Below are 42,014 nucleotides of genomic sequence, written 5' to 3'. Positions count from 1 at the left end.
AGCGCGCCGGGCGCGGCCAGGACGGGGCACCGGGCCGCAGACCGGGCGCGGGCATGCCGACGGCCCGCCCCCACGAGGTACGAGGACGGGCCGGGCAACGAAGGCGACGCGGGCGCGACGGTTCAGGGACGGGCAGGCGCGGTCAACTCGTCGCGGCGGGACAGCAGGGGGACTGTCACCAGGCGCGTCCCTGGCGAATGAGTTCGAACTGGTCGTATGCCAGGTCAGAGTTCTCGCGGCTGGGACCGAGCCACTTCACTCCGCGGTCCCAGCGGTAGACCCAGTAGCACCTCCATCGGCCCTGCGGGTCCTGACGGTTGTCCTGGCGTGTGCTCTGGCCGTACAGGAGCCGGTAGACCCGGCCGTCGGGTGCGGTGAACGTGTCGATGGCGCGGGTGCGCTCGTAGAAGTAGCGGTCACCGAGCACGCCGGGCTTGTGGTCGTGTACGCCGAACCTCTGGTTGGTGATCCACTGGCCCTCGTGGGGCGGGAGGTCCTCGGGGCGGATCTGCGGGTGTGCCCACACGCGGGAGTTCGACGGAGCAGGGTGCAGCTCGCCATCGCTCGTGCGGAAGCTGTATCCGATGCCCCCGTAGGTCTCGTAGGTGCCTCCCACGCTGATGCCCCAGACCGGCGTGAACTCGGTGCCGATGGAGCCGTCGGGCCTGGTGACCTCGCGGGCAAGGCGTTGGCCCGTCTCGATCTGGCCCGGGTGCAGCAGCTCGACTCCGGCACTCTCGTCGGGCCACGTCCAGTTGTCCACGTTCCAACTCCTTGTCATTGCGCCGTGTTGGGCGGGGTCGGGCCGGTGCGGCCCGTGGTTGGTGGGTGCAGCGTGCGGCGGTGGTCGGCAAGCGGCGCAACCAGCGCGCCGGGCGCGGCCAGGACGGGGCACCGGGCCGCGGACCGGGCGCGGGCATGCCGACAGCCCGCCCCCACGCAGTACGAGGACGGGCCGGGGCAGGGGCGGGCAGGGCGGGCAGTGTCCGCCGGTGAGTCAGGGACGGCACGCCGTCGATGACTCCGCGTTGCAACCCTGGCTGCAGGCGGACGGAGGCGCCGGATCCCGGACGCCTCGGCGTGCGGCTCGACGCGGGTGCGGCAGACGCGGGGGGCACGCTTGGGCAGGTGACCGGGACGGTCAAAGGGAGTAGGGCAGCCCGCGCTCGTCGTCTCCTGGGGACTCGCTATGCCGTGCCTCCTGCGTCTGGATCTCCGCACGAATCGCCGGGTAAAGATCCGGGCCGGGGGCATCTGCGATGCGGTGATCGAACGCCCACGCCAGAGCCTCGTCCGTGGGATCCTCGCCAGGACGATCGGCACACCACTTGGCAGCGAGCTTTTGCACCCGCGCCGTCCGGGCACTCGGCCAATCGTCCCGGCCCTCGAGCGCTTCACGGACCAGCGCCTGCCCCTCGGGAGTCGACTCCAGTACCTGCCAGCCGAGTTCGTCCACGACAAAGCGCAGCGTCACGTCGTGGCTCCACTGGACGCCGTACGGGTCGGTGTGCCAACTGGCGTCGGGCACGAGGACCGGGTCACAGGCATAGAGGGTCCGTCGAGCAACGTCGATATCGATCGCGGGACTGAGGGGCGCGCCAGGTACCGGGGACGGCACTCGTGTCTCCTCTTCGGTGCTCCCCTGAGCTGGATCCTGCTCGGCAGGGTTCATACTGCTCTCCTTGTAATCGTCGCAGGTGGCGGTCCGCGGCCCCGCAGGCGGTGCCCACAGCGGCAGAGCAGCGCTGGGCCATGCTTGGGCGCGGGGGGCGGTTGCTGCCGGCGGCAGTGCGGGGTGGGTCGGACCACAGACGAGGCGCGGCTGTGTGCGGCGCGGGAGCCGGTGCTCGGACTCGCCGCACGTGGAGGATCGGTGCGGGGGCGTCCTTCCGGCCGCACCGACACTGGCCCGGGCGGAGCCAAGCCGCACAACCTCGATCGAAGACGTCGCTGCGGGGCGGTGGCGGGCGGGACGGACGCGAAGGGCCCACCCCGGGCGGAGTGGGCCTCGTACACGTAGACGGAATAGGTGGTCAGTGGGTGGGTTATCCGCTCTGCCCAGGGCTGTTGTCCAGGTCGACGGTCAGGTCGGCGCCTTCCTCGGGTCGCAGGAGTTCGGCGAGTGCCCCGAGCACAGCGCACAGCGCGTCGTCGTCGAGGTCGACGATCGTGGAAGTGCCGCGGTCGTGCAGCGTCACGTCGTGGACGCGGTAGTCGGCGTGCCCCATGCCGAACTTGGAGTCGCGGGCGGCGAAGACTGCGCGCGTCCAGCGGGGCCCGTCGGCGGACGTGAGCAGCCGCACGCGGCGGCCAGCTGCAGCGCGCAGGGCTGCCTCCTCGGCGTCGGCGGCGGTCTCACGCAGTTCAGTCAGCATGGCAGGGTCCATGGTGTCCAGCAGGGCCCGCAGTGCGGCCTTGCGGACCTGAGTACGGGCGCGGTCGGCGGATGTCTGGGCGCAGCACTGCGCGCGCCAGCACACGCACCGGTGGCAGTCGAGGCACGTCTGGGTCTGGTCGCAGCCGCACCGGCAGGTGAAGGGGCGGCAATAGGCGCCGTGCTCCGCCTTTGCCGAAGCGGGGACGGCGGCCAGGGAGCGGGTGAGCTCGGTGAAGTCGCGTTCTTCTTCCACGAGGTTGGCGGCCAGGGTTTGACCGTCCTCGCGGAGCATTGCGGCGAGACGGTCGCAGGTCTGCCGGTGGATCACGAGGGCGTACGCCTCGACCTGGGCGCCGATGAGCAGTGGGAAGGATTCCGAGTCGTCGGGGGTGACGTCGGGTTCGTTGTCGGGGGTGGTCATGCTCGTCTCCAGTCGGGGGTCGGTGGTCATGGCGATGCTGGCTAAGGCAGGACGGGCTCCCGGTCGTAGATGGCGGCGAGGGAGGCGAGCAAGGGCGCCACCATGGAGCGGGCGACGGGCATGTTGGCCTCGCGCCACACGGGCGCGTTGTCGATGGCGCGCCAGAGTTCGGCGGTCATCGGGAGTGAGGCCGCGTTCGTGCAGTCGGGTACGCGGAGTGGCGAGTGGGCGCCCTTGATGTCCACATGTGCTCCGTCGGGGCGAAGGCAGACGATGTGTCCGATGCGGCAGGGGCAACGTGTGCCTCCACCGTCCAGCCACATGCGGTCCTGGCCGTCGCAGTCGTCGGTGAGCAGGCCGATTGTGGGCCATCCGGTCGCCTCGTTCAGGGCGCGTGCGAAGGCGTGGCACTGGCCATGCGTGAATGCCTCGCGCGCCGTTTCGTCGAGGCGGCCGGGGGTCACCTCGAAGGTGCGGTGCCATTGGCCAACCACGGTGACAGGCCGGTCGGCGGGGAGGGGGGACGTGTCGGTGGGCGTGCCCGTCGCGCCGGCTGGGTGATCTCCGGCCTCCATCGGGAAGGCGGTGAGCAGATCGGACATGGCAGGGTGTACTCCTTCCTGGGGTTGCCCGGGTGGGCGGCCGCATCGTCGGAGCACGGCGGGCTAGCGTCGCAACGGGAGTTGGGCAGGCGTGGGACGCCCCTGCCCGCCGTGGTGTGGAGATGCGACGGAGGGCAGGGGCCGGACGGGGGCGCTGTCAGGGGGCGAGGAGGAGGGCGCCGAAGCTGGTGACCTTCTGCCAGGCTGCCTCGAATCCGTCTCGTTGCTTGTCGGCCATCCCCGCCGGGGCGGCGACCAGGAACCCCTCGGCTGTCGGGTATGTCTCGCCTCGTTCGGCGAAGCGCATCCGCGGGATGCCGTCGATGGTTACGACGGGTGAGTCCGATGCCCGTCCCTCGTCGTGGAGGTGTTGCATGACCTCGCTCTGGGTGCCGTGGTGGATGCTGCGGACCGATCGCCAGGCCGGTCCCTTCCGGAGGGGCTCACGGCACCAGGGTCCTGGCCGTGGGCAGCTCTTTCCGTGGTTGGCACGGCAGTGGTCCGAGCGGCCCGCGAAGTAGACGCGGCGCACTTCGTACACCGCCCACTGGGCGGCGCTGCGTTCGCGTTCGAACGCGTTCAGGGCGGCGGTGTTCCCGTCGTTGTGGAGGAGCTGCTTGAGGGAGACGTCGCGGTACAGGGTCGAGCGGGGGTTCAGGGCGATTGCGTTGGACTCCAGGCGCAGTACTGCGGCGGCTAGTTCGGGGAAGGCGCGGCAGCGAGCGAGGTGCGCGTCGACGGATGCTCGGACGGCGGGGTACGGGCACATCGTGCAGTACGACTTAGGCCATACCACACCGAATCGTTCTTTGAGGCCCTGAAGGATCTGAGTCCTGTCGAGCTCCCAGTCGATGAGCGGGTACCAGGGGCGGCGGGTCTGAGAGGCGTAGGTGTAGTCACGCTCGGCCCGGTCGGTCTCGTTTGCTTCGTAGCCGATGACGTGGCGGTACGCCATGGTGCCGAACTCTCTGGCCGCCCACTGGTCCATCACCCAGCCCTTGAACTTGATCGAGCAGAACCGCTTCTTGGAGGCGTACTGGGGCACCGTGCCGGTGGGGCCGAGTTCGTCGGACAAGGCCCATGGGCCGCGGCGGAACAGGCGGCTGGGGGTGCGCGTGTCGGACAGGACGGCGATGCCGTCGCTGTCGCTCGGTCCTCCTCGGGCCACTTGGACGAGGCGGACGTGGTGGCGGGCCAGCAGGGGGAGGATGTGCTGCTCGGCCAGGTCCATCGTGTCCGGCCACTCCTCGCCCGTGAGGGCCACGATGACCACGCATTCGCGCAGGTCGGGGGTGAGGTCGTGGGCGGCTGGATCTTCGAGGAACTCGACCAGGATGCGCGTGGAGTCGGCGCCCAGGCCCCAGCTGATGAGGACCGGGGACACGGTTTCGTCCATGGAGGTGGCCTTCCGGGTCATGGTGCGTAGCGGGCGCCGGCGCTGAGGTCTGCCGGGGCTGCTCTGGATGGCCGGAACGATGGGTAGGGTCAGGCCAAGCCCCGCAACTGCCCTTGTGTCCATGTGTGTTGGCGAGTGGCGGGTGGCGACGATGGCCTGTTGGCCTGCCCCCTGGTGTGTGGCCACGGGCTCCAAGGTCGTGGGGCGGGCGGCTGCGTGTGCGGGTGAGGCATAGGTCGGCCCTCGGCACCGGAGGGTGACGAGGGCCGAAAGGCGGGCGGGGTTCACACGGGTGGGGTCGCTTCAGCGGCCGCTTTGCGTTCGATGGTGTCGACGCGCAGCTCGACGGTGTCGCTGCCGGTTTCCTCGCCGTCCAGGAGGTAGCGCTCTTCTGCGTCGTGTGCGGAGCGGGCGGTCAGGGTGAAGGTGATCATCTCGGTGCGGAACACGGTGACCTCGTACGATCCCGGTCCCTCAGGGTCGTCGCCTTCGCCGTCGGCAGTTGCCTCCTGCGGGTCCAGCAGGACCAGCACGTCGTAGGTGAACAGTGGCGGGCGCGGGATGCGGCTTGGTGCCAGGGTGCGCGGCTCGCCGTCGGCATGGGTCAGGAACGCGGTGATGGCCGCGCGCATTTGGTCGCGCTGCGCGGGGGTGGTGGTGCCGTCGGCGAGGGCGCACACGCTTGGGACGTCCAGCCAGTGGTGCTCGTTCAAGCCGCTGATGCTGTGCGTGGTGCGCTGCTCCGCGGCCATGGCCGCGGTCCATGCGCGCACGCGGCCGGCGGCGGTGTCCGGGGCAGGGCGGGCGCCTGCGGTGACCTCCGCCAGGCGTGCCGCGTGCCGGGCGTAGCTGGCCTGGCAGACGTCGCAGGCGGCTACGGTGCCCATCGGCCCGGTAGGAAGACTGCCGGTCGCATAGACGCCGTGCTGTGCATGGTCGGGGACGTAGTTGCACAGCATCGGCACGCCTGCGTCGTTGGTGACATACCGGTTCTCGTTGGGGTGAGTGTCCATGGCTCCTCCTCCAGAATCAGGGGGGTGGGCGGCTCGCATCGTGGGTCGGGCGCTCGCCGACTTCTGCGAGGCGGTTGCTGCGCACGGTGGCCTGGACGCTGGCAACGCCCGCAACCTCGGGCGCACGATGACCTCGGCGCGGCGGGGCGTCGGGCGTGGGTCGGCCCCCGATGCCTGGTCAGGTGGGCAGCGGGGGCCGGGCATTGCGATCAGCTGGCGGTGGAGACGGGGCGGATCAGCACACACTGCATCGATCTGTCTCCGTCATCCAGGAAGAAGAGCTCCTGCAGGGAGGTTCGAAGGCCGATGACGCCGTAGGTGCGGCCTTCCGGCTGCGGCACGGTCCACGTCTGCGAGTACGTGGTCTCAATGGCGTTCCGGATCCTGGTCAGGGCCGTACGGACCGCGAAGCCCTGCGAGAACGGGTGGGAGCCGTGCACCGGTACCCAGTCGGCGGACTCGATCACTTCGAGGAGTTCGGCACGCCGGTCCTCGGGGACCAGATCAGTGGCGGCGGCGACTTCGATCCAGCTGGTTCGGGTGTGCTCTGACATGTGGGCCTTTCGGTTGCTTGGGCGAGATCGCCCGCGAGAGGGAGGCGTCAGGACGGAGCGCGCGTCTACTCCCTCCGGGCGGCGGCCACACCGTGGCCCGGCGGCCGGCAAGGGACGCAAGCGGGTCCACGTCCTGGTCTCGGTGCCTCCGGCCCGCGTTGCACGCAGGGCCAGGAGGCAAGGGGCGAGTGCGGCACTGGGCCGGAGGCGGTGAGGGCGCCGCCCCGGCCGGTGGGCACGGGGCGGCGGGTGTCGTCCGAGCGCCGTAAGGCCCTCGGCTCCGCGAGTGCGGCGCCGAGGGCCCGCGGGCTGTTACGCCCGTGTCCCGTGCATGTAGTCGCCGCGCTCGTCGCGGTCCGTGGAGTCGGGCTCAGGGCGAAGCTGTTGTGACTGCTGGAGGGGGATGGCGTTGGTGAGGGCGTCGCGCAGGTCACGCAGGGCTCGGACGGCAGCGCCTTCGGCTTCGACGGGCCAGATCGGGTCGTCGGAGCGAGCGGTGTCGAAGTCCTCGTTCTCGTCCAGGAGCGCGAGGGCTTCCGCGACGGTGGCGATGGCGGCCGGGTAGTCGGTGGCGGGGCCGGTGAGCGTGCTGAGGTCGGGGGCCGGCAGGACGGGAGAGCGGTAGGCGGGGTCGTCGGTCACCAGGACGCCCAAGGCGGCCACCGCCAGGGCCCAGGCCGGCTCGCAGTGTTCGCGGTCGGCTGGGATGAGCGCGAGGGCCGCATCGGCGGCATAGCCGTGGGGGGAGCTGCCGAGGCAGGTCTCGGCCGTGACACTCGGCCCGAGCCGGAGGATGCCCTCGAGGGTGCCCGGCTTGTGGTCGCTGGCGGGCTGCCACGACCACGCGGCCGTCGGGGTGGTGAGGCGTTCCAGTGCCGTGAGCCAGCAAGGACCGGTGTAGCCGTCTGCGGCGATGACGACGGCGCCGGAGTCGGCGTTGAAGGTGATGGAACCTCTGATCGGGCTGTTGCGGTGGCGGGGGCTCTGCTCGAAGAACACGAGGCCGGTGTCCTGGTCAGGGTGCGAACGAACGGCCAGGGGCGGTGCGGAGACCATGAGTGCGGTGTAGAAGCCGTTGAGGGTGCCGGTGGCGGTGAGCTCCTGGTGGAGGGCGTCATGGGTGGTGAACACGCGGGGTCCTTCCCAAGGTGAGATCCCGTCGGCCGGTGGGCCGGGCGGGAGCTGCTCCGCTGAGGGGCGGGGCGGCGGGGTGGACCGTGCGCGGGGTATGCCTTAGCCCCGCAACCGCCGCTGTGGCGTCCGGAAGGAGCGGGCAGGGGCAGGGGCGGCAACGGCCTAGGCCCCGCCCCTGGGGCGGGGCCTAGAGCGGTAGTGACAGTGGCGGAGAGGGCCTGTTTCAGGCGGCAGATGGGGCCGCGCTCTGGGGGGCGGGCGATGCGGCCGGCTGGTTGGTCTGCTGCTGGCCGACCGGGGTGAGGATCTCCCGGTGGTCGGGGGTGATGAGGGCGGCGACGCTGTCACGCCAGTTCGGGATGCGGCAGCGGTTGCGGCCGAGGACCAGGAAGCCGCGGGCCCGGTCGCGTCGGACATAGGTGAAGGTGTCGCTGCGGGTGCCGTTGGTGAACGTCAGGGTGTGGGTGAGGCGGACCTGGGTGCCCGGCTTCAAGTACCGGCGCAGGAAGTCGCGCTGGGCGTGATGCGCACGGCACTGCGCGCGCCAGGCGAGTGCGTACTCGTTCGTGGTCGGGGTGAGCGCGTTGAGCACCGACTTGGGTGCCTTGTGGTCGCCAGGACCACAGTTCTCGTCCAGGTCCTTGTAGCTGAAGTTGTAGTCCGGGTCGTTGGTCCATCGGGTCAGGGCGATGAAGGCGGTGACTTCGCTGGTGGTCTGGTCGCGGACGGCGGCGTAGAAGACGCCTTCGACGGTGCCGTGCGCGATGATCTTGTAGCGGTCGTCGAGCTTCTTCGCGAAGTGCTCCTCGTTGGTCTCGGCGTTCTTGTCGCGTCGGTACGACGTCCATCCCATGGCGTGGCCTCTCTGGTCTGGGGCCGGTTCTGTGGACCGACCGCTGGCGCAGCGTGGGATGGTGGCGGGCAAGTGGCGCAAGTGCGTGCCGGGGCGGTCCGGCCGGGTGCGGGAAGCGGAGTGTCACCCGCAGGCGAGGCCCGGAGTTTTGGGCGACAACGCCCCTTGGGCCCGCCCGCGCTGGATGGCGGGAAGGCCCAAGGGGCGGTTGCGGTGTTCAGTTCGGGGACGGTGCGGTGGCGTGGATCGTGTAGCCGGTGTTGTTGAAGGGGCGCACGGTCTCTGCGATGAACTGTGCGCGCTGCGGGGTCGTGCACTTCACCGAGCGGGCGCCCTTGCCAATGGCGTTGTACAGCGTGACCGTGTAGCGGCCGCTCTCGGGGGTTCCTCCGGGTACGGGACGGACGGGGTCGGGGGCGTGGCCTTCCGCGTTCAGTCGGGTGTTCGCGGCCTTGATGCAGTCCGCGCACAGCCAGCTGTCGACCAGGTACGTGACCTTGACGGCTCCGTAGGCCAGGCAGGTGGGCTCGGTACAGCGGATCCCGGCGGCGCACCGAGCACGGGTGGCAGCCCGTTCTGCGGCCTGCTGGGACAGATACGCGGGCACAGTCGGCGGCGTGGGAGGCACGTCGTCGGCGTCCTCGGTCAGTCCCCACCGAGCGGCCTGCTCCTGGAGTGCGTCGCTGGCCTGGCGCTCGCGGTCGGTCCAGCCTCGTCGGCCGAGGGCCGGTTCGACCGCGGCGGCCTCGACCAGGAAGCGGCAGCGCTCTTCGATGTGCTGGAAGACGACCACGCGGAGATCGTCGTCGGCGTCATCGGCCCGAGCAGCTGCCTGTCGGGCTGTGGCGGCGATGCGCAGCAGCTTGGTCGACGGGGCGTTGAGCTGGTGCTTGGCTGCCGTGAGGAAGGAAAGCGCGTAGGGCGTCTCCTCGTGGTCGGCCACGCCGGGCAGGGCCAGCAGCCGCCGAGCTGCGGACAGCGCTCGTGGGATGCGGGCGGTGGCGTGGGCAACGCCGGCACCGGTTGCCTGCGGGTGGGCCAGGATGTAGGCGATGGTGCGTGCGCTGCGGGCGACGGCGTACAGGCGGTGTACCTGGCGGTCGAGCTCGGCGGCGGAGGGCAGGGCGGAGAGCTGGGGCATGGGTTGACTCATCTCGAATGCGGGGCAGGGACGTGATCGCTCACAGAGGGCGCGTGCGGCTCCGGTGGGTGAGCACGCTGACCGTGGGCCGCGTCGGGGTTAGCCCTGCAACGCCTGCGGGCCGCGCGTCCACAGGGGTGGCGCACGGCCCGGCTCGCCCGACTGGTGGCGTTGGTCAGAACAGCACGCCCTCCTCCGGTGTTGCTCCAGCTCTGGCTCCGCCTCTGGTTCGTCGGCTACGGCGAGGGCCGCCTCGCGGAGCTCCAGGCGGGGGTAACCGCCAGTGCACCGGCTATATGGGGCCCTGGGTGGGTGTCAGTGGCGGGCGTGAGAGGGATGGCGCAGGACGAACAGTGCCTTCGCCATGGAGGTGGTGGCGGGGCGGATGAGGTCGGAGTTCTGGTCACCGCCCCATACGGTCCATCGGTCGCCGTCCAGATGCGGGGTCCACGTCAGGAGGAATGTTCGGCCGTCGGGGACGGTCGCCGACCACTGGCCGCGCTGTGTGGTCGTGAACGTCACTCCGGGCACTTCGGGAAGTTCGGGGACGGGGCCGAACCGGCGGGCCTGAAGGTCGAGATAGGCGCGGGTGGCGACGACCGCGACCTCGGCCGTCGCCGGTCGCGCTGTGCCCCGCTCACCGGATACCGGCCGCCAGTACGCGCCTCGCGCATAGTTGAAGCCTCGTTCGGCCAGGACGGCCCCAGCGAGGTTCAGTACCTCGTCGCGCAGGGCGTGCGCGTGGGTGCCGACCAGCGGCACAGGGTCCCAGAGGCTCGGGCTGTCGCCCCCTTCGGCGTTCACCCAGTGCAGGGCAGCGCGTGAGGTGGTCGGAGAGACGTAGACCCGGACGGCGACGGGGCGGCTGCGCTCCTCCGACGCACGGCTTAGTTCCAGCCTTCGGTCTTCAGGGAGGAGCTGAGCGCGCTGGGCGTTGCCGGAGCCGTGGTTGATCGTGGTCACAGGGTCGTCCTTCGGTCGATGCTGGCACGCGGTGGGCCGGGACGGGACCACGGCGAGGGGTGTCGTTGCCCGGCGAGCCGGATCGTGGCGGGACGGTGAGTTAGCCGGGCAACTGCCGAAGGAACAGAGCGGCCCCCAGGCCCGGCGGGCGAGGGGGCGGCGCGTGGTGTGAGTGTTAGTCCATCGTCCCTGTGGGCTGCTGGAAGAAGACGGGAGTGGTCACCTCGCGGGCCTCCTGTTCGCTCAGTCGGAGGGTGGGGTGGGTGAGATGGGCGGGGAGTTCATAGGCGGCGAGCCAGTTCTCCCCCGGACTCCCTGCGGGCGTCGCACGGCCGTCGACCGGGTAGAAGCGGTATCTGGCGCAGTCGGCAGCGGTTGCGATGAATCCGCCGGTGACCCGCTGCCACGCGAGCGCGGCGTCGGTGTCGTCCTTGGTGGCGTGTTCCTGGTGGCGGCGGCCGTGCCGGTCGGCAAGGCCAATCATCCAGTCGACCAGGGCGGCGGAGTCGGTGGCGTAGTTGCCTGTGGCGAAGTCGGGGAGCTCTTCCAGGTACGGAGGCTGCTCCTGCTGCATCCAGTGGGCTCCGAGGAACCCGTGCTCGCCGATCGGGTGGTGGTTGGAGACCTCCCCTCCGTAGAGGTCGGTGCCCGACCATGTGACCTCGGAGTTGTCGGCGAAGGTGTAGCGGGCGTAGGTTCCGGCGCTGTCGCCCCATCCCTCGCAGGCGATACCCGCGGCGGCCAACCGCAGGTACACGGAGCGGGCGATGGTCTGCCGGGCGATGATTTCGTTGTTCTTCTCGACGGGAGCGGTCCAGCATTCGCGCCCGTTGTAGCGCCAGTTGCCGATGCCGGTGTCGCCGTTGTACTCGACCCACGGCAGGGGGTCGGACTTGCTGCGCGGCTCATAGGCGACGGGGACGCCGGGGCCGAATCCGGCCATCACGCGGAGCCTGGGCGGGCGGTCGTGCTTGTCACCGTGGTGGTCACGATATGCCTGGTAGGCGGCGTCGCGCTTCGTGATCAGTTCGCGGGTGTAGTTCCGGCGTTTGGTCATGGTGGTGTGCCTCTCGCATCCGGCTCGGTTGTTCCGGGGATTTCGTGGCCCCGGCGAGCGGCACACTGGGCGAGGGCCTGGTTAGGGCTGCAACTACCGTCTGTGCGACGACGTTGTGCGGCTCGCCCGGGCGGGCCGGATGCGAGCCGCATTGGTTGCTGAGGCGCGGTCTGTTGGGTCCCGGTCAGTCATAGGAGTCGGGGCCCTTGGGGTAGGGCTTCAGGTCCGGGTATCCGAGGGTGATCCGGTCGCGCTCGCGCCGGTTCCGGCCGAGCCGGAATACGTACCTGTGCGGGCCTCGATGGCGGAGGTTCCGGGCTCCCACGGCATGCAGGGCGTCGCGGAGCCACAGGGCCGGGTCGCAGCCGGCCCGGGGCGCCGGGGCGCCGAGGGACATGAGCCTGGCTTCCACATATTCGTGCCCTTGCTCCTGTTTTCTCACCTTCTGGGCAGAGCGGTCGTTGAGCACGGTGCCATCGGGCAGCAGCTTGATCGTGCGCGCCGTGGCGCGGCCGGTGTAAGCCGCGTTCGACGCTTGATAAATCGTTCCTGCGTGTCCAACAGCTACTAGTTTGCCCGTGTTTGCGCGTCTTGGTACGGGGTCCGCGAAGGACACCACGCCTCGTACGTCCGAGGCGAGCAGTGCGTCGAAGGTGCGGGCAAGGAACCAGCTCTCGGCGTTCGCCGGGCACTCGTCCAGCAACACGAAGCGCGAACACTCGAGCGCCGCCACATTGGGCTCCAGGTCGGGCAGGGCGCGCTCGAGCACAGCTCGGCTGACGGAGAGGCCGAACACGGCGACCCCGCTCAGTCGCGGTTCTCCTTCGGAGACGTTGAACAGGCCGAACGTCTTCTTGGCGGAAGGGAAGGAGCCGGAGTAGTGGTGCCGGAGGACGAACTCCTTGGCCGTGCGCACGGCGAGTGGCTCCACGATGTAGTGACGCGGGTCGAACCCTCCGGCGCTCGTGTGCCGAAAGGAGTGCCGTCGCTCACGCCACCGTTGGCACCATGGCGTCGCGGTGGGGAACTCGCCGAGGTCGTTGGTGGGCAAGAGGTGCGTGAGCCCTGGTGTTGAGGGGCGGGTGAGAACGGGCTGCGGGGTGGCGGAGCGGGGCATGGGCGTCTCCTTGGGCATGATGAGCCGGGGTGGTGTCTTCGAGGGCCTGACGGTGGCGAGCGCGGATGCCTCGGGAAGCCGCGTGTCGGAGGGCCCGGTGTCGAGGGGCGGTGGCCGGGCTCTTGGCGGCAGCGCACCGGCCGGGCCTCCCGGCCGCAGCCGAGGAGCTGCGGGCCGGGAGGCCGGGTCGGTGTGTCAGGCAGCCAGGTCGCAGGGGCCTTCGCCGAGCGTGGCGTAGGGGGCATGGCAGCCGGGGCAGTGCCCGTCGCGGTGGTCCGGGATGAGCGTGGTGGGCAGGTAGCGGGCTGCCTGCGCGGTGTCCGAGACGTAGACGGTGCCGTCGCTGTCGCGGCTGAACCGGATGGTGTCCGGCCCCATGCGGTCCCGGGCACGCCGCAGGGTCGCGGCGACCTGCCGGCGGGTGAGGATCTCGGGGTCGTCGTGGTGGGGCAGGCGCCAGGTTCCCGCAGCACGCAGCTGGACCACGTACTCGTCGGCTTCGAGCAGGTCGGCGATGCGCCGCACCTGCTCGCCCGTGATGACGGCGCCCGGCATCGTGTGGTGAACAGGGGCGCCCTCGGGGATGGGGTCGACGTCCAGGGGGCAGTTGGTGGTGCTGGCTGGCGGGTCGGTGAGGTAGAGGCTGAGCCAGTCCCCGGCGGCGGGTGTCCGCGCGGCGGCGAGACTCTGGAGGACGGCCCGCAGAGCAGGGGTGTCGTAGCGAGGCTCGTGATTCGTTGCACCGTCGCGGAAGCGGGTGGTGGCCTGGTGGACGAGCCAGGCCGGGGTGTCGCCGAGGTGCCCGGCGGGCAGCTCTACCGCGAGGGGATGGGGCTGCATGTTGTGACTCATGGTGCGCACCGCGAGACGGGCCGTCTGGAGGAGGAAGGGCGCGTTCGCCTCGTGCGGGAACGGCAGCTCGTGCACGGCAGCTCGGTGTCCGTAGGGGTCGAGCTGGGGAAGGTGGCGCGTGTTGTCGTGCCGGGCGATGTCGTTGGCCTCGTAGGCCAGGGTGGTCAGGTTGAGGACCTGGTTCACGGTCAGGCCGGGGCGATGCGCGGCGGCGCGGGCATGGATGGAGAGGATGAACAGCCGGGTCCGAGCGTCGAGTTCGGCGGGCGGTGGCGTGGCCGGGCCGGGGCCGAGTCGCAGGGTGAGCGGATCCAGGGAGCCGGAGCGCGCCAGACGGTCTTCGGCGAGGGCATCGAGGTCTTCGGCGAACTCGGTGTTGGTCAGGTCGATGGAGACACGGGTGCCGTCGTCGTGGCGTACGGTCACGTTCTCGCTGTCGTAGGTCAGGGTGTGGGTGGCGGGGTCATGGGTCGTGGTGACGGTCAGGGTGTGGGCGACCTGCTCGTGGGTGGATCGAGTGGTGAGGGCGTCACGGGCGGTGGTGATCAGGTGTGCGACATTCATGGGGCGGTTCCCCTTCGGTCGGGTGTAGTTGTGGCGGCGGGAACACTGCGGGTGTGCTCCCGGGTCGGCGCCACGAACGGTGGCCAAGTGGGGAGTTAGGGACGCAAGCCCGATACGCGGCGCCCCGGCACGGACCAGGTGTCCGTGCCGGGGCGTCACCTCTGCGGGCCGGGCGGCCGCCGCCGTAGCCGGCTGGGAGAACGCGGTCAGTACGACCCGGGGCCCTCCGTCTTCGTCGCCTCCTCGCTGTCGGAATCGGTGGCGCCCCCGTGGTCGTCGTCGGCCGACTGTTCTGCCACGTTGGTGGTGTTCACGCCAGCGGGCTTGTGCCAGGCGTACGCACTGGCCAGTTCCGTCGCGGCGAGCCCGGCCAGGACGACGCTCCAGGCGGGGGGCGCCGCTGTCGCCAGACTCAGGACGAATGTGGCGGTGAGCAGCAGGCCCGCGACCGCCAGCAGGCGGCTGATGAACGTGCTGCGTCCGGTGCGCTGTACCGGCGCGTGGCCGAGGAGTAGCGCTGTGAGCGGCTTCTGCTGGGCCCGGTCGTTGTTGGGCTGATCCTCGGCCAGTGCGGTGTGCAGGATCATGCCCAGCAGGGTGAGGATGTGCAGGAACCCGGCGGAGATCAGCAGTGCGGTCAGCGTGTCGTTGGACTCGGACACGGTCCCCCCTTCTCAGTTCGAGGCGGCGCGTTGGTGCGCCGTCGTGGGGACTCTGGCGGGGCTGGGGGTTAGCCCCGCAACCTGCTCTGGTGCTGTCGCGGGCGGGACGGCGTCTCGACGTGTCGGTCTCCTGCCGCCCGCTCTGGTTGCTCGGTCGGCGATGAGCTGGGCTTCGCCCAGCAGGACGTCCCCTGAGCGGCCAGGTGGGGCCGGTCCAGGGACGTCCTGTGCCGATGCCGGTGGCGAGGTCAGTTCTGCTGGTGCGTCGTCGATCGGTAGGTGCGCCGGTCGAGGAACGTCAATGCGTCCTTGGCTGCGCGCAGCAGGGAGCCGGTGAGCAGGCCGAGCTCGTCCAGTGCGTTCAGGGCCTCGGCCGGCTCGAGCTCATCGAGTCGGGCGAGTAGGGAGCCGTCGCTGGCATCGGCGTGGTCCCCGCGTTCCTTCGTTTCCTCCCGGAGGGCGGCGAGGAGTGCAGCTGCGAGCTGCTGCCCGGTACCCAAGGGATGGGGGCGGTGCTCTGCGATCAGGTCACGAAGCCAGTCAGGCCAGGTCTCCGGGTCCTTGAGGTCGGACTGGTTGACGTACGCGGCCTCGCCGTCGTCGGCGGTGAGGCGAACGGCCTTGAGGGTCGTGTCGGTGAAGCTGAGGGTGACCTGGGCGATGGCCCGCTGCTGGCCGAACATGTCGAGGAAGGGCTGGTTGCTCGGCAGATCCACGGTGATCCTGCGTCGGTCGTTCGAGACGATTGAGTTGATCACGACGTAGGTGCTCCTTGTCGGCTGGGGGTGCGGCCTGTGCTCTGCCGCGCGTCGAAGGTCGGGCGGGAGGCGGTTAGGCGCACAACTTCGGGCGAGCCCCGTCGGGGAGGACGGCCCGCACGGAGGGCCAGTGGTGAGGGCCGTTCCTGTGGGCGGCCCTCGCCTGATGGCGCAGGTGTGCGCTCGATCCGCCGACTAGGCCGCCACGGCGGCCTGTTGGTAGGCGGCGATCGCCTCCCTCACGCGCATGCCGAGGACGGTCTCCCCGGGGCCGGCGAGCCACTGCGCGGCCGTCAGGGTCGGCGTCGTGGCCAGGCTGGCGGTCAGCTCGGACAGGTCGATGTGCGGGCACCCGTTGGCGTTGCACGAGCTCTCGAAGGCCCCGACCCCGGGCACGTACGCGACGTAGTGGCCGTCGGCCTCCTCGAAATACGGGTCCTGCCAAAGCAGGAACGCGGTGGACGGCGCGTCCTTTCGCAGGCGCGCGGCCAGGTCGTCGGACGCACCCAGGGGGGCGTGGTGGTTGCCGTAGCTCTGTCCGAGCCGGAGAGATTCTGAGGTCCTGCTGCGGCGAGGGGGCATCCCCCAGTCCGTGGCGAGGCCGAAGGACTCGATGGCGCCGAGGACTGCGGGGTGCTCGTTTTCCGGAGATTCGTAGATGGTGATTTGAAGGGGGGATTGCGAGGACATGGGGCTCCTGTCGTCGGTCCGTGCCGACGGGCGCGCTGCGGTGCGGCGGCCCGGTGGAGCGCACTTTCGAAGGGCGCCTGCCAAGCGGCGCAACTTCGCCGCCGGGTGCCTGCGCGCGGGGCGCGGGGCGGCGACGGTTGGTGGAGCGAGGGCCTGTGGGCGCCGTGTGGAATAGCGCTCGGGCCCGCACGAAGGCGTGCGGGCCCGAGCGGTAGGCACCCGGAGGACCGGGTGGGACAAGGCGGCCTCGTCCTGTGGGGCTGGACCGGAGCGGGTGGTTGCCCTCAGTCCAGGATGTTCAGGAGAGTGTGGATGCGGTGGGCCGTGTCGGCTGCTCCGAGCCGCAGAGTGCCGCTGAGAATCTGCTGCGCTTCGGCGTCGATGATATTCCAGTCATACCCGTAGTCGGCGCCGAGCGGATTATGGACGTGCATGACGTGGGACTCGGGGAGGTCCACCACGACGTACTCTCCGGCTGAGTCACCGGTCTCCCGGTGGGGTGTTCCGTTGCTGCTCAGCTCAGCGGTGAGGCGGTGGTGGGTGGCGTCGGTCGGCAGGTTTCCGCCGGTGGGCTGCTTCGATGCCAGAGCCTTGAGGACCGTGGCGAGAGTGGCAGCGGGCGTAGTCGGGCTGGTGGGCGCGATGCCAGTAACGAACCGGTTGAAGAGGCGCTGTGCGGTGTTCTTCGCTTCCTGCTTAGACGGAAAGATGCCGTGCTGGGGGATGCGAACGGGGAGTCGGGTTGTGAGGGAGAACCCTTCGCCGCGTGTAATCGAGGGGCTGAGGCTGAACAGGGCTCCGGGCCAGTTTCCGGAGAACGCCTCCTCGGTGCGGTGTGACTTGTCCCTCCAGGTGAGGGGGAAGGTGGGCATGTGCGACGGGTCCTCTCGGTCTTCGGTGTGCAGCGGGTCCGCAGGGTGTGTGCGGGTGCGGGCGATCGGCACGCTGGGGGCTGGTGGGTCAAGGGGGGCAAGCCGGGCCGGCGGCTGGGAGCGATGGTTGTTGCTCCCGGTTCAGGCGCGGAAGACGGTGTCGCCCTGGACGGTGATGTGCATCGGGACGGTCTCGTCGGGATCGTCGTGGCGGACGAGGCGCTGGTCGACGGTGTCGAGGTCAACGCTGACCCGCAGTTCGCCGGATGCAGGATCGAGGTAGACGAAGACGAGAACGCCACCCAGCTCGAGCGCGGGAAGGGTGTCCTCTCCGTCGAAGCCGGCAGCCTCAACCGGCCAGAACCGGGCGGCATGGTGGAGTTCGTGGTGCAGCGGCAGTGGGGTGGACGGCGTGGTGCGGTTGAACCGGTGGGTCATCGCCGTGCGGATCGTTGTGATGATCGCGGCAAGGCGGCGGGCACGGGGCATCACGGATTTCGACAGCATGGAAGCTCTCCTGGGGGCCGGGTGGCGGCGCCAACTCACCAGTCGACCGGGGCCCGTTGGGGCTCGCCCGAGATCGATGGGGCGCCTGGTGGCCAGACCGTAGGAGCTGTGTCGATTAGTGCCGCAAGGCCGCTGAGGGCGCGCTCAGTGCGCGGTTCCGGACCTGCAAGTCGCGTCGGGCCCCGCCCAAGGGGATAGGCGGGGCCCGACGTGAACGTGGGACACGATGGGTGCGGAGCAGGTGTATGGAGGGCAGGCGTCGGACGGTGTCGTCACGTCGGGCGCGCTGCGAGGCCAGGCCCGTGCGGGTTGCGATGGAGGCTCAGCGGGGGTGCTTAACCGCGGGGTGGGACCGACCAGTCGACGTCGTCGAGGAGTGCGCCGATCCTGCACTCCATGTAGCGGTCGGCGATGGTGAGCCAGCGGCGGGCGTGTGCGGGCAGGTTGGCTGCTGGGTCCGCGTCGAGACTTCTCTCGGCCCACTGGATCCGGTTGACGACGCGGCCGGCGTGGGCGCGTACGGCGTTGACGCGGAACCGCCGGTCGAAGGGGATCGTGCCGCGCATCCAGTGGACGCGGCCGATGTCGTCGCACGCCAGACGGCTTGCGCGGGCGAGCGATGCGAGGTGGAGGGCTCCGCTTTCGGCGTGTTCCCGGCGGGCGGCCGCGCATTCGAGGATCACCGTCGTTGCGCGGTAGACCAGGCGGTAGCGCCATCGAGGCTGGACGAAGGCGTGGCGGACCGGCTCCGGGAGCGGTTCGCCGAGGCCGAGCTCGGCGAGTGCCGCCTCCAGCTGGTCGGATATCTGTGGGTCAAGGTTCCGTGCCGTCACGTGGGCGCTGATGCGGGTGAAGAGCATGGCGCAAGGTCCTTGTCAGTCAGGGGCGGCTGGGAGTCAGGCGTTGAAGCCGAGCGACTTGGAGTACTCGTACGCGCCCCAGTCCGATCCGATCGCGTCGCGCAGTTCATCGACCCATGCGTCGTCGAGGGGAGTTTGGTTGCCCTTCTCCCAGGCCCCATCCGCCCAGGCCGCGATGATGTGATCCCATTTTCTGATGTTGATCTTGCGCATTTGCTTGTCGCGGCGCCGGTGGCGCTCCTGGACGAAGGTGTCGTCGGCAGGGTGGATTTCGACGCGGGTCCCGCCCCCGGCGTTGAGGCGCTGGAGGAGGTAGCGGGCCACGTTGTGGCGGCGCATCCGCCGGTAGGTCCGGTCGATCAGGTCGAGGTTGGACGCCTTGGGCTGCCGGGTTCCGTCCAGCCACTTCGACAGGGTCTCGCGGCTGGGGTTGAGGCCCTCGCTGGCCATGAGGGTGCGGGCGTGCTCGGAGCGGGTCATGTAGCGCAGTCGTGCGGTCAGGCCGCGGCGCGTGGTGACCGGGGAGGTGATGCCGCCCGCGAGTGTGTCCAGGACGCGGGCGGCGGCGAGGCTGCTGAGCTCGCCCGTGGCGCCGTAGTGGCCGAAGTCGATGTTCCTGTCGGGCACTTCTACGCCTCCGAGCCGATGGTGATGGTCCGCTGGTTCTTGAGCTTGACTTCGGTCAGGCCGCGCCCTTCGGGGAAGAGCAGGCGCCCCTGGGCTCCGACGGCGGAGCGCCAGTCGCCGATCAGGTGGAGCTCGTCGGTGCCGCTGACCCTAACGACGTGCAGGCCGGCGGCGTTCGCCTTGAACGCCTTCTCCCAGAGATTGGAGAACGCGGCCGAGCGGATGATGTGCATCCAGTCGGGCCGGTGCAGGTCGCGGTTGTAGTTCGAGTCGCCCATGGTCGACACCAGCTTTGAGTACATGGCCTTGACGTACTCCTCGGCCAGTGTGTCGTCGTTGGCGATCGCCTCTGCCCGTACCTCGGCGAGGGCGGCACGCGCGTACTCCAGGAGGTGCTCGGTGCTGCCGCTCGTCCAGGACTCGTGGATCTCCGGGGGCTCGCACAGCCGGCCGTACTTCTCGGAGGCCGCGCGGTTCAGCTGGCGCAGCGTGGGTTCTCCGATCCATAGCGGACCGTCTTCGTCGCGCGCTCCGAGCGGATTGGGCAGATGCTCGTGCCTCCACTCCCCCGGTGTCACGTAGTGGAAGCCGGAGCGCCGCAGCTTGATGGTGTCGATGGGGCCTTCACTGTGGGTGAGTTCGCCGAGCGGGAGGTGGGTCTTGAGGGCGCTGAGGTAGGCGCCGTTGATGTCCAGCTCGTCGACGGTATGAGTGCCGGGCGGCAGGCTTTCCCAGGCGCGGCTCCACTTGGGGCGGGCTTCCCAGATCTGGTCGGGCTTGTCCTTAGTCGGCTTCCTCAGGATGTCGGGCAGGAAGGGGAAGGCGACGATGTCGTAGCGGCCGCTGCGGCGGGTGAGGTCGAGTAGTTCCATCGCGTGGGGGATGGCCTTGCGGACCAGGAACGCCTGCGCTGCTTCCAGATCGCCGTCGTGCTTTTCGAGCGCGTCGTGGATGTTGCGGCGCAGGAAGGCGACGCCCGTGTCCTTGGTGTCGCTGCGCTCCTGGCGGGGGCGTGCGGAGCGCCCCTCGCGTGCCGGACGCGGACGTTGAGGTGCCTCCGGCTCATGTGTCGGGGCGGGTTCGCGCTGGTCTGTCTCCTGGTGACCGCTGGTCTCGGTCGGTTGTTCCTGCGTCCGGACGGTGCTTGCCGCTGCTGCGCACTCCTCAGCGGAGACATGCTGGGGAAAGCCTTCGAGGGCGGTGGTGGCCGGCAGCTGGCACAGCACACACGGTGCGGGAGCAGACAGTTGCGTGACGTCTTCGGCCACGACGGCCGCGGGCTCGCTCCTCTGCGGCTCCGACGACGCGGCTGCGGCGGGTACGATGGTGGTGGTGGCGTCCCGCTCCTCGGCGGTGGCCGACGGCTGCTCGCGGTCGGCGACGAGTCGCGTCACGGTGCTTCCCCGGCTGCTGGCGTATGCCTCGCAGGCGGCTTCTGCCCCGGCGAGGAGCGTGAGCGTCGTGATGCCGAAGTACCGGGCGATGGCGTCGGCCTCGTCGAAGCTCCACGGTGAGCGGGCCTCTGGACGGCGCGACTGGCGGCGGCTGACAGCGAAGGGGGACAGGCCAATCCCATCGGCCAGTTCGTTCTGAGTCTGGCCCGCGACGGTCAGCAGCGCCTCCACTGATCCTCGCAGGACCTCCAGCGTGCTCTTCGGGGTCTCTTGGGCTTTCGACATGGCGGCACTCTATCGATTGAATTGCAACCTCTGCAAGTTGATTGCGGAAAATGCAACATGGTGCCCAGTCGGGTGATCGCTGTGCAGGGGACAGCGCTGAAGCCTGGCGGGGAGAGTGCGGCTGCTCAGATGGGGGCAGTCCGGCCGAGCGTCCGCGCGAAAAGGGGCGCTAGTAGGTTCGACAGGAGGTCCGTGCCGCACGCACGCGGCACCGACCTCTCCTGACGGCGAGACCGTCACCGCGTCGCTCGGGGAACCGGCCGGGCCTCTAGTCGGTTACCTGTCACGGAGGTTGCCCGGCTTGCAGCGCCGGCGGTGAGCACGGGTGGCGGCCTCTACAGCTGGAGCTTCTGACAGCGCGCGGCGCCTACGCGGTGGGCTCCTGGCGCAGGTCGGCGAAGAAGCGCAGCCGGACGCCGGGCTCGCCCGGCTCTCGAGTCGTGCGAGCCGCGCGGGCTGTAGCGCAGCGCTCGGCGAGCAGTTGCTGGATGGCGAAGGCAGTTGCGTCGTCGGCGGCCGCGATCTCTACTACCGCAAGGCCCGGCTCGGCCACGTGCGCGTCGAGGATTGGCCTCATACCCAGCACGACGGGCTGGCCGTGGCCACCGGTTCTTGAAACTGGCCAGCGTCACCCTGCCGGGTAAGTTCGCCGGATCAAGGGACCTGTTCTGCGTCCTAGGATGCGCGGAAGCTAGGGCCGGGCCGTGGCCAGCCGTTGGTCCTTAGTTGCAGCCCGGTCCTGTAAAGCTCTGGCGGAACCAGGCTGCCCCACTATGAGGAGGCGAGCCTTTCAGCACCGGGCGTGAAACGGCGGAGGGGCCCAACCGCGTCGGGCCCCTCATCACAGGGAGAGAGTCGGCCTGCGGCCCGCGAAGGCCTCGGGCGTCGACAGACTGCTTGAGGTCAGCCGCGGACGATGTTCTCCGCCTGGGGCCCCTTCTGGCCCTGGCCAATGTCGAACGTGACGTGTTCGCCTTCAACCAGCTCGCGGTAGCCGTTGCCGGAGATGTTGGAGTAGTGGGCGAAGACGTCCGGGCCGCCACCCTCCTGCTCGATGAAGCCGAAGCCCTTCTCGGAGTTGAACCACTTCACGGTGCCGCTGGCCATACTGCTGTCCTTCGCAATAGCGCCGGGCCACCCCGGCTGATCTGTAGCAGATGCTCCTCCGTCACCGGAGTGCACCCGACACCTGTTCTACCCCACCGGGGACACAGATCAACCACCGACGTCATCAATGCCCTGGGGATAGTGCGGGAGTTCGCGTGTTGCGCCGCTGCGCCGCTGCGCCGCTGCGCCGCTGCGCCGCTGCCCCGAGCTTCCATGCGGTCAGCTCGTCTTCTGCAGAGTTACAGGTGTGCGATGCAGCTGTGCTGGGCGCGGTGTGCGTGTCGGTTGGGCAAATGGCCGCCGAGGAGGATGAGGCGGGCTACGCGGTGGCGCTGTCCTGTGACCAGGCCACGGAGTCCGAGTAGCTCACCGGCCCGGTGGGTGAGCTGACCTCGTCAGCCTGAGGGCCCTCGCCAGGTCCCCAAGGGGCGGCGAGGCCCTGAGGGGACTACGGCGCGCTTTCCCACAACGCCGCGGGCTCCATCTCTTCAATGTCGGTGAGGCGGACTCCGGGCAGGGACGTGTGCAGATCGGCCTGGGCAGCCCGGATCCCGAACGCGTCAGGGCCAGCACCACGCGATCATCGTACGGCGGCGTGGCTGTTCGCCGCCGTCATTCCTGACCGTGCGGTACCAGGCTCAACCGGGGGCCCGGGCTGGGCGCAGGTGTGGAGGGTGGGGTGCGACTCCAGCCGTGCGCGAGCATGGTCTCGGTCTCCCAGCCCTCGAACAGCGCTGGCAGGGCCTTCGGGTCGCGGTCCGGGTTCCGATACCAGGCGATGAACGCGCGGGCGGCAGGACGGTGCGCGTCGCAGGCAGGGCAGAGCTCCATCCACACGCCGGTCATCAGCGGGCCGTGCCAGTGCAGCAGCAGTTCCGTGCCGCAACGGGAGCAGGGCCGGGACTTCTGTGCGTCCCCGTCCCGCACGGGATAGAGCCGGGCGAGTTCGTTGTCGCTGGTGTTGTCGAGGCTCCCGTCGAGGTTGCCGATGCGACAGAACTCGCCATCGGGCCGCACGACGTAGCGCCAGGTGAAAGACATACGAGCCCCCTCTCAGGGGTGGTACATGACGCGAAACCGCCACGATCCGCCCGCCACTGGATCACCGTCAAGAGGTCTGCATGCGCGATACACGCTGGGTGAAGCGATGGCCCCAGATTTGGCCGAACAGACGGGACGGTCGTCGCGGCGAGTAGAGCAGCAGGATGGTGACGGCGGCCGGCCTCCCCGCGCGCCCCGGGCAGGCGGGGAGGCCGCCGCCCAGCGGCTCGACCGGCTGGCGCGGGCGGTCGACGGTTCCGTGCGCCCCGGCTGGGGCGGGAGTATCCGGGGGCGGGTATTGCGGTCGCCTGCGCGCCGTCGGCGGGGACGGATGTCCAGCGCGGGCAGTATGAGTGGCGCCCCTCTTGACGCACGCTCCTTACCGTCACAGGTGTGCGATGCGGTTGTGGGGCGCGCGGTGTGCGCGCCGGTCCGGTAGGGGGCCGCCGAGCAGGATCAGGCGGGCCGCGCGGTGGCGCTGTCCGGCGTAGGGGGCGAGGAGCTGCAGCATCAGTTCGTCGGTGCCGTCGCGGCGGCCGGTGAGTGCGTAGGTGATCTGGACAGGCAGGTGGAGGTCGCCGAGGGTGAGAGCGTCCGGGGCCCCGAGCGTGCGCTGGAGGGTTTCCGCTGCTGTCCAGGGGCCGATCCCGGGGATGAGCTGGAGGCGTGCCATGGCGTCGGGCAGTGCCATCGCGGCGGCTTCCTCGAGGCGTGGGGCGCGGTGGCAGGCCCGGAGAATCGTTGTGGCCCGGGCGCGGTCGACGCCGGCGCGGTGCCATTCCCAGGAAGGGATCATCCGCCACACCTGTGGCGGAGGCATGACGCGCATGCCGTGCGGTGCGGGCCCGGGTGGCTGTTCGCCGTAGCGGGCTAGGAGGTGGCGCCAGGCGTAATGAGCGCTGCCGGTGGTGATCCGCTGCTCCAGCACGGTGGGAATGAGGTGTTCCATGACGAGCCCTGTGCGTGGGAGACGCAGGCCGGCGTGCTTTCGGTGCGCTCGGGCGACGATCCGATGCCGGGGGACGAACACGGCGGGATCGTCCTCGGCGCCGAGGAGGGTGGGGAGTGATTTAAGGGTCCAGGCGGCTCCCGGCCCCCAGGCCTCCCCAGCGATCACCGTCTTGTCAGTAGTGCTGTCGAGGGGGCTGATCTTGAGGGTGGCGGGGCCATGGGGTGTGCGGCAGGTGCGCCACCAGGTGCCGTCCGCTTCCCGGCGGCATGTCGGATCCCCTGCACCGCGACGCAGCACCCGCAGCGTGCGGGCCAGATCGTAGGGCTCGGGCGGCACCCACAGGCGACGGGGCATACCCCCACCCTAGGGCGCCGCCTACGACAGGCCGCCGCCCGCGCGAGCTCCTTCGTCAGGCGGCCGCTTCGACGTCGCTCTGCTGGAGCGGGACGGCGCCGTCAGCGTGCTTGAGAGCCATGCGAGCCGCGACCAGCGCAGCACCCTTGACCCCCTCGCTCTCGCACCGACCCCACCACTTGTGGCTCTGGACGGCGGCCGTCGCTTCGCGGAGCTCGATCCACAGCCTGTCGTACGTGGCGGCCTGGTCCTCGGTCCAGCCGTCGGTGGCGGGACGACCTTGCCGCTTCCGGTCCGGGTCCCCCGCCCATCCCTCGTGCGGCTCGCGCGACCAGTCCAGCTTCCCCTGGAGGGCATGGAGCTGGCCGTAGAGCGTGGCGGCCGCGAACTGGGCGTCGAGCAGGTCTTTGGGGAAGTCCAGGGGGTCAAACGGGGCATCGGCGGGCGCGGAGCTGTCCTTCGGGGCGCGGGTGGTCATAGCTCGGAGCTTAGTTCGAGTCGCCGACATCACCGGCAGGGGCCAGCGTTGGTAGTGGCTGTTGGGCGTGGCGACCACGAGAAGCGTACCGATCCGTGTTCGTACACTTGTGCGATTACCGGTTATGGTGGATACCTGAGGTCACAGGTCAGGGGAGGGACCAACGGGATTTAGGAGGTGTCGAGCGGTGGATTTACTCATCTGCATGTCGCCTCCGGCTACTCGGCCCGCTACGGCGCATCCCTGCCCGCCACCCTCGTTCAGCGCGCTGCTGAGCGCGGGATGTCGACGCTGGCGCTGACCGACCGGGACACCGTCGCGGGCACGGTCCGCTTCGCCAAGGCCGCCGCGGCCGCCGGGATCCGGCCGATCTTCGGTGTCGACGTGGCCGTCGCCCCACTCACCGCACCGCCCCCCGCTGCCGGCCGTTCAAGGACGCCGGCGCGCGGCGGTGCGCACGTGATCGAACCGCCGCTGCGCATCACGCTGCTCGCGCAGAACCTGTCGGGGTGGGCGCGGCTGTCGCGGCTGGTGTCCACAGCGCACGGAGAAGCCGATGGTTTCCCGGTCGTGTCGTGGCCAGCGCTGCGCGCGTATACGGATGAGGACCTGGTCGTGTTGCTCGGTCCGGCTGCTGAGCCGGTGCGGGCGCTGTCCGCTGGACGCCCCGACCTCGCCGAGCAGCTGCTCGTGCCGTGGCGCGAGCTGGTGGGTGACCGGCTGCGGCTCGAGGCCGTGTATCTGGGGTTGGAGGGTACGGGTGCGGGTTCGCTGCGGCTGGCGGCGCGCACCGTGGGTCTGGGTGAGCAGCTTGGTGTCCGAACCGTGCTGTCCAATGCGGTCCGCTACGCGGACCCCGGCCAGCACCGCGTCGCCGACGTCTTGGACGCCGCCCGCCTGCTTCGGCCGATCGACCGCCGGCATCTGGACAGCGGCGAGCGCTGGCTGAAGGGGGCTGAGGGGATGGCGGTGGCCGCCGAGCGGATCGCCCGCGCTGTCGGTGATGACCGGGCGCTGGCCGGTCGCCTGCTGGCCGAGACCGAGTCGACCGGCCAGGCGTGCACGTTGACCCCGGCCGATCTGGGAATGGGGCGGCCGCACTTTCCCGAGCCGTCCGTGGTGGGCGCCGGAGCAGAGTCGGGGGCGGCGATGCGGTTGCTGCGCCAGCGCTGCGATGCCGGGATGATTGCTCGCAACCTGGACCGCGACGATGCCGCCGTCCGGCAGCTCGACTACGAGCTGGACGTCATCGGGCGGCTCGGTTTCGAGGGATACTTCCTTGCCGTGGCGCAGGTCGTTGCCGACACCCGAGCGATTGGGATCCGGGTGGCCGCCCGCGGCTCCGGCGCGGGCTCCATGGTCAATCACGCGTTGTTCGTCGCCACGGCCAATCCGCTGCAGCACCGGCTGCTTTTTGAGCGGTTCCTCTCCGAGCGGCGCACGTCGTTGCCTGATATCGACCTCGATGTGGAGTCGGAGCGGCGGCTGGAGGTGTACGACGCGATCATCGCCCGGTTCGGGAAGGAGCGGACCGCGGTCACCGGGATGCCCGAGACCTACCGGGCTCGGCACGCCCTGCGCGACACCGGACTCGCCCTCGGCATCCCGCCCCAAGTCATCGGGGACATCGCCAAGAGCTTTCCGCACATCCGGGCCCGGGACATCCGCAGCGCCCTCGCCGAGCTGCCAGAACTTCGGCAACTCGCAGGCCAAGCAGAGCAGTTCGGGCCGTTGTGGGAGCTTGCGGAGGGTCTGGAGGCGCTGCCGCGCGCGTACGCCATGCACCCCTGCGGAGTGATCATCTCCAACGCGTCGCTGCTGGACCGCGTCCCGGTGCAGCCGACTCCGGCCGGCTACGCGATGTTGCAGGCCGACAAAGAAGATGTCGAAGACCTCGGCCTGCTGAAGCTCGATGTGCTCGGTGTGCGGATGCAGAGCTCCATGGCCCACGCGGTCGCCGAGATCCACCGGGCCACCGGCCGCGTCATCGACCTGGACAACCCCGACCACGTCGACCTCAACGACCGCCTGGCCTTCGAGATGATCCAGGCCTCGGACACGGTGGGCCTCTTCCAGCTCGAGTCCCCCGGCCAGCAGGACCTGGTGGGCAGACTCCAGCCCCGCCACATGCAGGACGTTGTCGCAGACATCAGCCTGTTCCGGCCGGGTCCGGTCAAGGGCGGCATGCCGGCCCTCTTCATCGCGGCCCGGCACGGCGCGACACCCCGGTACCCGCACCCCGACCTGGAGCCCGTACTCAACGACACCTACGGCGTCGTCATCTGGCACGAACAGATCATCGCGATTCTCGCCAAGATGACGGGCTGCGACCGAGCGGCGGGCGACGTCGCCCGCCGTGCCCTGGCCGACCCCGACCGGCTGCCGAAGGTCGAAGCATGGTTCCGCCGCACGGCCGGCGAACGCGGCTACGCCAAGGACGTCCTGGACGAAGTGTGGAAGATCATCTCCCAGTTCGGGGCCTATGGCTTTTGCCGGGCGCACGCCGTGGCCTTCGCCGTGCCGGCCCTGCAGTCCGCCTACCTCAAAGCCCACTACCCCGCCTTCCTGTATGCCGGACTTCTGGAGCACGACCCCGGGATGTGGGATCGCCGCGTGATCGTCGCTGATGCCCGCCGCCACGGCGTGCCCGTCCTGCCAGTCGACGTCAATACGTCCGGCGCCCAGCACCGCGTGGAGAAGACCGACCAAGGGTGGGGAGTGCGGCTGGCGTTCTCTACCGTCAAGGGCATCAACGAGGGTGAGATCGAGAGGCTGGTCGCCGGGCAGCCGTACACGGGTCTGCAGGATCTGTGGCAGCGGGCCCGCCCGTCCCTGCCGCTGGCCCAGCGCTTGATCCGGATCGGCGCGCTCGGCCCGCTCGCGGGTGATCTGACACGGCGGGACCTGCTGCTGCAGGCGACCGAGCTGCACCGCCAGTCCCGCAACCGCCAGGCCGGCGAGGGGCAACTGCCGCTGGGCGGGGAGCTGATGACCGCGCAGCCGAGCGGTCTGCCGGAGATGAGCGGGCGCGACAAGCTGAGCGCGGAGCTGGAAACCCTGTCGATCGACGTCACGCATCACCTGATGGACCACCACCACCGGCTGCTGCGCGAGTTCGGCGCGATCGATGCAGCCCACCTGAAGGGCCTGGTTCCCGGCCAAACGGTGCTGGTCGCCGGCGTCCGGGCCTCCACACAGACGCCACCGATCCCGTCCGGGAAGCGGGTGATCTTCGTGACGCTGGAAGACGGCTCGGGCTTGGTGGACATCGCGTTCTTCGAGGACTCCCACGAGGCCTGCGCCCACACCGTGTTCCACAGCGGGCTTCTGCTCGTGCGGGGAACGGTGGAGGCTCGGGGGCCGCGGCGCACTGTGGTCGGGCAGGCGGTATGGGACCTGGATGAGGTGGCCGCCGCCCGCCGCGACCATGGCCCGCAGGCCGCCCTCGACCTCCTCGGCCGCCCCTCCCCCGCACCGACACCCGCCCAGCCCACCGCCCCGATGCCGCAACGGACCCTCGCCGACGGCACCGCGGGAGCGAGGCTCCATCCCTATGCCGATCTCGAGCCGGCTGGCACGCGCTCGGCGGACTTGCGACGGCTCGGCCACCGTAGTCAAGGAAGTGCCGGATGAACGCCACCCGCAGCAGCCGCAGCATCCTTCACCTGCGCTTTGAGATGCCGCCAGGCCATGACGTCGAATTGCCGGAGCAGCTGCGCCGCCTGCTGGAGGACATCACCCCGCGCGTGCAGATGATCGAGCCAGACAGTGCCGTCCTCGACCTGACGGGCGCCCTCCCCTACTTCCAGCGCGACGCGCGCGCCTTGACCGAGCTTATTCAGCTGCGGATCCTCGCCTACTTCGGCATCCATGGTTCTGCGGGGGCGGCGCCCAGCCGGATGCTCGCCGCGATGGCGTGCGCGCTCACCGCGCCCGGCCGGCGCCTGGTCATCGCCGACTCCCCCGAAGCAGTCATGGCTTTTCTGCGGCCACGGCCGGTCCGCGAGCTGCCGGGCGTAGGAGCCCGAGCGGCAGCGACGCTGTCGGACTACGGGCTGCACACCGTCGGCGACGTCGCCGACGTCCCCCAGCTCACCCTGCAACGCCTGCTCGGCGCCCGAGCGGGCCGCACCCTCCACGAACGCGCCCACGGATACGACACCACCATCGTCGACCCCACACCCACACCGGCCAGTTTGAGCAGCGAGCACGGCTTCGACCGCGACGAACTCAACCCCGCCCAGCACCGGCGTGCCCTGCTCGCCCTCGCTGACGACCTCGGCGCCCGCCTGCGCACCTCCGGCCAGATCGCCACCGGCGTGACCTGCACTGTCCGGTACGCCGATGCGAGCTCCACCCGCCGCAGCCGCACCCTGCCCGAGGCCACCCAGCACACCGTCCTCCTGGCCCGCACCGCCTACACGGTCTACAACTCTCTCGGCCTCCAGCGCGCTCGGGTCCGCGCTATCGCACTGCGCGCCGATGGTCTGCGCCCCGATGAGCACGCCACTCGGCAGCTCACCCTCGACGTCGGCGACGACAAGCCCCTCGCCATCGAAGCAGTCGCCGACCGCGCCCGAGCCCGCTACGGCCACCAGGTCCTCTACCCTGCCACCCTCGCCATCAGCTCCCGCCCCCGGACGGCGCAGCAACAGGACGGCAGCGGCCACGACCATCCGCATCAACACCGAGCGCTGTAGCTGCACAGCCCAATGTCCGTGTAGGCCTGAATAGGGGTCAGTGCAATTCAGAGCGGACAGCCAGCGAAGCGCCCGAACGCGGTGCAGGCCGACAGGCGTTTGGCCGCAGTGGCCGTTCGCACAGCGCCGGTGACGCAAGTGTGGGATGCGCCGACCTGGACAGCGACCCAAGGCGCGGAAGGCGCCGTGGAGCCTGCGATGTCCTCTCCCTCCCGCGCCCTCCCGGCACCCAGCGCGACGCCTGGGGAATGCGGTTCCGTCACTGGCCGGACGGCCTTCGTCGGAGCCGCGCCCTTCAGGGCGCAGCCCTCGGGGTGGCGCCTCCCGGGTTCTGGCCGGGGGTGGGGGGCTGCTGGTGCTGGGGCCGTTGCGGGGCAGGCTGCTCGCGGGATACCGAGGGAAGATCACCGCTCCCGCGGAGAACCGTTCTCATCTTGGCGGACATCTGGCCGATCGCGTCGACGACCTGCGCGAGCCGTTGTGGGTCCAGTGCGGTGAAGGCGGGCGAGGCCAGGGCCGGATCGAGGGTGGCCAGCGACTCGTTCAGTGCCAGCAGGGAGCGCGCCCCAGGAGCTGCCGCCTCCAAGGTCCTGGTCGTGTTCCGATCCGGCGCGGCCGCGCCATCCGGCCCGACCCACTCCTGCACCGCCCGGGCCCGGGCGGCCGCGGTGGCGGTCATGGCGAGGTGGCCTAGCCGGGCGAGCTCGACCAGGCGCACCTGGTCGGCTTCGGAATCGGGATGACTTCGGCTGGGGATCACCGCAGCGGCGACGGCCAGGAGTGGCTGTGCGCGGATGACGCTGGCGTAGACCTGCGCGGCGTGTTGCGCGGTGGCCTCCATCCAGTCGTGTTCGTCGGTGCCGGTGAGTCGGGCGGTGAGCAGTTCCAGCACGTCCTCGGCGCGTTCGGCTGCCTCGGGAAGCTCGGGGCCGCAGGCGGCGAGCCGGTTCCAGTCAGTGATGAGGACCTCGTCCGGAGCGTTGTCGTATGGGATGAGCAGGTCGGCCCGGTTGTAGGCGGCGCTGACGCCCCGGGCCTGGTCACGGATCTCCTCGGCCGCGCGCCTGGAGATCTTGGTGCGCTCACTCACTTCTGTGAGCACGTCTTGGTCAGGCAGGACATCGGTGTCGGAGGTGATCAGGATTCCCCAGGCCCGGCCGGCCTGTTGGGCGCTGTCCAGGGACAGCGGGTGGTGGTCGCTTGGCATTCTGCGGATGAGCCACTCGGCCTGGGCGTGGACGAGGGCCTGGGCCTGGGCCCGCTCTGCGTCCTGCCCGTCCAGGAGCCCGTTGACCTGTACGTCGAAGCGGGCAGATTCGAGGAGCTGCCCTGGAGCGATCGTGCCGTCGGGGTGCTCGATGGTCTGGCGGGTGCGGGAGTGGTCCTCGGTGAACCACGCGATGGCGCTTTGGACGTTGTCCCCCGGAAATCGGGCGGCGTCACCGCCCGATCCCCGGGCATGGGGCTCGTCAGCAGCCATTGGGCGCTCCGCTGGTTGCGGCGGTCGGTGTCACGCGACGTTCGCCCGCTGCGTGTTGTAGGGGGTGGGCTCCGGGACGGACTGCTCGTGGTAGCGCAGTGCCTCGCGGGTGGCCTGCTGGAACTGTTCGCGGCTCTGGTCGATAAGGGTGCGTGGGTCGAGCGTCTCACGCGCGGCCGCCTCGACCGCGGTGCTGGCGTCGCGTGCGGTGCGGCGGACCGTCATGGTGACGAGGTGGCCGGCCCCCTGGTCGGCGGGGGCGACCTTCAGTGTGCGCGCGGCAAGCCCGATGTTGTCGAGCTCACGAAAGTCCAGCGGTGGGGCTCCGTCGTATCGGGCCAGTTGCTGGGCCTGGTTGTTCAGCAGCCAACGGTCCTGGACGGCATCCGGCGGCAGTGACTGGATGGCCTTGTAGAGGTAGCGGTGCTCGGGTTGGGTGAAGTCCTGTTCGGCGAGGGAGCGGGTGGGGCCGTCCTGGTACAGCTGGCTTGGATCCTGCATGAGCGAGATCAGGACACGGCGTTCGGTGGGCACGGAGGTGTAGCTCGGTTGCCCCTCGCTCTGCTCCGGTGCTGGCTTTGCGGTCTGATCCGGTGTGCTGTATCCGGCGAGGGTGCGGGGGGCGTTGTCGAGACGCTCGGCGAGTTGGTCCAGGGCGTACTCGGTAGTGCTGAGCTCGAGGCCGACCTGGCCCAGGGAGGCGTCGGACAGTCCGTAGTCGCGGACGCGGCCGGCCAGGTCCTCGACGGCGGCGGGAATGCTCGGCTCGAGGATGAAGGTGACCGCGTACCGGGCGGCGTTGTCGGGGTTCGGGCTGAAGTCCGGAGCGTTGGGATCTGGGCGGAAGTCCGGGGAGCTCGCATAGGCCAACCAGGCGCCGATGTTCTGGCTGACGTTGGCGTCCAGGCGGGCCTGGGCTGCAGGGTCACCGGTGGAGCGGTGGTGGTCGTTGTAGGTCAGACGTGTGGTGATGTGCTGGATCATCGCCGCAGCACGCTGTTGCGGTGTGAGGTTGGGATCGGAGGCCGCCGGCAGCGCGATGGCGGGGTCCGGGCCCGTAACGAGGGCGTCCCAGATCTCGGCGGTCGCGGGGTCACCGAAGTCCTGGGGCTGGAGCCAGTAGGGCGATGCGTCGGGGCTCTGTGGGGAGTACCGGAACTGCTGGGCTCGTGTCGCGTCGTTGAGGACCGCCCCGATGACCGCCAGTTCCCTAGAGCGCGCGTCATTGTCGTAGCCCCGTGGGCGGGCCAGTTCGAATGGGACGTTCTCGGTGGTGGAGGGGTGCTGGGCTGCGCGGGCAGTGACGTAGGCGTCATGGCGGGCGTGCTCAGGGTTGGCCGGCCAGGTGAGCTGTGCCAGCTGGCGGAAGGTGCCGTGGAGGCCTGCCCAGAAATCCGAGTGGGTGTAGTACGCCTGGTTGACGGCCCACTGTGCGTTGGCGTCGCCCGCCGCGGCGCGCTGCTGGTAGAGGGTCATCATCCGGGCGGTGAGAGCGTCGGCAGCGACCTGTGCCCGATCGGCACCCGGGTAGGCCTGTAGCCGCTGCTCGATGTCGGCGAGCCCGTCGGGCACCAGTGCCTCGTAGGCGTCGCCGAGCCAGGTCGTCTGGAAGTGGTCTGGCCTGAGCCAGTACTGGGGCCCGCCGCTGCGGTTCCAGTCGACGAGTTGGCGCGCCGCGGAGCCATCGCGCAGCAGGCTGCTGAGGACGTTGAGCTCGTGCTGCGGCGCCCCGTACTGTGCGTTGTTCACGCTGCCCCCGCCTCGAGCTGGGCGGGCGGTATCTCGCCGAGCCGGGCGTCCCCTTCGGGAAATGCGCCGACTGCCGCGGTCGCGGCCCGGTAGCGCTCGGCGTGGAGGTCGAGTTGCGCGGATGCGGCTTCGTCGAGCGCCACCCAGCCCTCTTCGTTGCGCCGCCACCACCGGCCCATGTAGCGCACCGGGCTGCCCTCGAACTGGCCCAACACATCGGCCTTCTCATCGGCGATGAGCTGCTCCATGGCGGCAGGCGGCATCGGCGCGTTCAAAACCCTCTGCTGTGCCGAGTCCTTGAGGAGCTCCATGCGTTCGGCCCAGGTGACTGTGGGGCTGCCGGGCTCGGCCATGGTCGGCTCCGTTCGGATGAGGACGGTGGACTCCAGGCAGACTGCGTCGTGATCCACCGGCCAACAAGCCGAATCCGGGGTGCGGTCCAAGGGGTGAGTGCGCTGGGCGCGGATTCTTCTTCGTGCGTCCCACCCTGCGGGAATCAGGCTCGCGAGTGGCCTTCGGCAGGTCGTCGGTGGGAACCCATCGCGAGGGGGTGGGCGAAGGTGCCTTGACCGTCGGCGGGAAATGTGTGCTTAACTGGATCTCGAGACCAGCCATCTCCAGAGCCCATCCGACGAGTTGGGCATGTGTAATTCTGCGCCCTTACAGGCGCAGGTATGGCTGGTCTCTCTTTTTGTTCCGGGGCCTCTCCCTCCGGCCGGAGCCCAGCCGGTGCCATGCGACCGGGGCGCCGGTCAGCGGGGCACCGTGAACGGCTGGGCCGGAAGAAGCGGGCGCTGGTAGGCGGTGGGAAGGGCGGTGGCCTTTTTGGTGAGATCGTGGCGGTTGACGCTGCGTTCACCTTGCCCGAACCCGGAGGGGTCCAGGTCAACGACAAGCTGGTCGCCCTCGCAGCGGACGATGGTGCCCCGGTCGTGTCCAAGGAGCAGACGGATCCCGACGTCCCACTGGTCCGGTGCGGGCCTGCGGGCCGCCGCGTCGGTACGGAGGCGGGTGCCGGTGGTGATCGGGCGGCGAAGGTCGGTGGTCAGGTCGCCCCACCACAGCAGGTGCTGGATCACGGCCCGCACCATGGGCTGAGGCATCTTCTCGTTGGTGAGGCTCTTCTCTACTGCGTGGATGGGCAGTTCCGTGTCGGCACACAGGGCGAGGATGGGTTCGATCAGGGCCTGCTGGGCCGGGTGCATGGGCCGGCAGAATCCCCCCAAGGCTTTGATATTGGTGTAGTGCTGTGCGTCCTTGGGGCCCGTCCACCACTCGTAGGTCCAGCCCCGGGCGCTGATGACTTCCTCGGCCCAGTCCAGCACCCGCTCCGAGGGGCACAGCTCGCCGGCCGTCGGAGAGCTGTCGACGAGGGTGATCTTGCCGTCGTTGCTGATCAGCATCAGGTCGGGAATGTAGCCCGCTTTGCCGGGGCCCTGCTCGGCGCGGAGTTTGAACGGCTGGCCGATCATGGACCGCACGGTGGGGTCGAAGTCCGCCAGGTCCATGCGTTCCCAGATACCGTCCGTGGCCACCGGGTTCTGGCCGGTGCTGATCGCCGCGTAGATCCCGAGGTCGAGTTGCTCGCCGCGGTGGGTGAGGTGGCGCCGCCAGGGTTTTGCGCGGACAAGTTCGTGGATGTCGACGTCGGTGACGGGCATCCACTGTGCCGGTCGCCCTTCCTCGAACCGCAGTCCGATCTCTACGCCATCGAGTTTGTGCGCCCTCGTTCGTGTCACCCTTTCATGCTGGCAGAGCCGGTTTTGCGCTGTACCGTGCTTTGCCGAATCCACGGTGCAGGGCTCTGCCCTTTCTCGGTGTACGCACGCAGACGGTGCCTTCAGCGGCCCTAGAATCCGGGCATGAACGCCGAGACCGCCCACACCATCAGCCCGTCGTCCGAGGAGGCGTGGCGGCTGGTCGGCCACTACCTGCACCGGCTGTCGCATGAGTTCCCCGAGCAGTGGCGGCTACGCGATCACGAGGCGTCGCAGTGTCGCGAGCGGGTGTGGTCGCTGCCCACCGAGAGCGGGAACGACGCGCAGGTCGCGTTGTGGCTGCGGCTGTCCGACACCGAGGTGCCCTGTGACGATCCCGGGTGCGCGGCGCGCGAGATGTATCTGACGAGCGACGGTAGCGACAGTGTGCCGGCGTCCGGCCCGCTGCCCGCGTTCGCCCGGCGCGACGGATTCGGCTACTTCGAGTACCGGACGCATCCGCACCACGATGGGTGGGCCTGCGACGTCGACCCGGTCTCGGTGACGTGGATGTCGACGGCGCTGGCCCTATACGGCGGGTACATGCGGATCAACTGGTTCGACATGGGCGGCGCGGACTCCATGGGAGCGGGGCACTCCCTGTGGGAGGTCTCCGCCCACCAGGTCCGTGAGATCAGCCGCTGGACGGCCGTCGCCGGGCCGGACGGCGTCCGTGACGAGGGGCCGACCAACCCGGGCGCCACGCCTGTCCTCCCGCTCCCGCCCGAGGTCGAGGCCAAGCTCAAGGCGGCCGTGGACCGCCGCTGACGCGTCCCCGGCGGGCGGTGCGTCACGCGTCGAGGACCCCGGTCAGGGCCGTGCCCCGGGCGGCCGGCTCCGCCACCACGGGGCGATCGGACTGGTTCTTCCACATCAGGGTCGTGCTGGGGACGCTCTGCGGGTGGACGTACGTTCCCGCGGCGGAGGGAATGAGGAAGGCCGGACCAGGCGCTGTCTCGTATCCATGGGCGCTGAAGAACGCGACCGCGTCGGGCCGCACTTCGGCGATCATGACTCGTGCGCCCTCGCGGCGCAGGTACTCCTCGCACTCGGCGAGCAGCGCGGCGGCCGCACCCTGGCGCCGGTTCTCGGGGCGGACCGCGATGCCGTGGATGATGCCGATCTCCGTGTGCGCCGTGGCTCCATCCGGAGCGAGCGCGAGGCGGGTGAAGGAGGAGCCCACAACGGTCTCGCCGAGGCGCACCACCTTGAGCTTTTCCCGGCCGGAAAGGCCCTTGGCACAGCTCGCCAGCCCGGCGGCGACGTAGTCGGGGTCCCGCCACGGGGCGCCGCCCATAAGCCCGTAGGCGTCGGGCATCGTGGCGCAGATGCCGGGGATGTCCTCCTGGAGCGCGTCGCGGACCGTGAGGGGCCCCGGGGTTGCTCGGCGGGGCTTGTTCTTCTTCTGGCGTCCCATGTCCGTCCTCGCGTGCTGGCGATCGCGGCCCGCCGGTCGGCGTGCCCTCACTCTTGTATCGCGAAGCTCTGACAGTCGGTCCGCCTCCTGGTGGGCACCGGCGGAAGGCGGGGATGGGGGCGGCGTGACCGGCGGCGGGTCTCCACCGTCGTCGGCCTCTGGTGAGGTACGGTGCCGACGGCTGTCCACGCAGCCTTGCTGGGGTGCCGTGCCCGGAATCGGTGCCGGGAAGGCAGAAGAAGACGTGGGCCTGCAGCGCCGCCATCACTTACTGACCACAGCATCCCGTGTGCTGTCTCTCTCGCATTGACCGGGCAGTGCCACAGGGAGACGCCATGTCCTCGTTCCGCGCCCAGCTCGGGGAAGCGGTCCGGCTGCGCCAGCAGGCCACCGGCGAGTCCTACAACCACGCCCAGCTGATGCTGAGTTCGTCCCCGGGTCCCGTACCGGTCCTCCCCGCTCCGACACCCGAGCAGCAGCGGTGGGAATCCTTCCTCGTCGGCCTGCTCGCGCCGGTCTTCGCCCGCCATGACGCCGGGTCGTTGTTCGGGATCCGCAGCGTGACGCCGATGGCGGACCACCTGATGCTGCGCATCGAGTGCGCGAACCTCGCCGCGTGGGCGCACGCCGTGTCCGGCGCCGGACGTGCGGGAGCGACGGGGCCGCGGATGCTAGTCGAGGCGGCACCCAAGGGGGTGAAGCTCATCGAGGAGTCGACTGGCGCGGTGGTGGTCCTGGACCGGGCCTTTCCTCGCCAGTGGCAGAGGGCCACCGCGGCGGCCCAGGCGCCGCACGACGCGCGGGGCGGGACCGTCGATCGGGCGGTGGAGCTGTCGCGATCGCTGTACGGGTTCGAGGCCTCGGCCCTGCTGCGCCGTGCCCGCCTGGTCTCCGCCGTCGGGATCGACGGCCAGGTGCACCTGGAGGTCCGCGACGAATCCGACGGCCGGCCGCGGCTGTTCGAGGTCGGTGGCGGGGAGCCGCGGGCCGTGCTGTGGCACGCCCTCGACGGCGCTCCCGAGGCTCTGTATCCCGCCCATGACGGGCCCGCGTTCCCGGCGTGCCGCCGCTTGGACCCGTAGGAGAGTGCGCGGGGCCAAGCGGTGCTCGATGCCCCGCCTGGACCGCTCCGCGCACTGCCTCTCCTCCTCGTTCTTCTTCACGCAGGGGCATCGCCCGGTGTGTACTCGGCGCGCAGGTCGGCCACCAGGCGGGCGCGCTCCTCGGTCAGCGGCATCCGCCTGGCGATGAACGACCCGTAGTTACTCAGGGACCAGTCGTCGCCATCGTGTCCGTTGTAACGCAAGTACCAAGCGACATGGGCCTGTTCGTCCACGTGCAGCTCGTCATCAGGCCAGTGCTGGTGTAGCGAGCGCAGGGCGCCGAAGTCGACCTGCACGGCGCCGGACAGGTCGGCCGTCTCGGGGATCTCGCCGTCGTCACCCCGCTCGAACAGCCTGCGTCGCCGCGCGGCCAGTGCGGCACGGCGCTGCCGCTTGTCCTCCTCGGCCAGGATGTCGGCGGCCTCCTCGGCGGTGGCCGGGCGGACCAGGATGCGGAAGTGCCAGCCGTCCTCGCCGATCAACTCCGGTGGCTGGTTGCCGTCTTCGTCCCGGCAGTACTCCGGTCGCCGCTCGCGGACCGTGGTGACGATCGCGGTGACCTCGCCCTCGCCCACACGGTGAAAGCCGGGCGCGTCGTCAGGGAAGGGGTGGCGGTAGTCGTAGAGGGTGCTGCGCAGCACGGTGCCCGCGGGCCCCCAGCGCTCGGGACGGGGGTGGAAGCGGCCCGGGACGCCGCGCTGGATCTCCCACAGTTCTTCGGCCGGGGGGCACTGGTTCTCCAGGTGGCGTACCTCCCAGCCGCTGCCCTGGCGGAGCAGGAGACCGGCGCCCGCTGGTACGAGGTTGCCGCACAGCATGCAGTCCTGCTCGCGGCCGTTCGCGCGAGGCGGCGGCGCGACGCGCTCCTCGGCCAGCGGGCACTGCTGCGGGTGGCGCGCCTTGATCAGGGCCTTCCCGTACGGGCCGGGCGAGGCCGGCGCGGCCTCGTACAGGATGCCCTCGCCCTGCTCAAGCCAGCCACCGCACCGGCCGCAGGCCTGCGGGAAGTCATTGGTGCGCGGCGGCGGGGGCGGGCACTGGCCCACCGGGTGGCGGGCCTCGGTGTAGCCGCGGGCGTTGCGGACCAGGATGCCTTCGCGGGCGGCAACCGGCTGGCGGCACAGGCCGCAGGTGTCGGCGCGTTCGTTGACGCGGGCCGGGGCCGCGGTGAGTTGGCGCACCGGTCCGGGCCGGGGTGGGTGCTTGTCCATCAGGCGGCGCATCGTGCCGCGTACCGAGGTGCCAAAGGCGTTGCGGATGCCGAGGGTGGAGTCCCGCTCCTCCTTGATCGTGCCGTCCGTCTTCACGCGCCAGATCCGCACCCGCTTCCTGTCGCCGCCGGGCAGCGGGTCGCACAGCACGAGCACCGCGCCGGCGGGGAGTTCGTAGGAGGCGTCGGCCTCGAGCCAGTCCCCGCGGCAGCACATCCCGCCGTGCTCGTCTTCGTCCAGGCCGCGCAGCAGCTTCCTCCAGGGCCTGACGGCGCCCTCGTCCGCCGGGGGGATCGCGACGGCGTACTCCTTGTTGTCCGGCATCCCGGCCACTCCTCCTCCACGGTCCGTCACCGACAGCATGACGGGCGGCACTGACAATTCCCTGTGACCAGCGGCAATGCCTCTTGTCACTGCGTCTGCCGGGGTGCCGGGCGGGGCTCGGACCCGCGTGCCCAGTGAGACCAGGACAGGTACCGGGGCCACCGGGGCGAACGTGTGTCCCGGCCGCCGTGCCGAGGCACCGACTGCCGAAATGGCTGCGGGGGTCAAACCCGCATTGAGAGCGAGCAGACGACCCTCGATCAGGGCCGCCCCGAGGACCTTCCCCACCTGCTGTACCCGACCGTTTGATCGCCGGTATCTGGTCCGATGTTCGGCAGCTTCATCGCCCGGCGTTTGCCGCTCTCCGAGCAACGCGCCCAGCTGATCGCAGGTTGTGAGCCCGAGTACCCGGCCTCTGGCTGAAGCCACGATCTGGCGGGAAGACGCCAGCCCTGTCAGTGGCGTACGGCACAGTGGCGGGGCGGAACCGTCTTCGTTCCGCCCCCACGACCACGAGGGCAGTGATGGATCGCGACACGTATGTCAAGAACTTCGCCAAGCGCCGAGACTGCGAACTGGCCGAGGAATTCCGATGGGTGCCCAGAATGTACCGGGCCGCCGCATCACGGCTGGAGAAGCTGGAGAGGCAGGCCGAGCGACAGTTCCCCGGCGTCTTCGACTGCCTGGACCAGGCGCGCGACGCCGTCGGCGACACCATCCCGACCTGGTGCTGGCTGCCTGTAGCCCATGTCCAGCAGGTCCTTGTCGACCACTACCCCCACCGCACCACCCGAGCTCCCGGCGCCACCGCACCGGGACTCGCCGCTCTGGCCGCAGCCGATGCAGCCAGACTGCAGGCGATCGGAGCATGGCGAGCCGCAGGACGGCACATGATCAACATCCACGACGCCACGGTCCTCGAGCTGAGGAAGGCGGGCGACCGGATGCCCACAGATCTGCCGCAGCGCTGGCCCCTCCACGGCCTCTATGTCGTCTCCGAGGCACCCAACGGCGCCCTGGGCGCCTTCCTCCACCTGGAGTGGGACGAACGAGAGCAGCGCGCCGAACTGCGCATCGCACCGGACGTCGCCCCCACCGCCGCCCTCGATCGCATCCCCGTCCAGCCCCTGCATCTGGAAGGCGGAACCGTGACGGAGGCCGCCCGCCGAACCGTGCTGTCCCTCCAGGCAGGGATCGACACGGTCCTCGGCACCGAGACCCTCCCGGATATTTCACCGGGTAGCGCCGTCGAGGAGACGGCTCAGCTGATCGCCGAGAAGAATGCCTTCTGGGTAGCGGCGGCCGATTGGTTGGCCTCCGATCGCACGACACCGTTCGACGCCGCCGTCATGGCCGGAGCCGAGCCCGCGGCCGACTGGCCGCCGGCCAAGACCCCCAGCACCGGCCGCGCCCCCATGCTGTGGCTGGCCGGTCCAGCCGGCTGACACGCCGACGCACGCCCAACCGGCAAGCATCCACCAGAACTGGCACCGCACTTCCCGTACGACACGCGCTACGCCGTGGCCTACCATCGACGAACCGTAGGGAGGGGGCGACAACCATGGATCACACGGCACGCATACCCGTGGCCGTCAGCGGCGGGGCCGCCCCGCAGCCGTGGCGCCGCAGGATCCGGCGGATTGCGGCGGTGCCCGTCCTGGCCGCGGTGGCAGTCGTCGCGATGGCCGTGGTCGTCGACTGGGCGCTGAGCCAGAGCGCCGCCTTCCGGGGATGGCTGGTCAGCCCGTTTGTCGGCCTGGCCGCCGTGGCGGGAGTCCTGCGGGGGCACCGGCTTGTCCGGCGCGCGTGCACCGCCGTGAGCCGGCCGCTGCGCGGCCTGCTGCGGCACGGCGCCTACCCCGAGGAGCTGGAGGTGGCGCGGGCGGGGGAAGCGCAGGACCTGGAGGAACTGCGCGCCGCGCTGGGCATCCGGATGTTCGGCGTGATCGATCTCTATCCGAGCGAGGCCGCCGACGAGCTCATCGCCGCCCTGCGCCGCGCCCTCGACCGCCCCGAGCCGCTGTCCGACGAGCTCCGCGCGTCCCTGCACGACCTGGACGACGGTGCCCGGCGCTGGCACGACACCCTCGCCTGAGCAACAACTCCCTCTCGCTCCGCGGACCGGTTACGGGAGTGTGATGAGCAGGCTGAGGTAAGCCTGCCCGGCTACTTCGCGTACGGCATCGGTATCTCCAGCTGGTCCGCGTGGACGTCGCCTGAAGCTCGGAGTGTGCCCGTGCATTCGGAGAACTGATGCCGCAGGTATGTGGCGATTCTGTGGTTGTGGTTGGCGTCGGGTTCGAACTCGATCACTACGCGTCTTCTGTCGCGGGCGAATCGCCCGACCGCCGAACCTGCGCGCCACACCCCGCACGGGTTCGTGGGCTGAGCCTTGCACTGCGGGCAAGGCACCGACTGGACGGCCCGGCGCCACGCGTGGATGGACTCCCAGGGCACAGTTCCGGGAAAGAGACTGCGCTGGTCCCAGAGCCGTCGGTCCGGGTAGTCGCCGTTGAGCAGGTGTGCCCCTCGCCACAGATGTCGCCAGATCTCTGTCCGCTCGGCCTCGCGGGCTTCCTTGCGGCCCAGGCCGGTGCGCAGGATGACGAAAGGCCAGCGTTCGCCAGTCTCCTCCTCGATCTCGCGCAGCCAGCTGCTCGCGGGCCCGGCGTACCGGTGGGTGCTGAGTCGCTTGCGGGGGGCCTGCGAGTGGCCTATGTAGCGAACGCGCTGATCTCGGGGATCGACGAGAGCGTAGACCGCGCACGAGTTCTCTCGTGCCTCAGTGCTCACGCGACAGGCCCGTTGCGTAGAGGTGGGGTCCTGCCGTAGGTGCTGGCGCCCCGGCGAGGGGATGGGTCCCGGGGGCGGCGGGTGCGTTGACGCGCTGGGCCCACCAGGTGCGCAGCCGGTACGGGGGGTGGGTGCTCGCCGCGCGCAGGACGAGTCCGAGGCGTGCGGGCTGCGGAAGCGTGCGCAGCAGGTTGGTGTTGCGCCCCCACAGGGCGATCACGGCATCGCGGCCGCAGGTGCGCACGGCGCAGGCGTCGCAGGCGAGTTCGCTGTGCCAGACCCAGCAGGTGTACAGCAGCCGGAGGGCTGCGGCCACCAGGACGGCGACAGCCAGGGGCAGCCACGCGGCCGCCAGGACCGTCAGGAGCACTCCCACGGCCTGGAGGACGGTCGAGCGCTCGTTGTCGCGACGCAGGATGTGGCCGAGCTCGTGCTCGAGGACGGCGGGCAGGTGGTCGGTGTCGCCCGGGCCGACCCAGTTGCTGCCCAGCCACACATGGGCCCGGCGCCCGTCACGCAGGGAGGCGGCCTCGTTCCCGTCGCCGGCCGGGTCCCAGCCGTCGCTGAACGCGATGGTCAGCCGCTGCAGGCGGTGGGCGCGGGCCACGCCCTGCAGGTGCCGCTCGATGTTCTGCATCCGCTGAACGGTCGTTCTGTAGAGAGGACTTGGGGCGTTCAGGGGGCCGGTCCGCAGGAGGCTGTTCCAGGTGAGGTGCTGGGCCCTGAACCCCTCGGCTACCTCAGTGCGTCGGTCGCTGGCGCAGTGAACCGCCCAGGCCCAGCTGGCGATCACGGCCATGGGAAGTGCGTGGAGTCCCAGGTGGGGCCCGCTCCCCCACTGTGTGACGA

General features: G+C 70.2%; 40 protein-coding genes. 6 read left to right on the top strand and 34 right to left on the bottom strand.

The window, feature by feature from the left end; translation table 11 throughout:
- Positions 1 to 175 precede the first annotated feature (175 nt).
- The 27 genes from ABZ404_RS27295 to ABZ404_RS27165 all read right to left on the bottom strand — a co-directional run bounded on the left by ABZ404_RS27295 (position 176) and on the right by ABZ404_RS27165 (position 24,631).
- Positions 176 to 763, bottom strand: coding sequence for a hypothetical protein (locus ABZ404_RS27295; RefSeq protein WP_358990990.1), 588 nt, complete (start codon positions 761 to 763; stop codon positions 176 to 178).
- Positions 764 to 1,141: 378 nt separating this feature from the next.
- Complete coding sequence (locus ABZ404_RS27290; RefSeq protein ID WP_358834671.1) at positions 1,142 to 1,672, bottom strand: hypothetical protein; 531 nt, start codon at positions 1,670 to 1,672, stop codon at positions 1,142 to 1,144.
- Positions 1,673 to 2,045: 373 nt separating this feature from the next.
- On the bottom strand, positions 2,046 to 2,828 hold the full coding sequence (locus ABZ404_RS27285) for a hypothetical protein (protein WP_358834670.1): 783 nt from the start codon (positions 2,826 to 2,828) through the stop codon (positions 2,046 to 2,048).
- 11 nt (positions 2,829 to 2,839) lie between these two features.
- Entirely contained in the window at positions 2,840 to 3,400 is a 561-nt protein-coding gene (locus ABZ404_RS27280; protein ID WP_358834669.1) for a hypothetical protein, read from the bottom strand.
- A 157-nt stretch (positions 3,401 to 3,557) separates the two neighbouring features.
- Positions 3,558 to 4,796: a hypothetical protein gene (locus ABZ404_RS27275; protein ID WP_358990987.1), complete on the bottom strand. Its 1,239-nt coding sequence runs from the start codon at positions 4,794 to 4,796 to the stop codon at positions 3,558 to 3,560.
- A gap of 284 nt (positions 4,797 to 5,080) precedes the next feature.
- Positions 5,081 to 5,809, bottom strand: coding sequence for a hypothetical protein (locus ABZ404_RS27270; protein ID WP_358834667.1), 729 nt, complete (start codon positions 5,807 to 5,809; stop codon positions 5,081 to 5,083).
- A 209-nt stretch (positions 5,810 to 6,018) separates the two neighbouring features.
- Positions 6,019 to 6,363: a hypothetical protein gene (locus ABZ404_RS27265; protein WP_358834666.1), complete on the bottom strand. Its 345-nt coding sequence runs from the start codon at positions 6,361 to 6,363 to the stop codon at positions 6,019 to 6,021.
- Positions 6,364 to 6,675: 312 nt separating this feature from the next.
- Entirely contained in the window at positions 6,676 to 7,494 is an 819-nt protein-coding gene (locus ABZ404_RS27260; protein WP_358834665.1) for a hypothetical protein, read from the bottom strand.
- A 226-nt stretch (positions 7,495 to 7,720) separates the two neighbouring features.
- Positions 7,721 to 8,350, bottom strand: a complete 630-nt coding sequence (locus ABZ404_RS27255) for a hypothetical protein (protein WP_358834664.1) — start codon at positions 8,348 to 8,350, stop codon at positions 7,721 to 7,723.
- 217 nt (positions 8,351 to 8,567) lie between these two features.
- Positions 8,568 to 9,491 (bottom strand): hypothetical protein, encoded by a 924-nt coding sequence (locus tag ABZ404_RS27250; RefSeq protein ID WP_358834663.1) that lies wholly within the window; start codon positions 9,489 to 9,491, stop codon positions 8,568 to 8,570.
- 315 nt (positions 9,492 to 9,806) lie between these two features.
- The gene (locus ABZ404_RS27245) at positions 9,807 to 10,454 is read right to left on the bottom strand and encodes a hypothetical protein (RefSeq protein ID WP_358834662.1); all 648 of its coding nucleotides are present in this window, start codon (positions 10,452 to 10,454) and stop codon (positions 9,807 to 9,809) included.
- Between the two features lie 175 nt (positions 10,455 to 10,629).
- Positions 10,630 to 11,511: a hypothetical protein gene (locus ABZ404_RS27240; RefSeq protein WP_358834661.1), complete on the bottom strand. Its 882-nt coding sequence runs from the start codon at positions 11,509 to 11,511 to the stop codon at positions 10,630 to 10,632.
- Positions 11,512 to 11,695: 184 nt separating this feature from the next.
- On the bottom strand, positions 11,696 to 12,427 hold the full coding sequence (locus ABZ404_RS27235; protein WP_358834660.1) for a hypothetical protein: 732 nt from the start codon (positions 12,425 to 12,427) through the stop codon (positions 11,696 to 11,698).
- 396 nt (positions 12,428 to 12,823) lie between these two features.
- Complete coding sequence (locus ABZ404_RS27230) at positions 12,824 to 14,044, bottom strand: hypothetical protein (RefSeq protein ID WP_358990984.1); 1,221 nt, start codon at positions 14,042 to 14,044, stop codon at positions 12,824 to 12,826.
- A 206-nt stretch (positions 14,045 to 14,250) separates the two neighbouring features.
- Entirely contained in the window at positions 14,251 to 14,706 is a 456-nt protein-coding gene (locus ABZ404_RS27225) for a hypothetical protein (protein WP_358837633.1), read from the bottom strand.
- Positions 14,707 to 14,954: 248 nt separating this feature from the next.
- Positions 14,955 to 15,464 carry a hypothetical protein gene (locus ABZ404_RS27220; RefSeq protein ID WP_358837634.1) on the bottom strand — a complete coding sequence of 170 codons (510 nt, stop codon included), beginning with the start codon at positions 15,462 to 15,464 and terminating at the stop codon, positions 14,955 to 14,957.
- A 195-nt stretch (positions 15,465 to 15,659) separates the two neighbouring features.
- Positions 15,660 to 16,154: a hypothetical protein gene (locus ABZ404_RS27215; protein WP_358837635.1), complete on the bottom strand. Its 495-nt coding sequence runs from the start codon at positions 16,152 to 16,154 to the stop codon at positions 15,660 to 15,662.
- A 284-nt stretch (positions 16,155 to 16,438) separates the two neighbouring features.
- Positions 16,439 to 17,026, bottom strand: coding sequence for a hypothetical protein (locus ABZ404_RS27210; RefSeq protein ID WP_358837048.1), 588 nt, complete (start codon positions 17,024 to 17,026; stop codon positions 16,439 to 16,441).
- A gap of 141 nt (positions 17,027 to 17,167) precedes the next feature.
- Positions 17,168 to 17,533 (bottom strand): hypothetical protein, encoded by a 366-nt coding sequence (locus ABZ404_RS27205; RefSeq protein ID WP_358837049.1) that lies wholly within the window; start codon positions 17,531 to 17,533, stop codon positions 17,168 to 17,170.
- 335 nt (positions 17,534 to 17,868) lie between these two features.
- The gene (locus tag ABZ404_RS27200; RefSeq protein WP_358837050.1) at positions 17,869 to 18,393 is read right to left on the bottom strand and encodes a hypothetical protein; all 525 of its coding nucleotides are present in this window, start codon (positions 18,391 to 18,393) and stop codon (positions 17,869 to 17,871) included.
- 36 nt (positions 18,394 to 18,429) lie between these two features.
- Positions 18,430 to 19,020: a transcriptional regulator gene (locus ABZ404_RS27195; protein WP_358837051.1), complete on the bottom strand. Its 591-nt coding sequence runs from the start codon at positions 19,018 to 19,020 to the stop codon at positions 18,430 to 18,432.
- Positions 19,021 to 19,022: 2 nt separating this feature from the next.
- Positions 19,023 to 20,699 carry a hypothetical protein gene (locus ABZ404_RS27190; protein WP_358837052.1) on the bottom strand — a complete coding sequence of 559 codons (1,677 nt, stop codon included), beginning with the start codon at positions 20,697 to 20,699 and terminating at the stop codon, positions 19,023 to 19,025.
- Positions 20,700 to 21,066: 367 nt separating this feature from the next.
- Positions 21,067 to 21,276 carry a DUF6207 family protein gene (locus ABZ404_RS27185; protein WP_358837053.1) on the bottom strand — a complete coding sequence of 70 codons (210 nt, stop codon included), beginning with the start codon at positions 21,274 to 21,276 and terminating at the stop codon, positions 21,067 to 21,069.
- Positions 21,277 to 21,602: 326 nt separating this feature from the next.
- Positions 21,603 to 21,806 (bottom strand): cold-shock protein, encoded by a 204-nt coding sequence (locus tag ABZ404_RS27180; protein WP_358837054.1) that lies wholly within the window; start codon positions 21,804 to 21,806, stop codon positions 21,603 to 21,605.
- A gap of 612 nt (positions 21,807 to 22,418) precedes the next feature.
- The gene (locus tag ABZ404_RS27175; protein WP_358837055.1) at positions 22,419 to 22,847 is read right to left on the bottom strand and encodes a DUF6300 family protein; all 429 of its coding nucleotides are present in this window, start codon (positions 22,845 to 22,847) and stop codon (positions 22,419 to 22,421) included.
- A gap of 385 nt (positions 22,848 to 23,232) precedes the next feature.
- A complete protein-coding gene (locus ABZ404_RS27170) occupies positions 23,233 to 24,153 on the bottom strand; it encodes a DNA-3-methyladenine glycosylase 2 family protein (RefSeq protein ID WP_358834793.1) in 921 nt (306 codons plus the stop codon).
- Between the two features lie 55 nt (positions 24,154 to 24,208).
- Entirely contained in the window at positions 24,209 to 24,631 is a 423-nt protein-coding gene (locus tag ABZ404_RS27165; protein ID WP_358834794.1) for a hypothetical protein, read from the bottom strand.
- A 177-nt stretch (positions 24,632 to 24,808) separates the two neighbouring features.
- Between ABZ404_RS27165 and dnaE the strand changes: the two genes are divergently transcribed.
- Both dnaE and ABZ404_RS27155 read left to right on the top strand, forming a co-directional pair.
- On the top strand, positions 24,809 to 28,264 hold the full coding sequence (gene dnaE, locus ABZ404_RS27160) for a DNA polymerase III subunit alpha (RefSeq protein WP_358834795.1): 3,456 nt from the start codon (positions 24,809 to 24,811) through the stop codon (positions 28,262 to 28,264).
- Positions 28,261 to 29,331: a hypothetical protein gene (locus ABZ404_RS27155; protein WP_358834796.1), complete on the top strand. Its 1,071-nt coding sequence runs from the start codon at positions 28,261 to 28,263 to the stop codon at positions 29,329 to 29,331. Before dnaE ends, ABZ404_RS27155 begins: the two co-directional genes overlap by 4 nt.
- Before the next feature lie 295 nt (positions 29,332 to 29,626).
- On the opposite strand, the gene ABZ404_RS27150 is transcribed toward ABZ404_RS27155, so the two are convergent.
- From ABZ404_RS27150 to ABZ404_RS27135, 4 genes are all read right to left on the bottom strand, one after another.
- Positions 29,627 to 30,811 carry a hypothetical protein gene (locus ABZ404_RS27150; RefSeq protein ID WP_358834797.1) on the bottom strand — a complete coding sequence of 395 codons (1,185 nt, stop codon included), beginning with the start codon at positions 30,809 to 30,811 and terminating at the stop codon, positions 29,627 to 29,629.
- Positions 30,812 to 30,841: 30 nt separating this feature from the next.
- Positions 30,842 to 32,560, bottom strand: a complete 1,719-nt coding sequence (locus ABZ404_RS27145; protein ID WP_358834798.1) for a hypothetical protein — start codon at positions 32,558 to 32,560, stop codon at positions 30,842 to 30,844.
- Complete coding sequence (locus ABZ404_RS27140) at positions 32,557 to 32,913, bottom strand: hypothetical protein (RefSeq protein ID WP_358834799.1); 357 nt, start codon at positions 32,911 to 32,913, stop codon at positions 32,557 to 32,559. Before ABZ404_RS27140 ends, ABZ404_RS27145 begins: the two co-directional genes overlap by 4 nt.
- A 399-nt stretch (positions 32,914 to 33,312) precedes the next feature.
- Complete coding sequence (locus tag ABZ404_RS27135; protein WP_358834800.1) at positions 33,313 to 34,299, bottom strand: TnsA-like heteromeric transposase endonuclease subunit; 987 nt, start codon at positions 34,297 to 34,299, stop codon at positions 33,313 to 33,315.
- Between the two features lie 123 nt (positions 34,300 to 34,422).
- Here ABZ404_RS27135 and ABZ404_RS27130 point away from each other — a divergent pair, with 123 nt between their 5' ends.
- Entirely contained in the window at positions 34,423 to 35,085 is a 663-nt protein-coding gene (locus ABZ404_RS27130; protein WP_358834801.1) for a hypothetical protein, read from the top strand.
- Between the two features lie 22 nt (positions 35,086 to 35,107).
- Here ABZ404_RS27130 and ABZ404_RS27125 read toward each other — a convergent pair whose 3' ends face one another.
- Positions 35,108 to 35,734, bottom strand: a complete 627-nt coding sequence (locus tag ABZ404_RS27125; protein ID WP_358834802.1) for a GNAT family N-acetyltransferase — start codon at positions 35,732 to 35,734, stop codon at positions 35,108 to 35,110.
- 335 nt (positions 35,735 to 36,069) lie between these two features.
- Between ABZ404_RS27125 and ABZ404_RS27120 the strand changes: the two genes are divergently transcribed.
- Positions 36,070 to 36,816 (top strand): hypothetical protein, encoded by a 747-nt coding sequence (locus tag ABZ404_RS27120; RefSeq protein WP_358834803.1) that lies wholly within the window; start codon positions 36,070 to 36,072, stop codon positions 36,814 to 36,816.
- 77 nt (positions 36,817 to 36,893) lie between these two features.
- Here ABZ404_RS27120 and ABZ404_RS27115 read toward each other — a convergent pair whose 3' ends face one another.
- Positions 36,894 to 38,372: a hypothetical protein gene (locus ABZ404_RS27115; RefSeq protein WP_358834804.1), complete on the bottom strand. Its 1,479-nt coding sequence runs from the start codon at positions 38,370 to 38,372 to the stop codon at positions 36,894 to 36,896.
- A gap of 524 nt (positions 38,373 to 38,896) precedes the next feature.
- Here ABZ404_RS27115 and ABZ404_RS27110 point away from each other — a divergent pair.
- Positions 38,897 to 39,817 carry a hypothetical protein gene (locus ABZ404_RS27110; RefSeq protein WP_358834805.1) on the top strand — a complete coding sequence of 307 codons (921 nt, stop codon included), beginning with the start codon at positions 38,897 to 38,899 and terminating at the stop codon, positions 39,815 to 39,817.
- Between the two features lie 116 nt (positions 39,818 to 39,933).
- Positions 39,934 to 40,467, top strand: a complete 534-nt coding sequence (locus ABZ404_RS27105) for a hypothetical protein (protein ID WP_358834806.1) — start codon at positions 39,934 to 39,936, stop codon at positions 40,465 to 40,467.
- 687 nt (positions 40,468 to 41,154) lie between these two features.
- Here ABZ404_RS27105 and ABZ404_RS27100 read toward each other — a convergent pair.
- Positions 41,155 to 41,802, bottom strand: a complete 648-nt coding sequence (locus ABZ404_RS27100) for a M48 family metalloprotease (protein ID WP_358834808.1) — start codon at positions 41,800 to 41,802, stop codon at positions 41,155 to 41,157.
- Positions 41,803 to 42,014 lie beyond the last annotated feature (212 nt).

It is taken from the genome of Streptomyces sp. NPDC005878, assembly GCF_040629815.1.
GTDB lineage: Bacteria > Actinomycetota > Actinomycetes > Streptomycetales > Streptomycetaceae > Streptomyces.
This window is presented reverse-complemented; position numbering and strand designations above follow the sequence as displayed.

Bases quoted from the DNA above. Each gene is read 5' to 3' on its own strand.
- ABZ404_RS27285 (WP_358834670.1), bottom strand. From the start codon at position 2,828: ATGACCACCGACCCCCGACTGGAGACGAGCATGACCACCCCCGACAAC.
- ABZ404_RS27265 (WP_358834666.1), bottom strand. From the start codon at position 6,363: ATGTCAGAGCACACCCGAACCAGCTGGATCGAAGTCGCCGCCGCCACT.
- ABZ404_RS27110 (WP_358834805.1), top strand. From the start codon at position 38,897: ATGGATCGCGACACGTATGTCAAGAACTTCGCCAAGCGCCGAGACTGC.
- ABZ404_RS27240 (WP_358834661.1), bottom strand. From the start codon at position 11,511: ATGACCAAACGCCGGAACTACACCCGCGAACTGATCACGAAGCGCGAC.
- ABZ404_RS27255 (WP_358834664.1), bottom strand. From the start codon at position 8,350: ATGGGATGGACGTCGTACCGACGCGACAAGAACGCCGAGACCAACGAG.
- ABZ404_RS27175 (WP_358837055.1), bottom strand. From the start codon at position 22,847: ATGTCTTTCACCTGGCGCTACGTCGTGCGGCCCGATGGCGAGTTCTGT.
- ABZ404_RS27125 (WP_358834802.1), bottom strand. From the start codon at position 35,734: ATGGGACGCCAGAAGAAGAACAAGCCCCGCCGAGCAACCCCGGGGCCC.
- ABZ404_RS27275 (WP_358990987.1), bottom strand. From the start codon at position 4,796: ATGGACGAAACCGTGTCCCCGGTCCTCATCAGCTGGGGCCTGGGCGCC.
- ABZ404_RS27185 (WP_358837053.1), bottom strand. From the start codon at position 21,276: ATGAGGCCAATCCTCGACGCGCACGTGGCCGAGCCGGGCCTTGCGGTA.
- ABZ404_RS27115 (WP_358834804.1), bottom strand. From the start codon at position 38,372: ATGCCGGACAACAAGGAGTACGCCGTCGCGATCCCCCCGGCGGACGAG.
- ABZ404_RS27170 (WP_358834793.1), bottom strand. From the start codon at position 24,153: ATGCCCCGTCGCCTGTGGGTGCCGCCCGAGCCCTACGATCTGGCCCGC.
- ABZ404_RS27165 (WP_358834794.1), bottom strand. From the start codon at position 24,631: ATGACCACCCGCGCCCCGAAGGACAGCTCCGCGCCCGCCGATGCCCCG.
- ABZ404_RS27155 (WP_358834796.1), top strand. From the start codon at position 28,261: ATGAACGCCACCCGCAGCAGCCGCAGCATCCTTCACCTGCGCTTTGAG.
- ABZ404_RS27190 (WP_358837052.1), bottom strand. From the start codon at position 20,699: ATGTCGAAAGCCCAAGAGACCCCGAAGAGCACGCTGGAGGTCCTGCGA.
- ABZ404_RS27120 (WP_358834803.1), top strand. From the start codon at position 36,070: ATGTCCTCGTTCCGCGCCCAGCTCGGGGAAGCGGTCCGGCTGCGCCAG.
- ABZ404_RS27215 (WP_358837635.1), bottom strand. From the start codon at position 16,154: ATGTCCTCGCAATCCCCCCTTCAAATCACCATCTACGAATCTCCGGAA.
- ABZ404_RS27180 (WP_358837054.1), bottom strand. From the start codon at position 21,806: ATGGCCAGCGGCACCGTGAAGTGGTTCAACTCCGAGAAGGGCTTCGGC.
- ABZ404_RS27130 (WP_358834801.1), top strand. From the start codon at position 34,423: ATGAACGCCGAGACCGCCCACACCATCAGCCCGTCGTCCGAGGAGGCG.
- ABZ404_RS27205 (WP_358837049.1), bottom strand. From the start codon at position 17,533: ATGCTGTCGAAATCCGTGATGCCCCGTGCCCGCCGCCTTGCCGCGATC.
- ABZ404_RS27150 (WP_358834797.1), bottom strand. From the start codon at position 30,811: ATGGCTGCTGACGAGCCCCATGCCCGGGGATCGGGCGGTGACGCCGCC.
- ABZ404_RS27250 (WP_358834663.1), bottom strand. From the start codon at position 9,491: ATGCCCCAGCTCTCCGCCCTGCCCTCCGCCGCCGAGCTCGACCGCCAG.
- ABZ404_RS27210 (WP_358837048.1), bottom strand. From the start codon at position 17,026: ATGCCCACCTTCCCCCTCACCTGGAGGGACAAGTCACACCGCACCGAG.
- ABZ404_RS27140 (WP_358834799.1), bottom strand. From the start codon at position 32,913: ATGGCCGAGCCCGGCAGCCCCACAGTCACCTGGGCCGAACGCATGGAG.
- ABZ404_RS27200 (WP_358837050.1), bottom strand. From the start codon at position 18,393: ATGCTCTTCACCCGCATCAGCGCCCACGTGACGGCACGGAACCTTGAC.
- ABZ404_RS27280 (WP_358834669.1), bottom strand. From the start codon at position 3,400: ATGTCCGATCTGCTCACCGCCTTCCCGATGGAGGCCGGAGATCACCCA.
- ABZ404_RS27100 (WP_358834808.1), bottom strand. From the start codon at position 41,802: ATGCAGAACATCGAGCGGCACCTGCAGGGCGTGGCCCGCGCCCACCGC.
- ABZ404_RS27270 (WP_358834667.1), bottom strand. From the start codon at position 5,809: ATGGACACTCACCCCAACGAGAACCGGTATGTCACCAACGACGCAGGC.
- ABZ404_RS27230 (WP_358990984.1), bottom strand. From the start codon at position 14,044: ATGAATGTCGCACACCTGATCACCACCGCCCGTGACGCCCTCACCACT.
- ABZ404_RS27105 (WP_358834806.1), top strand. From the start codon at position 39,934: ATGGATCACACGGCACGCATACCCGTGGCCGTCAGCGGCGGGGCCGCC.
- ABZ404_RS27290 (WP_358834671.1), bottom strand. From the start codon at position 1,672: ATGAACCCTGCCGAGCAGGATCCAGCTCAGGGGAGCACCGAAGAGGAG.